At 64.5% G+C, this 56,370-nt stretch carries 59 protein-coding genes (1 of these 59 only partly in view); 31 read left to right on the top strand and 28 right to left on the bottom strand.

Translation table 11 applies throughout. From position 1 onward, the window contains the following. From QW887_RS18770 to QW887_RS18790, 5 genes are all read left to right on the top strand, one after another. Positions 1-714, top strand: the 3' portion of a protein-coding gene (locus QW887_RS18770) for an MgtC/SapB family protein (RefSeq protein WP_316169496.1). It extends 15 nt beyond the left edge of the window; the window shows 714 of its 729 coding nt (coding positions 16-729); its start codon lies beyond the left edge, outside the window; its stop codon occupies positions 712-714. Positions 715-759: 45 nt separating this feature from the next. Further along, a complete protein-coding gene (locus QW887_RS18775) occupies positions 760-1,089 on the top strand; it encodes a hypothetical protein (RefSeq protein ID WP_316169497.1) in 330 nt (109 codons plus the stop codon). Then, the gene (locus QW887_RS18780; protein ID WP_316169498.1) at positions 1,086-1,340 is read left to right on the top strand and encodes a hypothetical protein; all 255 of its coding nucleotides are present in this window, start codon (positions 1,086-1,088) and stop codon (positions 1,338-1,340) included. The genes QW887_RS18775 and QW887_RS18780 overlap by 4 nt, the downstream gene beginning before the upstream one ends. A 228-nt stretch (positions 1,341-1,568) precedes the next feature. Continuing rightward, on the top strand, positions 1,569-1,946 hold the full coding sequence (locus QW887_RS18785) for a DUF1493 family protein (protein WP_315713850.1): 378 nt from the start codon (positions 1,569-1,571) through the stop codon (positions 1,944-1,946). Between the two features lie 282 nt (positions 1,947-2,228). Next, positions 2,229-2,684, top strand: coding sequence for a hypothetical protein (locus tag QW887_RS18790; protein ID WP_316194810.1), 456 nt, complete (start codon positions 2,229-2,231; stop codon positions 2,682-2,684). A 198-nt stretch (positions 2,685-2,882) separates the two neighbouring features. Here the strand turns inward: QW887_RS18790 and QW887_RS18795 are convergent, their stop codons facing one another. Both QW887_RS18795 and QW887_RS18800 read right to left on the bottom strand, forming a co-directional pair. Beyond that, positions 2,883-3,236 carry a hypothetical protein gene (locus tag QW887_RS18795; protein ID WP_316169500.1) on the bottom strand — a complete coding sequence of 118 codons (354 nt, stop codon included), beginning with the start codon at positions 3,234-3,236 and terminating at the stop codon, positions 2,883-2,885. Between the two features lie 101 nt (positions 3,237-3,337). Next, positions 3,338-3,478 carry a hypothetical protein gene (locus QW887_RS18800; RefSeq protein WP_316169501.1) on the bottom strand — a complete coding sequence of 47 codons (141 nt, stop codon included), beginning with the start codon at positions 3,476-3,478 and terminating at the stop codon, positions 3,338-3,340. A gap of 816 nt (positions 3,479-4,294) precedes the next feature. Here QW887_RS18800 and QW887_RS18805 point away from each other — a divergent pair. After that, complete coding sequence (locus tag QW887_RS18805) at positions 4,295-6,457, top strand: malate synthase G (RefSeq protein WP_316169502.1); 2,163 nt, start codon at positions 4,295-4,297, stop codon at positions 6,455-6,457. A gap of 64 nt (positions 6,458-6,521) precedes the next feature. Here the strand turns inward: QW887_RS18805 and QW887_RS18810 are convergent, their stop codons facing one another. After that, entirely contained in the window at positions 6,522-6,677 is a 156-nt protein-coding gene (locus QW887_RS18810; RefSeq protein ID WP_315713847.1) for a Thivi_2564 family membrane protein, read from the bottom strand. A gap of 178 nt (positions 6,678-6,855) precedes the next feature. On the opposite strand from QW887_RS18810, the gene QW887_RS18815 reads away from it, so the two are divergent. Continuing rightward, positions 6,856-8,949: a methyl-accepting chemotaxis protein gene (locus tag QW887_RS18815; RefSeq protein WP_315713846.1), complete on the top strand. Its 2,094-nt coding sequence runs from the start codon at positions 6,856-6,858 to the stop codon at positions 8,947-8,949. Between the two features lie 13 nt (positions 8,950-8,962). Here the strand turns inward: QW887_RS18815 and QW887_RS18820 are convergent, their stop codons facing one another. Next, the gene (locus QW887_RS18820) at positions 8,963-9,622 is read right to left on the bottom strand and encodes a DUF2865 domain-containing protein (RefSeq protein ID WP_316169503.1); all 660 of its coding nucleotides are present in this window, start codon (positions 9,620-9,622) and stop codon (positions 8,963-8,965) included. 15 nt (positions 9,623-9,637) lie between these two features. Further along, positions 9,638-10,387 (bottom strand): L,D-transpeptidase, encoded by a 750-nt coding sequence (locus QW887_RS18825; protein WP_316194811.1) that lies wholly within the window; start codon positions 10,385-10,387, stop codon positions 9,638-9,640. Positions 10,388-10,606: 219 nt separating this feature from the next. Here QW887_RS18825 and QW887_RS18830 point away from each other — a divergent pair, with 219 nt between their 5' ends. The 3 genes from QW887_RS18830 to QW887_RS18840 all read left to right on the top strand — a co-directional run bounded on the left by QW887_RS18830 (position 10,607) and on the right by QW887_RS18840 (position 12,723). Next, on the top strand, positions 10,607-11,725 hold the full coding sequence (locus tag QW887_RS18830) for an AI-2E family transporter (RefSeq protein WP_316194812.1): 1,119 nt from the start codon (positions 10,607-10,609) through the stop codon (positions 11,723-11,725). A gap of 80 nt (positions 11,726-11,805) precedes the next feature. Continuing rightward, entirely contained in the window at positions 11,806-12,177 is a 372-nt protein-coding gene (locus QW887_RS18835; protein ID WP_316194813.1) for a YqjD family protein, read from the top strand. Positions 12,178-12,279: 102 nt separating this feature from the next. Beyond that, positions 12,280-12,723: a hypothetical protein gene (locus QW887_RS18840; protein WP_316169505.1), complete on the top strand. Its 444-nt coding sequence runs from the start codon at positions 12,280-12,282 to the stop codon at positions 12,721-12,723. A gap of 91 nt (positions 12,724-12,814) precedes the next feature. Here the strand turns inward: QW887_RS18840 and QW887_RS18845 are convergent, their stop codons facing one another. Further along, positions 12,815-13,255 carry a hypothetical protein gene (locus tag QW887_RS18845; protein WP_315713840.1) on the bottom strand — a complete coding sequence of 147 codons (441 nt, stop codon included), beginning with the start codon at positions 13,253-13,255 and terminating at the stop codon, positions 12,815-12,817. A gap of 378 nt (positions 13,256-13,633) precedes the next feature. On the opposite strand from QW887_RS18845, the gene QW887_RS18850 reads away from it, so the two are divergent. Next, positions 13,634-14,119: an energy transducer TonB gene (locus tag QW887_RS18850; protein WP_315713839.1), complete on the top strand. Its 486-nt coding sequence runs from the start codon at positions 13,634-13,636 to the stop codon at positions 14,117-14,119. A 78-nt stretch (positions 14,120-14,197) separates the two neighbouring features. Here the strand turns inward: QW887_RS18850 and QW887_RS18855 are convergent, their stop codons facing one another. Beyond that, a complete protein-coding gene (locus QW887_RS18855) occupies positions 14,198-15,001 on the bottom strand; it encodes a response regulator (protein ID WP_315713838.1) in 804 nt (267 codons plus the stop codon). 196 nt (positions 15,002-15,197) lie between these two features. Between QW887_RS18855 and QW887_RS18860 the strand changes: the two genes are divergently transcribed. After that, a complete protein-coding gene (locus QW887_RS18860; protein ID WP_315734569.1) occupies positions 15,198-15,434 on the top strand; it encodes a NepR family anti-sigma factor in 237 nt (78 codons plus the stop codon). Further along, positions 15,435-15,983: a sigma-70 family RNA polymerase sigma factor gene (locus tag QW887_RS18865; protein WP_006612137.1), complete on the top strand. Its 549-nt coding sequence runs from the start codon at positions 15,435-15,437 to the stop codon at positions 15,981-15,983. It abuts the gene before it with no gap. A 130-nt stretch (positions 15,984-16,113) separates the two neighbouring features. Here the strand turns inward: QW887_RS18865 and QW887_RS18870 are convergent, their stop codons facing one another. The 16 genes from QW887_RS18870 to urtA form a co-directional block, all read right to left on the bottom strand. Then, the gene (locus QW887_RS18870; RefSeq protein WP_316172654.1) at positions 16,114-17,769 is read right to left on the bottom strand and encodes an HWE histidine kinase domain-containing protein; all 1,656 of its coding nucleotides are present in this window, start codon (positions 17,767-17,769) and stop codon (positions 16,114-16,116) included. A 293-nt stretch (positions 17,770-18,062) separates the two neighbouring features. Continuing rightward, on the bottom strand, positions 18,063-18,686 hold the full coding sequence (ureG, locus tag QW887_RS18875) for an urease accessory protein UreG (RefSeq protein ID WP_315713835.1): 624 nt from the start codon (positions 18,684-18,686) through the stop codon (positions 18,063-18,065). A gap of 68 nt (positions 18,687-18,754) precedes the next feature. Then, positions 18,755-19,477 carry an urease accessory protein UreF gene (locus QW887_RS18880; RefSeq protein WP_315714368.1) on the bottom strand — a complete coding sequence of 241 codons (723 nt, stop codon included), beginning with the start codon at positions 19,475-19,477 and terminating at the stop codon, positions 18,755-18,757. Then, the gene (gene ureE / locus QW887_RS18885) at positions 19,464-20,081 is read right to left on the bottom strand and encodes an urease accessory protein UreE (RefSeq protein WP_315713834.1); all 618 of its coding nucleotides are present in this window, start codon (positions 20,079-20,081) and stop codon (positions 19,464-19,466) included. The genes QW887_RS18880 and ureE overlap by 14 nt, the downstream gene beginning before the upstream one ends. Positions 20,082-20,123: 42 nt before the next feature. Then, positions 20,124-20,423, bottom strand: a complete 300-nt coding sequence (locus tag QW887_RS18890) for a putative quinol monooxygenase (RefSeq protein WP_315713833.1) — start codon at positions 20,421-20,423, stop codon at positions 20,124-20,126. A gap of 47 nt (positions 20,424-20,470) precedes the next feature. Continuing rightward, on the bottom strand, positions 20,471-22,186 hold the full coding sequence (gene ureC, locus QW887_RS18895; protein ID WP_315713832.1) for an urease subunit alpha: 1,716 nt from the start codon (positions 22,184-22,186) through the stop codon (positions 20,471-20,473). Between the two features lie 42 nt (positions 22,187-22,228). Beyond that, positions 22,229-22,759 (bottom strand): hypothetical protein, encoded by a 531-nt coding sequence (locus QW887_RS18900; protein ID WP_315713831.1) that lies wholly within the window; start codon positions 22,757-22,759, stop codon positions 22,229-22,231. After that, complete coding sequence (locus tag QW887_RS18905; RefSeq protein WP_315713830.1) at positions 22,756-23,295, bottom strand: HD domain-containing protein; 540 nt, start codon at positions 23,293-23,295, stop codon at positions 22,756-22,758. The genes QW887_RS18900 and QW887_RS18905 overlap by 4 nt, the downstream gene beginning before the upstream one ends. Before the next feature lie 4 nt (positions 23,296-23,299). Next, the gene (locus QW887_RS18910) at positions 23,300-23,605 is read right to left on the bottom strand and encodes an urease subunit beta (protein WP_315713829.1); all 306 of its coding nucleotides are present in this window, start codon (positions 23,603-23,605) and stop codon (positions 23,300-23,302) included. 127 nt (positions 23,606-23,732) lie between these two features. Continuing rightward, positions 23,733-24,035, bottom strand: a complete 303-nt coding sequence (locus QW887_RS18915; protein ID WP_315713828.1) for an urease subunit gamma — start codon at positions 24,033-24,035, stop codon at positions 23,733-23,735. A 48-nt stretch (positions 24,036-24,083) separates the two neighbouring features. Continuing rightward, positions 24,084-24,920, bottom strand: a complete 837-nt coding sequence (locus QW887_RS18920; RefSeq protein ID WP_315713827.1) for an urease accessory protein UreD — start codon at positions 24,918-24,920, stop codon at positions 24,084-24,086. A 58-nt stretch (positions 24,921-24,978) separates the two neighbouring features. Continuing rightward, entirely contained in the window at positions 24,979-25,674 is a 696-nt protein-coding gene (gene urtE / locus QW887_RS18925) for an urea ABC transporter ATP-binding subunit UrtE (RefSeq protein WP_315713826.1), read from the bottom strand. Between the two features lie 3 nt (positions 25,675-25,677). After that, entirely contained in the window at positions 25,678-26,439 is a 762-nt protein-coding gene (gene urtD, locus QW887_RS18930; protein WP_315713825.1) for an urea ABC transporter ATP-binding protein UrtD, read from the bottom strand. Between the two features lie 4 nt (positions 26,440-26,443). Continuing rightward, positions 26,444-27,607 (bottom strand): urea ABC transporter permease subunit UrtC, encoded by a 1,164-nt coding sequence (gene urtC / locus QW887_RS18935; RefSeq protein ID WP_315713824.1) that lies wholly within the window; start codon positions 27,605-27,607, stop codon positions 26,444-26,446. Then, on the bottom strand, positions 27,604-29,202 hold the full coding sequence (urtB, locus tag QW887_RS18940) for an urea ABC transporter permease subunit UrtB (RefSeq protein ID WP_409998348.1): 1,599 nt from the start codon (positions 29,200-29,202) through the stop codon (positions 27,604-27,606). The genes urtC and urtB overlap by 4 nt, the downstream gene beginning before the upstream one ends. A gap of 103 nt (positions 29,203-29,305) precedes the next feature. Next, on the bottom strand, positions 29,306-30,628 hold the full coding sequence (urtA, locus tag QW887_RS18945) for an urea ABC transporter substrate-binding protein (RefSeq protein ID WP_315713823.1): 1,323 nt from the start codon (positions 30,626-30,628) through the stop codon (positions 29,306-29,308). Between the two features lie 508 nt (positions 30,629-31,136). Here urtA and QW887_RS18950 point away from each other — a divergent pair. The 3 genes from QW887_RS18950 to QW887_RS18960 all read left to right on the top strand — a co-directional run bounded on the left by QW887_RS18950 (position 31,137) and on the right by QW887_RS18960 (position 33,374). Then, the gene (locus QW887_RS18950) at positions 31,137-32,546 is read left to right on the top strand and encodes a DEAD/DEAH box helicase (RefSeq protein WP_315713822.1); all 1,410 of its coding nucleotides are present in this window, start codon (positions 31,137-31,139) and stop codon (positions 32,544-32,546) included. Positions 32,547-32,570: 24 nt separating this feature from the next. Beyond that, entirely contained in the window at positions 32,571-32,861 is a 291-nt protein-coding gene (gene infA, locus QW887_RS18955) for a translation initiation factor IF-1 (protein ID WP_315713821.1), read from the top strand. Between the two features lie 300 nt (positions 32,862-33,161). Continuing rightward, positions 33,162-33,374 (top strand): cold-shock protein, encoded by a 213-nt coding sequence (locus QW887_RS18960; protein ID WP_006612155.1) that lies wholly within the window; start codon positions 33,162-33,164, stop codon positions 33,372-33,374. Positions 33,375-33,572: 198 nt separating this feature from the next. Here the strand turns inward: QW887_RS18960 and QW887_RS18965 are convergent, their stop codons facing one another. From QW887_RS18965 to QW887_RS18980, 4 genes are all read right to left on the bottom strand, one after another. After that, positions 33,573-34,133: a TadE/TadG family type IV pilus assembly protein gene (locus tag QW887_RS18965; protein ID WP_315713820.1), complete on the bottom strand. Its 561-nt coding sequence runs from the start codon at positions 34,131-34,133 to the stop codon at positions 33,573-33,575. 68 nt (positions 34,134-34,201) lie between these two features. Continuing rightward, a complete protein-coding gene (locus tag QW887_RS18970) occupies positions 34,202-34,747 on the bottom strand; it encodes a TadE/TadG family type IV pilus assembly protein (protein ID WP_315713819.1) in 546 nt (181 codons plus the stop codon). Between the two features lie 310 nt (positions 34,748-35,057). Further along, complete coding sequence (locus QW887_RS18975; RefSeq protein ID WP_315713818.1) at positions 35,058-35,558, bottom strand: pilus assembly protein N-terminal domain-containing protein; 501 nt, start codon at positions 35,556-35,558, stop codon at positions 35,058-35,060. A gap of 134 nt (positions 35,559-35,692) precedes the next feature. After that, positions 35,693-36,520, bottom strand: coding sequence for a sterol desaturase family protein (locus tag QW887_RS18980; RefSeq protein WP_315713817.1), 828 nt, complete (start codon positions 36,518-36,520; stop codon positions 35,693-35,695). Between the two features lie 462 nt (positions 36,521-36,982). Here QW887_RS18980 and QW887_RS18985 point away from each other — a divergent pair, with 462 nt between their 5' ends. The 10 genes from QW887_RS18985 (at position 36,983) to QW887_RS19030 (ending at position 47,232) form a co-directional block, all read left to right on the top strand. Beyond that, the gene (locus QW887_RS18985; RefSeq protein WP_231317342.1) at positions 36,983-37,147 is read left to right on the top strand and encodes a Flp family type IVb pilin; all 165 of its coding nucleotides are present in this window, start codon (positions 36,983-36,985) and stop codon (positions 37,145-37,147) included. 326 nt (positions 37,148-37,473) lie between these two features. Next, positions 37,474-37,998, top strand: coding sequence for a prepilin peptidase (locus tag QW887_RS18990; RefSeq protein ID WP_315713816.1), 525 nt, complete (start codon positions 37,474-37,476; stop codon positions 37,996-37,998). A gap of 126 nt (positions 37,999-38,124) precedes the next feature. Beyond that, complete coding sequence (cpaB, locus tag QW887_RS18995) at positions 38,125-38,925, top strand: Flp pilus assembly protein CpaB (RefSeq protein ID WP_315713815.1); 801 nt, start codon at positions 38,125-38,127, stop codon at positions 38,923-38,925. A 17-nt stretch (positions 38,926-38,942) separates the two neighbouring features. After that, complete coding sequence (locus tag QW887_RS19000; RefSeq protein ID WP_315714366.1) at positions 38,943-40,424, top strand: type II and III secretion system protein family protein; 1,482 nt, start codon at positions 38,943-38,945, stop codon at positions 40,422-40,424. A gap of 22 nt (positions 40,425-40,446) precedes the next feature. Further along, positions 40,447-41,187 carry a CpaD family pilus assembly protein gene (locus QW887_RS19005; protein ID WP_315713814.1) on the top strand — a complete coding sequence of 247 codons (741 nt, stop codon included), beginning with the start codon at positions 40,447-40,449 and terminating at the stop codon, positions 41,185-41,187. Continuing rightward, positions 41,184-42,452: a CpaE family protein gene (locus QW887_RS19010; protein ID WP_315713813.1), complete on the top strand. Its 1,269-nt coding sequence runs from the start codon at positions 41,184-41,186 to the stop codon at positions 42,450-42,452. The genes QW887_RS19005 and QW887_RS19010 overlap by 4 nt, the downstream gene beginning before the upstream one ends. Positions 42,453-42,473: 21 nt before the next feature. Next, entirely contained in the window at positions 42,474-43,937 is a 1,464-nt protein-coding gene (locus tag QW887_RS19015) for a CpaF family protein (protein WP_315713812.1), read from the top strand. A gap of 11 nt (positions 43,938-43,948) precedes the next feature. Beyond that, a complete protein-coding gene (locus QW887_RS19020; protein ID WP_315713811.1) occupies positions 43,949-44,923 on the top strand; it encodes a type II secretion system F family protein in 975 nt (324 codons plus the stop codon). An 8-nt stretch (positions 44,924-44,931) separates the two neighbouring features. Beyond that, on the top strand, positions 44,932-45,906 hold the full coding sequence (locus QW887_RS19025) for a type II secretion system F family protein (RefSeq protein ID WP_315753445.1): 975 nt from the start codon (positions 44,932-44,934) through the stop codon (positions 45,904-45,906). An 84-nt stretch (positions 45,907-45,990) separates the two neighbouring features. Further along, entirely contained in the window at positions 45,991-47,232 is a 1,242-nt protein-coding gene (locus QW887_RS19030) for a Zn-dependent hydrolase (protein WP_316194814.1), read from the top strand. 25 nt (positions 47,233-47,257) lie between these two features. On the opposite strand, the gene QW887_RS19035 is transcribed toward QW887_RS19030, so the two are convergent. Next, positions 47,258-48,064, bottom strand: a complete 807-nt coding sequence (locus QW887_RS19035; protein ID WP_316169520.1) for a tetratricopeptide repeat protein — start codon at positions 48,062-48,064, stop codon at positions 47,258-47,260. A 193-nt stretch (positions 48,065-48,257) separates the two neighbouring features. Here QW887_RS19035 and QW887_RS19040 point away from each other — a divergent pair, with 193 nt between their 5' ends. The 5 genes from QW887_RS19040 to QW887_RS19060 all read left to right on the top strand — a co-directional run bounded on the left by QW887_RS19040 (position 48,258) and on the right by QW887_RS19060 (position 56,239). Continuing rightward, a complete protein-coding gene (locus QW887_RS19040) occupies positions 48,258-49,640 on the top strand; it encodes a leucyl aminopeptidase family protein (protein ID WP_316194815.1) in 1,383 nt (460 codons plus the stop codon). Further along, on the top strand, positions 49,633-50,472 hold the full coding sequence (locus tag QW887_RS19045) for an NlpC/P60 family protein (protein ID WP_315825977.1): 840 nt from the start codon (positions 49,633-49,635) through the stop codon (positions 50,470-50,472). Before QW887_RS19040 ends, QW887_RS19045 begins: the two co-directional genes overlap by 8 nt. Positions 50,473-51,631: 1,159 nt before the next feature. After that, positions 51,632-52,816 carry a hypothetical protein gene (locus QW887_RS19050; protein ID WP_316169522.1) on the top strand — a complete coding sequence of 395 codons (1,185 nt, stop codon included), beginning with the start codon at positions 51,632-51,634 and terminating at the stop codon, positions 52,814-52,816. Then, positions 52,813-55,344: a hypothetical protein gene (locus tag QW887_RS19055; protein ID WP_316194816.1), complete on the top strand. Its 2,532-nt coding sequence runs from the start codon at positions 52,813-52,815 to the stop codon at positions 55,342-55,344. The genes QW887_RS19050 and QW887_RS19055 overlap by 4 nt, the downstream gene beginning before the upstream one ends. Positions 55,345-55,432: 88 nt before the next feature. After that, a complete protein-coding gene (locus QW887_RS19060) occupies positions 55,433-56,239 on the top strand; it encodes a DsbA family protein (protein WP_315825974.1) in 807 nt (268 codons plus the stop codon). The last annotated feature ends 131 nt before the right edge of the window (positions 56,240-56,370 follow it).

Here is a 56,370-nt window from a genome sequence, read left to right on the forward strand (position 1 = left end):
GCGGCCTATTGGTCGACGGCCGAACTGGAGACGAACGGGATTCTGCTGCTGCACCTGATGGGTGCGGCGGCCGTCGGCCTGCTGCTGGGCTACGAGCGCACCTATCACGGACGCGCGGCCGGCATGCGGACCTACGCCCTGGTTTGCGTCGCATCGACCTTGCTGACGGCGATCAACGGCTTTCCCGGCAGTTGGTATGGCGGAATGGCGGTGTCGCCGACCGTCTCCGATCCGACGCGCGTGATCCAGGGCCTGATGACCGGCATCGGCTTCCTCGGCGCCGGCGTCATCATCAAGGACGGCTTCACCATCCGCGGCGTGTCGACGGCCGCCTCGATCTGGATGACGTCGGCGATCGGCATCATCATCGGCATCGGCTTCTACGGCACCGCGCTTTGCGCCACGGCATTGTCGCTGGCCGCGATGACCCTGCTCGGCCAAGTCGAGAAATGGCTGCCGCATCAGACCACGCTGTCGCTGTCGGTCGTCTACCGCCATGGCCTGCAGCCGAGCGAGGCCGAATTGCGCGAATGCATGCGGGCCTATGGCTTCGACGTGCTGGACTGGTGCTACGAATACAGCGAGACGAAGCGGCAATTCCATTTCGAGCTGGTGCTGCAGGCCGCCGGCCGGTTTGAAACCGCCCAGATGGCGCGCGACCTGTCCGGCGCAGAGGACGTCGTCGAATTCCGCCTGGCGCCGTCGCGGACGTGAGGGTAGCGCGTAGCCGCATGAGCCAGGCGACATCCGGGACTGGTCTTGCCGTATCGCGGCACGCTCAAGCAACACGCCTGCGTCACATTCGGCAATGCGGTCCCTCAATGCCGCTTTATGGTCCCATCGGGCCGCCACCTTTTCGGCTTCAATGTTCAGTGCTATGTTCCCATCATGACAACCGCCGAAGAGATCGAAAAGGCCGTCCAACAGCTCAATCCAGACGAACTCGCGCGCTTTCGCGCATGGTTCGAACGGTTCGATGCTGCGTCATTCGATGCTGCGATCGAGCGTGATGCTCATACCGGGAAACTCGACGCCTTGGCGGACGAAGCTCTTGCGGCGCATCGAGCTGGCCGCTCCCGGCCATTGTGACCCATTTCGCATCTCCGAAATTTTGGGCGGCCTACGAGTTGCTGCCTGAAGCCATCAAAAGGCTCGCCGATCAGAATTTCGAGCTTCTGAAACGCGATCCACGTCACCCTTCACTCCAGTTCAAGAAGGTCGGACGGTTCTGGTCCGCTCGGGTCGGACTACGCTACCGAGCCCTCGCGACCGAGGTCGACGACGGCTATTTGTGGTTCTGGATCGGCTCACACGCCGACTACGACAAGCTCGTTGGATAGCCTAGGCGCGGACAAAGGAAAGCGCCATGCGGATTGATGGTTTGCTATTCATTCAGCGACGCGCCTGCGATCTTTTGCGACCATCGGGTGGGCAAAGCGGCGCGGGCAGGCGGCGCGTGCCCCCCATCTCAAACCGGTGAAGCATGGTGAGCACGGCGCTCCGCGCCTTTGCCCGGCCCACGAGCGACCTGCGCTTGCCTGCAGCAGAAGGTGTCGGATAGTTGGATGATGTCACAGACTTCAGACCAACTCCTTCAGAAAATTCTGGACTTCGTCAGGGCCGAGACCGGGATCCGCGAGCAAATCTCTGACGAGTCCGACATCGCCGGAGACCTCGGCGTCGACGGCGATGATGCGCGCGAATTCATGCTTGCATTCCAGCGGGCGTTCGACGTCGACCTGTCCGGCTTCGAATTCGACCGCCATTTCGGACCGGAGGGCCTGTCGCTGACCCGGCTTGTCCTGACCGTTCTTCGCCTGCGCCGCCCCCAGTTGCCGCTGACGATCGCCACACTCGTCGATGCCGCGAGACAAAAGCGCTGGCCCAATGAAGCGACATCGATCGCCGTCTCGCCGGAAGGCCGCACGGCACCGCCGGAGATGTGAGCCTGACCGCCGCGTTCCAAATCCAAGTCTGCCCCTATTGCGGAACGAGGCTATCGACCCTGGTCAAACCGTCGACCCTCAGGGCGTTCCGCGCATTAGCGCAGGATCATGGGCGGACGATTTTTGATAGGATTGAATCACGTCGTGCCAGGCATTGCGCTACATCATCATGGAAGACTGAGGAGTCTTGCGACATCGCTGGACTGACAAAGCGACACCAAAGGCGGCGCGTGACCACAGTGCCAGAGCAAGCAAGCCCTGACGTCCAACAGGGGAGGCCAAATGAGCCAATCATCGCACGTGGCTGCTGATGCCGTGTCATCGCAGGCGAAGACCTTGATGACATTGCTCGCGAGCATCAACCGCGACATGGCGAAGCTGGCACACGATCTTCGCCAGCGTCCATCAGTCGCTGAGGTCAGGCACGGCTGCGATCTCCGCGAGTACAAGGATGCGTTTCGTTATGAGGATCAACCCTTTTGCGCGTTCGAAGTCTATGTTGAAGTCGATCTTGTGGACGGCACTGCACGCTGGTGGCTCCTCGATGTCAACTGCACCCCAACGGGATGGGAACTCAGTCGCTCCATCACCCATGATAGCGCCGCGGGACAAGACACCGAAATGCTGAAGATGCTTTCCTCACCTCACTTCACCGAATTTGCTGCGCGAGCGCCCGTTGCGCTGTTCGAGCTGCTAGAACTCGCGCGGTCGGGTATCCCCGGCTCTGAGCAGGCATAGCACGGACGGCCCGGATCGACGCAGCGACCCGTCTGACGGTCACGAATGGCTTTTTGCATCCGCAAAACCCAACCGTTTCACGAATGCTGGCATTTGGGAGCACGGAGGGGAGTCGCTACCAAGTCAATTCCGGACGCCGCCATCGACCTGAGGAGCGGCCAAGCCCGCTTCCGGACCACGCCTACAGAGCACCCGCGCTCACGAGCGCGGTGCGGAGGTCGATCCGAGCAGCTTCCTCGCCTGTTCAGCGGCGCGATCCAATCTGATCCGGTCCTTGCCCTGGCCGATCTCATGGCGAAATTCCTTTAAGCTCTGAATTCTGACTTCTGTCAGAATCATCGGATCACGCCCGCGCGCCACATCGAAGCTCACGACAGAATGATCATCGACAAGGATGGTATAGACGTCTTCAGCCTGCTCGGGGATATGCCTCAGCACATGATGGATTGATCCTCCCGGACAGAGGCGATCAATCAGTGTCAGGAGCTCCGCACGACGTGCATCTTCCGGCAGCAGCGCATTGAGTTCGTATCGATCTTTCAGGCGAGCCATCGACATGGGCTCCGTTGTGCGAACACTCTGCCGGCGCGGACGTCATATTCGAAGGTTCTCACAAAGCCAACAGGCAAGACCAGATGGAAGCTCGGTCGGCACTAGCTCGCCAGCTTGCCCTGCCCCGAAGTCCGCAAAATCTGCCTGCGCAGAAAAGCCGAATTGCTCAGCCCCATCAACCCGATTTGCCCTGTCCAGTCCCCGCGCCAAAAATATTCTTCTTTCTTTTTTTCAGAAATCATGCTTATCTCTCCGCATCCCGTCCCACACGAGGGACAGTTCGCGACCGTCACGGACGTCGGGTGCGGGATGCGGTGGGCGCTTTGGGCTGCGGCGTGAGCAATCATGTCGACGGACAGTCCCGAGGCGCACGGCCAAGCCGTGGGGTCCTGGCATCCCGACGCTGATGCCACGCAAGCTGCGACGCCGACGCGTCGCGCGGGCAACGGTGACCAGAAAGCCCGGCGCACCGGGGAGACCACGGAGCAACCGTAGAGCCATCGCGCAGGGAAGGCCGGATGTCCGGCTGAACCTGTGGTGACTGCCGCCTGCATTTTTTTCTGCAGGCGGGCCATGGGTGCAGCCTGCACCCGGCCTTCCCTGCGCCTCTCGTGACCGAGAGGCGGCAAGTGTGCAAAGCTCGGACGCGAACAGGCGCCGCGAGGACGAAGTTGCATGAGCCATCACCACCACGAGCGATCACCTTCGTTGAGTTGTCCGCAGCCGTTTGGTGTACGTCGAAACGCCATTTGCGGCACGCTGTGCGTTGTCACCCTACCCTGGAGGGGGAGGGTGGCAGCGTGCCCGATCCGAGGGCTCTGCACGGCTGTGGGCTCGCGGCCGAACTCTGAGGCGGTCCTGCGAAATTACTTGTCATCACTCCGCCCGGAACCAGCCCGCCTGTCCGCTGCCCTCCCCCGACCAACTGCGATACCCCTCCCCCCTTTCGTGGCCCCCGCTTTGGCGCTAAATGCACTGCACACGCCGCCTTCGAGGCGGCCATTTCAGCACGCCCAAGACACGCGCAACGTCGCCCTATTCGAGAGAAACGTCTCATCATGACCCGTATCGACGCCCATGGACTGAAGATCGCCCCCGTTTTGTTCGACTTCATCGCCAAGGAGGCCGCGCCGAAGACCGGGATCGATCCGGACGCGTTCTGGGCCGGCCTTGCCGCGATCCTGCGCGATCTCGGCCCTAAGAACCGCGAGCTGCTCGCCTTCCGCGACGCCCTGCAGGACAAGATCGACGCTTGGCACCTCGCCAACAAGGGCAAGGCCTTCGACCTCGGCGCCTACACCGCATTCCTGAAGGAGATCGGCTACCTGCTGCCCGAGCCGGCCACGCACAAGGTCGAGACCGCCAATATCGACGAAGAGATCGGCAAGATCTGCGGGCCGCAGCTCGTGGTGCCGCTCACCAACGCCCGCTACGCGCTGAACGCGGCGAATGCGCGCTGGGGCTCGCTCTACGACGCGTTCTACGGCACCGACGCCATCCCGCACGATCCGAGCGAAGCGGGCAAGGGCTACAACAAGGCCCGCGGCGACAAGGTGATCGCCAAGGCCAAGGCCTTCCTTGACGCCGCCGTGCCGCTCGCCACCGGCAGCCACACCGACGTCACCGCCTACAGCGTCATTGCCGGCCAGCTCTCGGCCAAGCTGAAGAGCGGCAACGCCACTGCGCTCAAGAACGCCGACCAGTTCGCCGGCTATCAAGGCTCGGCCGACGCGCCCTCCGTGATCCTGCTTGCCAACAACGGGCTGCATGTCGAGGTCGTGATCGACCGCAGCCATGTCATCGGCAAGGACGATCCGGCCGGCGTCTCCGACATGATCCTGGAAGCCGCGGTCTCGACCATCCTCGACATGGAGGACTCGGTCGCCGCCGTCGACGCCGAGGACAAGGTGCTAGTCTACCGCAACACGCTCGGCCTGATGAACGGCACGCTGTCGGCCGACTTCGAGAAGGGCGGCAAGACACTCACCCGCGCGCTGAACAGCGACCGCAGCTACACCACGCCGTCCGGGGGCAGCCTCACGCTGCACGGCCGCAGCCTGCTGCTGATCCGCAATTGCGGGCATCACATGTTCACCGACGCCGTGCTCGACTCCCAGGGCAAGGAGGTGCCGGAGGGCATTCTCGACGCCGCCGTCACCGGCCTGCTCGCGATGCACGACCTCAAGGGTCTCTCCAAGGTCAAGAACAGCCGCACCGGCTCGATCTACATCGTCAAGCCGAAGATGCACGGCCCGGACGAGGTGGCGCTGACGGTCGAGCTGTTCGCGCGCGTCGAGAAGATGCTCGGCCTGCCCGAGAACAGCATGAAGGTCGGCATCATGGACGAGGAGCGCCGCACCACGGTGAACCTCAAGGCGTGCATCCAGGCCGCGTCCAAGCGCATCGTCTTCATCAACACCGGCTTCCTCGACCGCACCGGCGACGAGATCCACACCTCGATGGAAGCCGGTCCGATGATCCGCAAGAACGAGATGAAGGCGCAGCCCTGGATCAAGGCCTACGAGGATTGGAACGTCGACAACGGCCTGACCTGCGGCCTGCCTGGCCATGCCCAGATCGGCAAGGGCATGTGGGCCGCGCCGGACAAGATGGCCGACATGCTGGCGCAGAAGATCGGCCACCCGCAGGCCGGCGCCACCACCGCCTGGGTGCCGTCGCCGACCGCGGCGACGCTGCACGCTTTGCACTATCACCAGGTCAACGTTCACGCCCGCCAGGCGGAACTCGCGAAGGGCGGCCCGCGCGCCAAGCTCGGCGACATCCTCACCATTCCGGTGTCGCAGTCGAACTGGGCGCCCGACGACGTGCGCCAGGAGATCGACAACAACTGCCAGGGCATTCTCGGCTACGTCGTGCGCTGGATCGACCAGGGCGTCGGCTGCTCCAAGGTGCCCGACATCCACGATGTCGGCCTGATGGAGGACCGCGCCACCTTGCGCATCTCGAGCCAGCATCTCGCCAACTGGCTGCACCATGGCGTGGTCAGCAAGGAGCAGGTGATGGATTCGCTGAAGCGCATGGCCGTCGTGGTCGACAAGCAGAATGCCGGCGATGCGCTCTATCAGCCGATGGCGCCGTCGTTCGACGGCGTGGCGTTCAAGGCGGCCTGCGACCTCGTGTTCGAAGGCCGCACCCAGCCAAACGGCTACACCGAATACATCCTCACGGCGCGCCGCCGCGAGGCGAAGGCAAGCGCCTGATGCGAAAAGCCCCGGCCATCCGCCGGGGCTTTTTTTGATCTGCCGGAGGTAACATGATGCCAGATCATATCACCGCGATGAATCGAAGCAGCGAGATCACGCCGAGCACGATGACGATCACGCGGCAGATCTGCTTGGCCCGGCCGTCGATCGGCAGCAGGTTGATCAAATAGAGGATGAGGATGACGACGAGAAAGGTGACGAGAGCACTGACGAGCATGAATGAGCCCCTGAACGAGAGGAGGATGCGCTGGCGGTGATCAGCTAACACGCTCGGCGGCTGGTAGTTCCACTCCCGGAACCTGAGTGCTCAACGACTGTCTCCGTAGTTCAACGGAGCCAGCCCTCATCCAGATTTTTACGGGTCTGCGGTCAAATGCGGTGAATCGGAGATCAACATGCTGAACCGCCTGACCATTTCCACGACGTTGAAGGCCATCATCCTGGTGACGGCATGCCTGTTTGTCGGCCTGTTCGCCTCGCGGGCCTACAATTCGTGGCAGCAGCTCGAGCTCACCGCGCGCATCAGCTCGATCGTCGATGCCTCCGAAAGCATGTTCAAGGCGATGGACAAGCTGCGGGCCGACCGCTCGACCTCGAACCGCATGGTGACCGTGGACGAGAAGGTCGAGCCAGAGACCGAGCGATACGTCCGCGGCCTGCGCGACGTCGCCATGCCCGCCATGGGCCGCGCGCTGGGCACCCTTCCGGGCATCGAGTTTGCTGACAAGGCGGCGCTGCTCTCGCAATTCCAACAACTGCTGACAACGCTGAGCGATCAGCAGAGGGAATTCTGGCAGGAGGTCGCCAAGCCGAAGGCGTCGCGCCGATTGGCGCTCGGCAAGGAATACATGCAGACCGAGGACAGGCTGCTGGAGACGCTGGAGAAGATCCAGGCCATTCTCGCCGCCGAGGTCAACCATGCGGATCCGACCATCGATCAGCTGTTGCAGATCAAGCAGATCGCATGGCTGCTGCGCAACACCGCCGGCGATGCCTCCTTCCTGGTTTCGAACGGCCTCGCCGCAGGCAAGATCACGCCCGAGGCGCGGCTGAACTATACCAAAGCGGTCGGCGGCGCCGAGGCCGCATGGAAGGCGCTCGAACTCGCGACCAGCGGCGCAAAATGGCCGGCCGCGATGACGGCCGCGCTGGAGGCCACGCGCAAGGCCTATTTCGAGACCGAGTACACGGCGCTGCGCGATCGCCTCGTCAACGCGCTCGCGAGCGGCGAGACGCCAGAGATGGTCGCCAACAAATGGAGCCCGTTCACGGTCGGGCGCCTCAATGCGGCGGTTGCGGTCGCCGAGACCGCGCTCGAGACCGCAAGGACCTATATCGAGGAGCAGCATGCGGCGGCCATGCGGACCCTTGGGGTCGAACTCTGCCTCCTGATCGCGGCGACCGTGATCGGCGGCACCGCGCTGATGCTGGTGAGCCGCCGGGTGATCCAGCCCCTCAACAGAATGCGCGATGCCATGCTGGCGGTTGCGGGCGGCGACCTCAGCGTCGAGACGGGCTACATGCAGCGGCAGGACGAGATCGGTGCGCTGGCGGGCGCGCTCGAAACGTTCAAGCAGCAGGCCAAGGACAAGCTCGCGATCGAGGCCCAGGAGCGCCAACGCAACGAAACGACGGTCGCGCGCCAGCGGGCGATCGAAAGCTATGTGAGCGAGTTCGAGGGGCTGGTCCGCGACTCGCTCGAGCAGCTCGGCCGCGCCTCCACCGACATGCAGGCGACGTCCGCCGGACTGACCAACGTCTCGCGGCAGACCAATGCCCGCGCCGAGGAGGCCTCGAAGGCCTCCAGCGATGCGTCGACGAGCGTGCAGACGGTCGCCTCGGCCGCGGAGGAACTGAACGCCTCGATCGCCGACATCAGCAAGCAGGCGTCGCATGCGGCCGGAATCGCCAGCCGCGCAGTGGAGCAGGCCCGCATGACCGACGGCACGGTGCAGGGGCTGGCACAATCGGCCAATCGGATCGGCGAGGTGGTCGGGCTGATCAACAGCATCGCCTCGCAGACCAACCTGCTCGCGCTGAACGCGACCATCGAGGCAGCGCGCGCCGGCGAGGCCGGCAAGGGTTTTGCGGTCGTCGCCTCCGAGGTGAAGACGCTGGCGAGCCAGACCGCGAAGGCGACCGACGAGATTTCCGAGCAGATCGCCGACATCCAGCGCGTCGCCAATGACGCGATCGACGCGATCAAGCGCATCGGCGGCATCATTGGCGAGGTCAACGAGGTGGCGACTGCGATCGCCGCGGCGGTGCAGGAGCAAGGGGCGGCGACGCAGGAGATCTCACGCAGCACCCAGTTCGCCGCCGACGGCACCAAGAACGTTTCCGACAACATCACCGGCGTCAAGTCGGACGCCGATGCCGCTGCGGCGGCGGCCGACAACGTGCGCTCCGCCTCAGAGACGCTGGAGAGCCAGAGCAGGAATCTCGGTCATCAGGTCAGGGACTTCCTCGGCAAGATCCGCGCCGCCTGACGACCTCGCAGGATCAGTCGGACGCCGTCACCGGCGCGCGCTCGTATTTCGCGCGCAACGCCGCGGGCGCCGGCGAGAAGTTCAGCTCGGCGCGCTTGCCGCTGCCGGTCCGGTTGGCGACCTTGAGGCCGTCGTCGCTGGCGACGACGTCGCCCTTGCGCAGGGTCGGATCGTTGTCGATCGACACCTTGGCAAGGCCGAAATGGTCCTTGCCGTTGCAGGTGCAGCCGTCGACGATCTCGGTGCGATACTTGAAGGCGTTGGGCAGCGCCGAATACGGCTTGCCGCCATCGGTCTCGGCACCGTCGATCGAGCTGCCATAGACAATCTCGGTCTTGGCCGCCGGGCAGAAGCTGTTGCAGGCGGCTTCCTTGCTCTGGTCGCCGGTCGCGCCGAGCGGGAAGTAGCGGCCATCACAGGTGCGGACACACCAGGCGACGCTGCTGCTGCCGCCGCGATAGGTGACGTCGCCCCGCGGGGCCGGCCGTGGCGCCGGTGGCACCTCGTCGGCGAACGGCATCCGGATATAGGGCGCCTGACGCTGCGGTGCGTTGAAGCCGCCGAACAGCGCCGAGAAAAAATCCTGCGCGCCCGCTGTGGTCGGCGCTGCCAACGCACCCGCGGTTGCCATGGTTGCCACTGCAATGGCGGCGAGTGCACGTCGACCGTTCATCATTCCGCTCCCATATCAATTGACGGCCGAGACGGGCAGCGACATCGCCTGCCGCCCCGACGGCAGCGACGTCACGCGCGGCGTACGGCCGGCATTGGTGCGCGCCTGCAGCGAGCCGGCCTTCGGCAGCACCACGACCTTCGTCCCCACCTGCACGCGGCTGAACAGGTCGGAAACATCCTCATTGGTCAGGCGGATGCAGCCCGACGACACGAACTTGCCGATCGTCGTGGGGTCGTTGGTGCCATGGATGCGATACTCGCTGGACCCGAGATACATGGCCCGGGCGCCGAGCGGATTGCCCGGGCCGCCGGCCATGAAACGCGGCAGATAGGGCTGGCGCGCAATCATCTGCGCCGGCGGATGCCAGTCCGGCCATTCCGCCTTGCGCGTCACCGTCTGGACACCCGACCAGGTGAAGCCCTGGCGCCCCACGCCGACGCCGTAGCGCAGCGCGCGGCCGCCGCCGAGCACGTAGTACAGATAGGTATTGCCGGTATCGATGATGATCGTCCCCGGCGCCTCCCGCGTATCGAGATTGACGATCGTGCGCCGCAACCTGTCGGGCAGCCGGCTGTCCTCGTCCTGCTCCACGGCGGGTGCAGTCGCCTCGTCCGGCGGGAAGGCCTGCTGCTGTTCGACCGACGCATATCCGAGGCTCTGTGCGTGAGACGCGGTGGGACTAGCAACAAGAAGAACCGCGACGCCGGCGATCAGCGAAGCGGTCCGCGCAAAGCTGCGGTGATCGGAAACGAGCTGTGTCATGGAGTGCCCCTGTCAGACGAGCATCGCGGTACGATGCGTGATTGCTTTCCAAACGCCGAACGTCTCGCCGTAGTTCCGGCCCGGTGTGGTCGCCCTGCGTCAGTCAAGCGTATGAGTTCTCACGTTTGCGCGACGGAACCGGATGGCCCCCTCGGTTGTTGGATGACGAGAACGTCACCACGCGAGCTGTGCGCGAACGACTCGATCGGGAGATTCATGGTGCGTGTACTTCCCACCGAGCGGCTGCTCGCCAGCGGGAACGACGATTCAGCCCTGAATGAAAGTCACCAAGAAGCACCGCCCGTGATCAGGCGGGCTGACGTCGTCGCCATCGCTCTCGTCATCCTCACGGCCGTCTGCGTGACGGGTGTCCTCTATGTCGCCCGGGGGTTTTTCCTGCCGATCGTCATGGCCTTCGTGGTCGGCACCATGCTGTCGCCGGCCGCCAACTTTCTCGAACGCCATCACGTGCCGCGCGGCGTCGGCGCCGTGTTGATCGTGATCGCCGTTGCCACCGGGCTCGCCTTCATCATTGGCCTGATTTCGGCGCCTCTGCTCGACTGGACCAATCGCCTTCCCGAGCTTGCCGCGACGCTCAAGGCCAAGCTGCACGTCTTCGATCGACCGCTCGCGCTGTGGCACGAAATGCAGGCGGCCGTCGGCGGCGGAAGCGCACAAGCCTCGGCCAGCCTGGAGCTCCCCAAGTTCGATTGGGTTCAGCCAACGATCGAATTCCTGTCGCCGACCTTCACCGAATTCCTACTGTTCTTCGCGACGCTCGTGCTGTTCATCGCAAGCTGGCGCGATCTCCGGCGAGCGCTGATCATGACCTTTGGTGATCACGAGGCACGGCTGCGGACGCTGCGCATCCTCAATGAGCTCGAGCTGCACCTCGGCAACTACCTCCTGACAGTGACGCTCATCAACACCGGTGTCGGTATTGCAGCCGGCCTCGCCTGCGCCCTCGCCGGCATGCCCAATCCCGCCGGCCTCGGGGCGCTTGCGGCAACGCTGAACTTCATCCCCATCATCGGGCCGATCGCGATGTTCGCGGTGCTCGTCCTGGTCGGCGCAATCGCATTCCCGACCTTGAGCGCCGGCATGGTCGCGCCCGCCATCTTCGCCGTGATCACCTTCATGGAAGGCCACTTCGTCACGCCGACCATCATCGGCAGGCGGCTGGCTCTCAACGCACTCGCGGTGTTCATCGCGCTGGCATTCTGGACCTGGCTGTGGGGCCCGATGGGAGCCTTCCTTGCCTCGCCGCTCCTGATCGTCGCCCTCATCGTCAAGGAGCATCTGCTGCCGGACGACTCGCCGCAACTGCCGGCAGACTAATTCGGTTTCCACCGTCGGAACTTCGGCTGAGACCCCGCGTTTGTCGAGCAGACGCAATCACCTTGCTCCGGGAGCTTGCCATGCCACCGACTGACGGTGAGACCGCCCTGAAAGATCTCGTCGACAAAGCGAACTACGAACGCCTGCAGAAGGATGTCCACGCCGTGAAAAACGATATCGCAGCTCTCGCCGAACAGATCACCGACGCGCTCAATGCTTTCGCTGGGCAGGCCAGCAAGCAGGCCCGCAGCGGCTATCGTCAGGCACGCGAGAACGTAGACCAGACGTTCGACGACATGTCCGAGCGCGGCACTGCGATGTTTGGTGCAGCCCAGGATGCCGCAAACTCGCTGGAGGAGCGCCTCGAGGACGTGATCTCCCATCGCCCACTCGCCACCGTGGGTCTTGCGCTCGGACTCGGATTTCTCATCGGCGCCGCCTGGAGACGCTGAGGGTTGGCCCCTGAAATCCAGAGGTCGTCTTGTTTCGGCGCCGCGTTTTCGGCGCCGATTTGAGTTTGTTGCGCAGATGAACGAGACGAGGAGGAGAATGACATGCTGCAGCGCCTGATTGCGGACTTCCAGGAATCGACCGGGCATGCCGTTCGGCTCACATCGCTCGCAATCGCTGCAGCGGTCGGACTGTTCGTAACCACGAGCTTTCTGTGCGCCGCAGCTTTTGTCGCCGTCCTGGATCGTTACGGGCTCGTGGCCGCGTGCCTCACAGGTGCCGCCATCTTCTTCGTGGTGACGTTGATGGCCGCAATCAGCTACATGGCGCGCAAGCGCGCAATCGAGAGTCGTGCCGCGCGAACCGCGGAAACGGCGCGGTCGGCAGTCCAATCTGCTTTCGCAGACCCGATGTTGTTGGCAAGCGGCCTGCAGATCGTCCGCATGATTGGCATCAAGCGGCTGATTCCCATTCTGGCTGTGGGCGGTCTGGCGCTCGGATTCATGGTCAGCCGCCCAGCCGCGGAGGAGCAAACTCCCGCAGAGTGAGGACTGCCCCTGACCGTCATCGGACGGCTTTTATCATTTGCCAGGCGTTGATCCGCCGCTTGAGCCGCGGGCCTGGTGCGAGGGGCTGTAACTAAGTCACACACCGTCCCGGTTGCAGGCGCTTGGCGATCTCCGTCAGCACGGACACCGACGGCTCGCACGCCACCGGATGCTTGACGGCCTGCCGCTCGTTGCCGGTGGTGATGAGCTGCGATCCCTGCGGCGATGGTAACGAGCCCGCGCTTACACCCGTGGGGTTGAAGGGAAGCCGCACCAAGAAGGAGGTCTCCGCGAAGGCTGCCAGCTTGATCGACACAGTCTGCGACGGCGCCGCAGTACCGTTTTGTTTGGCGCGGTCAGCCTTGGCGGCCCGGTTCACGTCATTCGCGGTTGCGACGATCGGCTGGGGAGAGGGGCTCTGAACCGGCAGGTTGGCGCCAAGATCATGGCCTGAAGCCAGTTGCATTGCGCCCACGAGCATCGCGGAAGCCGCAAGCGAACCCAAAACGATAACCTTCCTGGTCTGCGACATGTCTCTGCTCCCCTCGCCGTAAGGCGATCGGCATACCAACGTAAGTCGCAGGAACTGGGTTCTCGGTTGGGCAAATCACTTAACCGTGTGTAAACTGCGGCGGTATTCTTCAATTTCATGGCGCCAAAAAATTCGATCTCACGCGGAACGACTTTTCGGGTCGCGCGTCATCTCGGCAGCCGGTTATTCCCCCTGCCCCATTGACCGGCGACGCGGGGCACCGCCGTGGTGATGCCGGCGGTGCCCCGCATTCTTTCCTGATCCACCCTTCCGGTCAGATCGCGGCCCCGACATTCGCGGCGCTTTATCCCCTTTTCGTCCCGGTTATATGTTGAAGCAGCGCGGCTGCGTTCATGGTCCGCGCACGTGGGGGCAGGGATGCTGAGCTCGCTGGATCGCGTCGGCGTATGGAGAGGGTTTGGACTGGCGCTGGTTCTCGTGTGCCTGTTTCCCGGGATTGCAGCGGCCGACGGCGCCAGGGACACTTGGATCAAGAACCTCGTCGCACAATTGAAGGTTCAGCGTCGCTATCCGCTGCAGGCCTCGGATCAGGGCGGGACGGCCAAGGTCCTGTTTCACATCGACCGCGAAGGCCACCTGATCTCGGCGGTGCTGGCCGAAACGACCGGTGACCCCGCGCTCGACCGGGAAGCGCTCGCCATGGTGGAGCGAGCCCAACCATTTGCGCCACCGCCGCCGGAACTGGCGGACGGCGATCTCACTTTTCTCGTGCCGATCGTGTTCGCGCCTCGACGGACGTCCGCAATCATCCGGCTTGAGGAGACAACGTTGAAGCTCCAAGAGACCAAGCCGAATGACGCGACGCTGAAGGCACGGCTCAACGGCGTGTGCCGCGGCTGCTGATCTCGTCTTCGATGCTGCAACGAAATCCGGCGCGCTCCGTGAGGAACGCGCCGGGGCGACGTTGTGCGCGCGGCTTGATCAGGCCGCCGGCTTCGGCATCCTGTTGCGCGAGTTGCGCTGGAAGAACAGAGCCTGGCTGGCGACTGCCGACACCATGGCCGGCTGGAACGGCTTTGAGATCAGGAACGCCGGTTCGGGCCGCTCACCCGTGAGGAAGCGCTCCGGATAGGCGGTAATGAAGACCACCGGCACTTCGAAGGTGCGCAGCAGCTCGTTGACGGCATCCAGGCCGGACGAACCATCCGCGAGCTGAATATCAGCCAGGATCAGACCGGGCTTCTTGTTCTTGGCCAGAGCCACCGCGTCGGCATGGGTGCGGGCCACGCCGATCACGTTGTGACCGAGGTTCTTGACGAGGCTCTCGAGGTCCATCGCGATGAAGGTCTCATCCTCGATGATCAGGACATCGGTGGCGATCTCGGCGGCGAGCTCACGTCCGGCTGCATCCGCCAGCCGGCGGGTTTCCGCGACGTCGATGTCGAGGATGAAGGCCACTTCCTCCTCGGGAAAACCCTCGAGCGAGAGCAGCAGGAAGGCCTGGCGGGGCAAGGGGGTGATGTTGGAGAGGCGCCGCTCCGGCGGCATCGGCAGAGTCGCCACTTCGGCGTCGTCGTTGAGCGCCACCGAGTTCCAGATCTGCGTGAACAGCCGGAACAGCGCAGCCCGCGGGCCATAGCGCTCGTCCAGCAGAGCGGGATCCTGAATCAGCGCCTCGAGCATCGCTCCGACATAGGCGTCTCCGGAACCCTGGCTACCGGTGAGGGCCCTCGCATACCGGCGCAACAGCGGCAAATGTTCAGCAACAAGCTGTGATCGGCTCATCCCCACTCCATTCGGTCATCTGGGCTTCCCGCCCGGGTTCCATGATGGGCTGATTACGCCCGAACCGACGAAAAGTTCCCCAAACGCGTGGAACTTTTATCGCCCCGTCGCATTAGTTCCCGACAGACCCTCTCGGTGGCGAGAATAATTCTTGAAGCTTCAGGGACTTAACTCTCGGGGAAACGTGGAAAAGGTCATGAAAGATGTAAAGTCTCAAGCCAGCAAGAATGCGGCACCGCGCAAGCCCGGCGGACTGAACGCGGAAATTCAATCCAGAATCGGTCATCAACTCCGCGCGATGTACGACGACGTCGTCCGTCAGGGAGTGCCGGACCGCTTCGCGGAACTGGTGCGGAAGCTTGATGCGCCGGCAGCACAGTCCCACGTGGAGAACGGCGGGGGATCCAACGACCAAACCGACGGGAGGGAGTGAATGCCTCTCACTGATTCCTTGCGGGACGATATCCTCGCGGCCGTCCCCAGCCTTCGCGCATTTGCGATTTCCTTGAGTGGTAACAGCGATCGTGCCGACGACCTCGTGCAGGAAACCCTGCTCCGGGCGCTGGCCAACATCGACTCGTTTCAACCGGGATCGAATCTGCCTGCCTGGCTGTTCACGATCCTGCGCAACCTGTTCCGATCCGACTACCGCAAACGCCGGCGCGAAGTGGAGGATGCCGAAGGGAACTACGCCAAGACGCTCAAGACGCATCCCTCGCAGGGCGCGCATCTCGAGTTCGAGGAGTTCCGCGCGGCGCTCGAGAAGCTGCCTCAGGACCAGCGCGAGGCGCTGATCCTGGTCGGTGCATCGGGCTTCTCCTACGAGGATGCGGCAGCGATCTGCGGCTGCGCGGTGGGCACCATCAAGAGCCGCGTGAACCGCGCGCGCTCGAAGCTGGCAGCGCTGCTCTATGTCGAAGGCGCCGAGGATTTCGGCCCGGACGAGACCGTGCGGGCGGTGATCGGCGGCAGCGGCGGCTGATCAGCCAAGCCGTCGCAAACGAACCAGCAAAGAGGCGGCTCGCGAAAGAGCCGCCTCTTCTTGTTGTTGTTGATCACTTGCACTCGGGCATCGTGCGCCCTGGCATCCTGTTTGCCGACGAGCGCTGCGGCTATCGCGCCGGATGCACCGGCGCGGAGAACTGCTCGGTGCGATCGCGCTCGGTCATGTCGATCACCGTCTCCATCGGAGCGGTCAGCTCATACACATAGCTCGCCTCGGTGAAGAAGCGCTTTGACGTGCCGCCGAGCGCCTCCGGTGCCACGCGATCGAGCAGGATCAGTCCGAAATCGCTGTCCGGCCGCCGCGTTGCTTCACTGGTGTTCAATTCCTCCCAACGGAAGTGGAAGACGGCATTCGGCTCCTCGCCGGTCACCTCCCATTTGGCGGTGATGTGCGGGTGCTTTCCCACGAGCGAGAGGCCTTCGTCCGAGTGCGAGGCGAGTTCGAAAAACAGCAGCGAGAGGCTCTGCGCGGCACGCGCGCTCACGGTGATGTCGGGTCCGTTGACCGCAATCCTGTCCGCATGCGGGATCGCGCGAGCTTCGAACAGTCCGCGCAATTGCACGCCTTGCCATTGGCTCTCGCTGAGCAGCGTGACGACGTTCGACATCGCATGGATCCGTCCGATCAGCAGCTCGCGTGCGACGTCCATGTCGCTGCCATGACGCAGCGTGCGCGTCACGATGGATTGGATCACCGCCAGGATGTTCTTGACCCGGTGGTTCAGCTCGTCGATGACCGCCGTCAGTCGGCGCTCGAAGCCGATCCGCACCTGGATTTCGCGGCTCAGGCGCAGATTGTTGTAGGCGACGTAGCCGAACAGGCCGCAGATGATACCGGTCAGCGCCATCCCGATGACGCCGACGATCGCCGCGGTCTGTTGCGCGCGCCGGACCGCATTGCCCTTGGCGTAATAGACCAGCGACCAGTCGTGATTGCCGAAGGCCACGGTGCGGGTCGACGACGGAGCAGGATCGTCGGGCCTGCGGGTCCGGCTCGTCACCGCCCCCTGGTCGTTGGCAACCAGCTCATCCGAGGCGTTGCGCGGATCCTTCAACGCCACCGAGAACAACGACAGATCGTCATTGGTGAGCAGCAGTGGCCCGATCTCGTAGGAAAACGTCACGAAGCCCGCCGGCGCAGTGGCACCTTGCGGGACGACCGGGGCTGCCAGCACGATCCCGATCGGACCATCGCTCCGCAGCAGCGGAGTGGGATCGGATGCGACCGGCTTGCCCTCGGCCATGGCACGCGCGAGCATCGGTCCGACGATCGGCTGCCGGTCGAGTGCGATACCGGGAAGCTTCGAGGTCTCGGCATTGCGTGGCTCGAGATCCATCAGAACGTCCAACGGACGATCGACGTTCGGCCCGAGCGGCATGTCGTCGAAATTGCGAATGGTTGGATTCGGGAAGCCAGCCTGACGCAGCTCGGCTTGCGCGATGGGGAGCTCATCCGGCCGCAGCCGTGCGATCCACGACGCCACCACGAAGTCGGTCTTGAACGCGTAGATCGACGATCGCAGCGGCTCCAGCATATTGGCCTTGATCACGGAGGGAGCGCGGAACAGCCCGGAGGCCACCCGGGCCAGCAGCTCACGTTCGGTCAGCCGGTCCTGGACGAGGCTGGCATGGACGTCGATGGCACGGGCCAGCGCAATGCGATCGAGCGCCAGCTCCTGGTCGTGTACGCGATAGGCGGCCAAGCCGGACAGCGCCGTCCCGACCAGCGCGATCAAACCGATGATGACACCCAGCCGGAGCACTCGTTCACTCTGAAGTAAAGGGTTGGCGAAGGAGGAGACGAGTCATCCAATAACCGGGCCTGCAACTCAAGGACGCACCTCGGGGCGATCGGAAGTGATCGGAGCGATCAGCGGATAGCGATCCCAGGATACCGGTGCATCGGCGCCGAGACGCCTTGGGCAAGGCGCACCCCGGGTCGAGGCAACACCCGAGGGCTCAAGTTGTTCCGGCCGGATGAGGCTTTTTTGCGTCGGTCATTCCAGCAGACGCATCGAGCAACGAAGAGCCGTGCGACGCAGATCCGTCCCCGCGCTCAGGCCGACGGCTTCAGACCGCCCTTGGCTTCGATGAAGCCGATGATCCGGTCAAGCCCCTGGCTCTTCTTCAGGTTGGTCATGACGAAGGGCCGTGAGCCGCGCATGCGCTTGGCATCCGTCTCCATCTTCTCCAGAGAAGCGCCCACATGGGGTGCCAAGTCAATCTTGTTGATCACCAGAAGGTCGGAGCGGGTGATACCCGGTCCGCCCTTCGACGGGATCTTGTCGCCCGCCGCGACGTCGATGACGTAGATCGTGATATCGGCGAGTTCCGGCGAGAACGTTGCGGCGAGGTTGTCGCCGCCCGACTCGATCAACACCAGGTCGAGTCCGGGAAACTTGGCTCGCATGTCGGCCACGGCGGCGAGGTTCATGGACGCGTCCTCGCGGATCGCAGTATGCGGGCAGCCGCCGGTCTCCACGCCGGCGATACGATCCGGAGTCAGCGATCCCGAGCGAACGAGAAACTCCGCGTCCCACTTGGTGTAGATGTCGTTGGTGATCGCAGCGATGTCGTAGTGCTCCCGCATCGACTTGCAGAGCAGATCCATCAACGCAGTCTTGCCGGACCCGACCGGGCCACCGACGCCAACGCGGAGCGGACCGTGAGACGATGCCATGTCATTTATCCTTCTGTCGTGCGCGCGACCGCGCGGGGCCGTGATCGAGCAGCCGTTGCCCCGCTTCATCACGACCGAAACAGCCTTGTATATTGCGTCTCGTGATGAAGGCTTGCGAGATCGGAGCGGAACGTTGCGCCGCCGATGTGATCGAGCGAGGCGAGCAGAGCGCGGTCCGCCGTCGCGGCGACGACAGGTTCCAACGCGGCGAGCACGCGCTGGCTGTCGGTCTGCCCCAACGGTACGAGACGACTGCCGGCGGAAATCCAGTTCGACGTCAGGGCGTGCAGAAAGCCGTGCAGCAGGGGTCCCAGAGGAACGCCGTGAAGCGCGCCGACCAGCCCCACGGCGACCGGATAGACGATGGTCTCACAGCGCGCCACCGCCTCGTCGAGGCCTGCGCAGTTCCAGGCGGACCGCGCGATCTCGATGAAGGCCCGGCCCTGCGCGGTGGTCTCGAGCTGACGCTCGCGCGACGGTACGAACGCGGCCGCAAGCTCGGCCACCTCGCGGAGGCTGGCCATATCGTCGAGCTCGACCGCGCGATACGCGTGCGCGAGGAAAGCCGCGTCGCAGAAGCCGGAGCCGTTGGTCAGCATCGTCGCGAGCCAGCCGCGCAGCTCCGCCGCATCGCCGATGTCGCCTGCCTCCACGGCCCATTCGATGCCGCTCGAATAGGAGAAGCCGCCGATCGGAAACGCCGGCGACAGCCATGTCAGCAGCCGATACAGCGCAGCCGAATCCGCGGCCCTGATTGCAGCCGGCCGAGCCCCCTCCTCATTTGTGCTCATGAGCATGGGAATGACCGTGATCGTGATGGTCATGGCCGCAGTGCTCGTCATGCACGTGATGATCATGTGCATGGCCGTCGTCGTGGCCGTGATGCGCGTGATCGTGCCCGGCATGATCGTGATGATGATCGTGACCGTGGTGATCATGATCATCGTGGCCGTGCGCATGGCTGGGCTCGGCGTAGGCGCCGCCTTCCGGATCGAACGGTGCCTCGATCTCGATGACGCGCGCGCCGAGACCCTTGACCATGGCCTCGATCACGTGGTCGCGGCGGATGCGCAGGCTCTTGGCCATGATCTGCGTCGGCAGGTGCCGGTTGCCGAGGTGCCAGGCCAGCCGCACCAGATGATGCGGATCGGAAGCCCGGATCTCGAGCAGCGGCTCGGCCGCCGCCACGACCTCGATCAGCCGGCCGTCCTCCAGCACCAGGGCATCGCCACCGCGCAATGCGGTAGCGTGCTCGAGGTCCAGCAGAAACTCCAGCCCACGCGTTCCGGTCATCACCAGCCGCCGCCGGTGCCGGTCATCGAAATCGAGCAGGACGGAATCGGCGGCAGCCTCCTTCCAACGATGCTGCCCGAGCACGCGTGTCGCGCGGATCATGCTGAAACTCTCATTCTCTTATTGCGCTCACTCTTATTCCGCTCAGCGGACATCGACCTTCTCAGGCGTGATGATCTCGATCTTCGGCGGGGCCGACATGCATTTGACCGCGACGCGCCCGAACGTCTTCATGTGCTCGGTCGCGCGGTGCGGCACCAAGGCCTCGGCATTCTCCCACTGCTCGACGAAGACCATCTTGCTCGGGTCGGTGACGCTCTCATGCAAATCATAGGCGATATTGCCGGGTTCTTTGCGGGTCCCCGCAATGCAGGCAGCCGCAGCGGCGATGAATTCCGCACGGGTTTCGGGCTTGATGGTCAAGGTGGCAACGACATAGATCACGAACTCGTCCTCCCGGTACTTTTCTGGTTCTGGTACCGGGCGGGAGCTTAGTACATGAAGTAGCGCTGCGCCATGGGCAGCACCTCGGCCGGCTCGCAGGTCAGGAGCTCGCCGTCGGCCCGCACCTCGTATGTCTCCGGATCGACCTCGATGTTGGGCGTCGCATCATTGTGGATCATGCTCTTCTTCGAGATCCTGCCGCGGGTGTTCTGCACCGCGTAGAGCTTCTTCGAAAGGCCGAGCTTGCGGGCGAGCCCGCCGGTGATGGCCGCCTTCGAGGTGAAGATCACGGACGAAGCCGTCAGCGACTTGCCGAACGCGCCGAACATCGGCTGGTAATGCACCGGCTGCGGGGTCGGGATCGAGGCGTTCGGATCGCCCATGGGCGCGGCGACGATGGTGCCGCCCTTGATGACGCAGTCCGGCTTGACGCCGAAGAAGGCGGGCGACCACAGCACGAGGTCGGCGAGCTTGCCCTTCTCGACCGAGCCGATCAGCTTCGACACGCCATGCGCAATCGCCGGGTTGATCGTGTATTTGGCGATGTAGCGCTTGACGCGGAAATTGTCGTTGTCCTTGCCCTTGTCCTGCGGCAGCGCGCCGCGCTGCTTCTTCATCTTGTCGGCGGTCTGCCAGGTCCGGATGATGACCTCGCCGAGCCGGCCCATCGCCTGCGAATCCGATGACATCATCGAGAGCGCGCCGAGATCGTGCAGGATGTCCTCCGCCGCGATCGTCTCCTTGCGGATGCGGCTCTCGGCAAAGGCGAGATCCTCGGCGATCGACGGATCGAGATGGTGACACACCATCAGCATGTCCAGATGCTCGTCGATGGTGTTGCGCGTGAACGGCCGCGTCGGGTTGGTCGACGACGGCAGCACGTTCTTCAGCCCGGCGACCTTGATGATATCAGGCGCGTGCCCGCCGCCGGCGCCTTCGGTGTGGAAGGCGTGGATGGTGCGGCCCTTGAAGGCCTTGATGGTGTCCTCGACGAAGCCGGATTCGTTCAGCGTGTCGGAGTGCAGCATGACCTGCACGTCGTGATCGTCGGCGACCGAGAGACAATTGTCGATCGCCGCCGGCGTCGTGCCCCAGTCCTCGTGCAGCTTCAGCGCGCAGGCGCCGGCCTTGACCATCTCGACCAGCGCGGCCGGGCGCGACGCGTTGCCCTTGCCGGAGATGCCGAGGTTCACAGGGAACGCATCGAACGACTGCATCATGCGCCCGATGTGCCAGGGGCCGGGCGTGCAGGTGGTGGCGAAGGTGCCGTGCGACGGGCCGGTGCCGCCGCCGAGCAGCGAGGTGACGCCACTCATCAGCGCGTGCTCGATCTGCTGCGGGCAGATGAAATGGATGTGGCTGTCGAAACCGCCGGCGGTGAGGATCTTGCCCTCGCCCGCGATCACGTCGGTGCCCGGGCCGATCACGATGGTGACGCCGGGCTGGATGTCCGGATTGCCGGCCTTGCCGATCGCTGAGATCATGCCCTCTTTGATCGCGACGTCGGCCTTCACGACACCCCAGTGATCGACGATGAGCGCATTGGTGATGACCGTGTCGGCGGCGCCCTGCTTGTTGGTCGCCTGCGACTGGCCCATGCCATCACGGATCACCTTGCCGCCGCCGAACTTCACCTCCTCACCATAGGTGGTGAAGTCCTTCTCGACCTCGATGATCAGGTCGGTGTCGGCGAGGCGCACCTTGTCACCGGTGGTCGGGCCGAACATGTCGGCGTAGACGGAACGCTTGATCTTGACGGACATGTCGTGCTCCAGCCTCTAGCTCTCAAATATATCCGGTGCGGCTCATTTGGGACGCGCGCAGATCGATTGAAACTTGGCGACGTTCTCAAGACCCGCCTTGAACTCCTCGCGAACGACGGTCTTGCCGACTTTGAACGTCAATCGTCCGGACCGCTTAAACGCATCGAAGGCGGGCGCATCCGCCTCCAACTCAAAGCTATACTCCCAGACCGATCCCGCCTCGCTGTAGGACACGCTCAGGAGGGCTTGCCCGAACCGGCTCGCCGGGACCATCTCGACCTGCGGATAGCCGTTGGACCGCAGAAGATCAGCGACCGCATTGCGAAGCTCCTGGCCGGCATCTCCCGTGACGGCGATGGTCCCGGATTTGGCCTTGCAGCGAAAGGAGGGCGAACCGACATCGTCGGTGGCCTCATCGCTATGACTCGGAGATAGCAGCGCTCCCCCGTCCTGTTCGAAAATGCGCCAGCGCTGATCGTCGGCCGCCCAAGCAGCAGAGGCAAATGCTGCAAGAGCCGATGCCGCACGCAGGCCGCAGACAGCAGCAGGGCGCATGCGAGCCAATACGCTCACAACGTCGCCCTCGCATTCGCAACCGTCTCATCGAACAGCACATCGAGCCGCGCGTTGACACCGCGGCAGCCGGCGACGACCTGCTCGGCCCAGCCGAGATACTCCATCAGCTCGAGCTGCTGCTCCAGGTCCGGCTCGAAGAAGATGCGGGCGCGGATGTTGCTGATCTTGTCGGCGATCTTGATCTGCTTGGCACCAGCGGACTTGCCGGGCGCGGCGATGACCTGGACCTGGCGCCGCTCGCTCTTCGGCAGGGTCATGTCATCTGTGACTTCCACGACGAGGTCGGCAACACGACGCCCAAAGCGCTCCGCCAGCTCGTCAGCGGCCGTATCGGTGTCCTCGATGGTGTCGTGCAGCCAGCCTGCCGCGACGAGCTCGGCGTCCTCGCCGTCGCAGGTTGCCGACAGGATGTTTGCGACCTCGGCGAGATGATTGATGTAAGGCTCCTCGTCGCGGCCCTTGCGCTGCTGGCCGGCGTGACGGCGCGCCGCCAGCTCGGCGGCTTCGGAGACGAGGCGTAATCCGGTCAGCATCGGCTTACAACTTGCCCATGACGTCGCCGCGAAAGCCGTAGACCATGCGCTTGCCGGCGAGCGCCACCAGTTGCACGTCGCGGGTCTGGCCCGGCTCGAAGCGCACGGCCGTGCCGGCCGCGATGTCGAGCCGCATGCCGCGCGCGCGTCTGCGATCGAACTTCAGCGCCGGATTGGTCTCGAAGAAATGGTAGTGCGAGCCGACCTGGATCGGCCGGTCGCCGGTATTTGCGACCGACAGGGTCACGGTTTTGCGGCCGGCATTGAGCTCGATCTCGCCGTCCTGGATGAAGAGTTCGCCGGGGATCATTTCGCTTTTTCTCCGTCATTCCGGGGCGGTCCGCAGGACCGAGCCCGGAATCTCAAACGATTGTTTTCAAGCCATCTCTGGATTCCGGGCCCAGCGCTGCGCGCTGTCCCGGAATGACGTGCAATGATTAGCGGATCGGCTCGTGCACCGTGACCAGCTTGGTGCCGTCCGGAAACGTCGCCTCGACCTGGATGTCGTGGATCATCTCGGGGATACCGGGCATCACCTGGTCACGGGTCAGGACCTGGGCGCCGGCCTGCATCAGTTCGGCCACGGTGCGGCCGTCACGCGCGCCCTCCAGGATGAAGTCGGAGATGATCGCGACCGCTTCGGGGTGGTTCAGCTTGACGCCGCGATCGAGCCTGCGGCGGGCCACAATGGCGGCCATCGAGATCAGGAGCTTGTCCTTTTCGCGGGGAGACAGGTTCATGCGGACTCTCTGGTGATGGTCTTCTGGTAGTCATCAGTTGGTAAACGTCTAGTTGAGCCACAGCCGCGGCAGCGGCCCGGTCGAAGCACAGCCGAGCACCGCCATCATGTCGGCGCGCAGGCTTGCGGCATCTTGGGCACAGAAGCGGGCCATTGCAAATCCATTCCAGGCCGACAGCGCGACCTCTCCCCGGAAGGCCGGCAGGCTGTCCCTGATGCGGTCGACCAGCGCGGCGTCGCCCGGCACGATCAGCGCGGTCCCGATGGCCGCGCCGCCCTTGGCGATGGCCGGCCGCGCCAGCTTGTCGCCGATGTCGCCGTCGAGGCGGACCGTCTCGGCGAACACCAGCTTGCCGCCGCGCCGCAGCCGCCAGCGATCGACGAATTCGCCCTCGCGCATGCACTCACCCATCGCGGTGCGGCCGAACACGACGATCTCGCACAACAACAGCGAGGCGGTATCGGCAAGGTCGATGTCGATCCGGCGATGGATGCGGGCGCGGTCGAACAGGATGGTCTCCTGCGGCAGCCAGGAGATGTGGGCACCCGCATGGGCGGTCAGCGCGATATCGAGCTCTGCGGGCTTGCCAGCGGCGCGATAGACCTTTTCGGCCGCGGCGCTCGAAAGCGTCATGCGGCTACCTTCGCCGGCTGTGACCTCGATCGCAAAGTGGTCACCGCCGGCGATGCCGCCGGCCGTGTTGACGAACATCGCCGACAGACCGTCGTCCTCGGGCGAGGGAAAGCGCACCCGCAGCGAGCCGGATTCATGCAGATGATGGCGCCGCGTCATGCCATCCTGCAGCCGCACGTCGAAGCGCACCGCGCCTCGGGCGCGGTTGGCCTCGAAGATGTCGGCAGCGGCGCTGGCGGGATCGGCCCGCATCGATCCCCTCCCCTGGGACCAGACGCGGGCGAGACCGCGTCGAGAAGCTACGTGATGATCACAGCGCCATCTGGCGGCTGATCTCGGCCTGATCGAGATTGGCGCGGGTGCAGGTGAACTTCACCGCGCCGCGATCCATAACGGCGAAGTTGTCGCCGAGTTCGCAGGCAAAGTCGAGATACTGCTCGACCAGGACGATCGCGATGTTGCCAAGATTGCGCAGATACGAGATCGCCCGGCCGATGTCCTTGATGATCGAGGGCTGGATGCCCTCGGTCGGCTCGTCGAGAAGCAGGAGCTTTGGCCGCATCACCATGGCACGGCCGATCGCAAGCTGCTGCTGCTGGCCGCCGGAAAGATCGCCGCCGCGGCGGCCGAGCATCGATTCCAGCACCGGAAACAGCGAGAACACGTCGTCCGGGATGCTGCGATCGCTGCGCTTCAGCGGTCCGAAGCCGGTCTTGAGGTTCTCCTCCACCGTGAGCAGCGGGAAGATCTCGCGACCCTGCGGCACGAAGCCGATGCCCTTGCGCGCCCGTTCATAGGGCTTGAGATGGGTGATGTCGGCGCCATCGAAGGTGATGCTGCCGGAGGCCAGCGGATATTGTCCGACCAGCGCCCGCAGCAGCGAGGTCTTGCCGACGCCGTTGCGGCCGAGCACGCAGGTGACCTTGCCGGGCTCCGCCGCGATCGAGACGCCGCGCAGCGCCTGGGCGGCGCCGTAATAGAGGTTGATGTCCTTGACGTCCAACATCGCCTAGCGCCCCAGATACACTTCGATTACCCGATCGTTCGACGACACCTGATCGATGGTACCTTCGGCCAGCACCGTGCCTTCGTGGAGGCAGGTGACCTTGACGCCGAGCTCGCGCACGAAGGTCATGTCGTGCTCGACGACCATGACGGTATGATCCTTGTTGATTTCCTTGAGCAGCTCAGCCGTCTGATGCGTCTCGACGTCGGTCATGCCGGCGACCGGTTCGTCGACCAGCAGCAGCTTCGGGTCCTGTGCCAGGAGCATGCCGATCTCCAGCCACTGCTTCTGGCCGTGCGACAGGCTGCCGGCGAGCTTGCGTCTGGCATCCTTGAGCCGCACGGTCTCGAGCACCCGGTCGATCTGCTCGGACTCGCTCCTCGAGCCGCGCCAGAACAGCGTGCCCTTGACGCTGTGATCGACATTGAGCGCGAGCAGCAGGTTGTCCTCGACCGACTGGCTCTCGAACACCGTCGGCTTCTGAAACTTGCGGCCGATCCCGAGCTCGGCGATGCGGGTCTCGTCGAGGCGGGTGAGATCCGTCTTGCCGTCGAACAGCACCGTGCCCTCGTCGGGCTTGGTCTTGCCGGTGATGATGTCCATCATCGTGGTCTTGCCGGCCCCGTTCGGGCCGATGATGGCGCGCATCTCGCCGGACTCGAGCGTCAGCGAGAGATTGTTGATGGCGTGGAAGCCGTCGAACGAGACGTGCACGCCGTCGAGATAGAGCAGCGACGACGTCGCGCGGGTGTCCATCACGTTCATGCGCTCACTCCGCCATCTTGGGTTCGGTGACGCCGTCCTCGCGGGCGGCGCTCTCGGCGTTCAGCCTCCTGCTGCCGAGCTGATCCCACCAGGAATTGAAGGTGCCTATGATGCCTTTTGGCAGCAGCAGAGTGACGAGCACGAACAATGCGCCGAGCATGAACAGCCAGTACGGCGCCAGCACGCCCGAGGTGAAGAACGTCTTCGCGTAGTTCACGACGACGGCGCCGAGCGCAGCACCTACCAGCGTGCCTCGGCCGCCGACCGCGACCCAGATCACGGCCTCGATCGAATTGCCGGGCGCGAACTCGGATGGATTGATGATGCCGACCTGAGGAACGTAGAGCGCGCCTGCGACGCCGGCCATGCACGCCGACAGCGTGAACACGAACAGCTTGTAGGACTCGACACGATAACCGAGGAAACGCGTCCGCGACTCGGCATCGCGGATCGCGATCAGCACCTTGCCGAGCTTCGACGACACGACGGCCCGGCAGATCAGGAACGCCAGAATGAGCGCGAGACAGCTCAGCGCGAACAGCGCGGCGCGGGTGCCTTCCGCCTGGACGTTGAAGCCGAGGATGTCCTTGAAGTCGGTCAGGCCGTTGTTGCCGCCGAAGCCGAAATCATTGCGGAAGAAGGCGAGCAGCAGCGCGTAGGTCATCGCCTGGGTGATGATCGACAGATACACGCCGGTGACGCGCGAGCGGAAGGCGAGCCAGCCGAAGCAGAAGGCGAGCAGGCCGGGCACCACGAGCACCATCAAAGCCGCGAACCAGAACATGTCGAAGCCGTGCCAGTACCAGGGCAGCTTGGAATAATTCAGGAACACCATGAAGTCCGGCAGGATCGGATTGCCATAGACGCCCCGGGTGCCGATCTGGCGCATCAGATACATGCCCATCGCATAGCCGCCGAGCGCGAAGAACGCGCCGTGACCGAGCGAGAGGATGCCGCAATAGCCCCAGATCAGGTCGATCGAGAGCGCCAGGATCGCGTAGCAGACATATTTGCCCCACAGCGCGACCAGATAGGTCGGCACCTGCAGCGCCGAACCGGCCGGCAGCAGCAGGTTGGACAGCGGGATCAGCACGCCGCAGGCGGCGACGACGAGCACGAAGACGGTCGCAGCGCGGTCCAGCGACCGGGTGAGGACGTGCGGCATCATGCTTCCACCGCCCGGCCCTTGAGCGCGAACAGCCCGCGCGGGCGCTTTTGAATGAACAGGATGATCAGCACCAGAATCGCGATCTTGCCGAGCACGGCGCCGGCGACCGGCTCCAGGAACTTGTTGGCAATGCCGAGCGTGAAGGCGCCGACCAAGGTGCCCCAGAGATTGCCGACGCCGCCGAACACCACGACCATGAAGGAGTCGATGATGTAGCTCTGGCCGAGATTCGGGCTGACATTGTCGATCTGCGACAGCGCCACCCCGGCGATGCCGGCGATGCCGGAGCCGAGCCCGAAGGTGAGCGCATCGACCCGCGAGGTCGCGATGCCCATCGACGCCGCCATGCGCCGGTTCTGCGTCACTGCACGCATCTCCAGGCCGAGCGCGGTGTAGCGCAACATCGCCAGCAGGATGGCGAACACCGCCATGGTGAAGCAGAGGATCCAGAGCCTGTTATAGGTGATGGTGATCTGTCCGAGTTCGAACGCACCGCTCATCCAGGAGGGATTGCCGACCTCGCGGTTGGTCGGACCGAATGCCGTGCGCACCGCCTGCTGCAGGATCAGCGACAGGCCCCAGGTCGCCAGCAGGGTTTCGAGCGGGCGGCCGTAGAGGAAGCGGATGATGGTGCGCTCGATCAGCACGCCGATCGCGCCGGCCACCAGGAAGGCGAGCGGGACGGCAATCAGCAGCGAATAGTCGAACAGCGCCGGGTAGCGCGTGCGGATGACCTCCTGGACGACGAAGGTGGTGTAGGCGCCGAGCATCACCATCTCGCCATGGGCCATGTTGATGACACCCATGACGCCGAAGGTGATGGCAAGGCCGATGGCGGCCAGCAGCAGCACCGAGCCGAGCGACAGGCCGTACCAGGCGTTCTGCACGCCGGACCAGATTGCGAGCGAGCTCTGGATCGACGAGATGGCGCTCGCCGCAGCCTTGGCGACGGTTGCCGGCTGGTCCGCGCCGCCGATCTCCGTCAGCAGCGCCAGAGCTTCCTGGTCGCCGCGCGCCCTCACGGTGGCGACGGCTTCGAGCTTGTCGACCTCGCTGGCGTCAGACTTGAACAGGAGGATGGCGGCACGCGCCTCGGTCAGCGCCTGCTTCACGGCGCGATTGGTTTCCTTGGCGAGCGCCGACTCCACCGTCGGCAACGTCGCCTCGTCATGCGACTTGAACACCGATCTTGCGGCGGTCAGGCGCGTGTTGGTATCCGGCGACAGCAGCGTCAAACCGCCGAGCGCGGCATCGACGCTGCGGCGCAGCCGGTTGTTGAGGCTGACGGCGGCGGCATTGTCGGGCAGTTTGTCGACGGCGGCGCCGGTGGCAGCATCGATGATCCTGCCGTCGGCCTGCTTGATGAAGACCTTCTTGGTGTCGGCATCGAACATCAGCCGTTCGTCCTGGAGCGCGCTGATGATCGGGAAAGCCAGCGGGTTGCCCGACACGGCGATCTCGCCGACGGCCTCGTCCGTGTCCGAGAAATCATCGTTCGCGAACTTCGCGACGGACTCTTCGAAACTGGCTGCGAAGGCGGGAACGGAAACGGCGATCAGGGCGAGCAAAACAAGCAGACGGCGAATGATCGCCAAAAAAGGAGCAGGCACTGGACAACCCCGGCAGGAGTTCAGGAGGTCGGGAGAAGGCGGCAACATCGCCGCCTTCTCCTGTCGTCATGGTCGCGTCAGGTCGAGATCAGGAGCCCGAGCCCAGGCACTTGTTGGTCTTGACGTTGAAATTGCCGCACTTCTTGCCGACCCAGTCGCCGATCAGGTCCTTCGAGCCCTCGAGCTCCTTCGACCAGGCGTCGCCGGGGACGAGGTCCTTGGTCTTGTAGACGACACTGAACTGGCCATCGCCCTTGATCTCGCCGATGAACACCGGCTTGGTGATGTGGTGGTTCGGCAGCATCTTCGACACGCCGCCGGTCAGATTCGGCGCCTCGGTGCCCGGGAGAGCGTCGATGACCTTGTCCGGATCGGTCGACTTCACCTTCTCCACCGCCTTCACCCACATGTTGAAGCCGATCACATGCGCTTCCATCGGGTCGTTGGTCACGCGCTTCGGGTTCTTGGTGTAGGCCTGCCAGTCCTTGATGAACTTCTCGTTCGCCGGGGTCTTGATCGACTCGAAGTAGTTCCAGGCGGCGAGATGGCCGACCAGCGGCTTGGTGTCGATGCCGGCGAGCTCTTCCTCACCCACCGAGAATGCGACGACCGGAATGTCCTTGGCCTTGATGCCCTGGTTGCCGAGCTCCTTGTAGAACGGAACGTTGGCGTCGCCGTTGATGGTCGAGACCACGGCGGTCTTCTTGCCGGCCGAGCCGAACTTCTTGATGTCGGCGACGATGGTCTGCCAGTCGGAATGACCGAACGGCGTGTAGTTGATCATGATGTCGTCCTGAGCCACGCCCTTGGACTTCAGGTAGGCTTCGAGGATCTTGTTGGTGGTGCGCGGATAGACGTAGTCGGTGCCGGCCAGCACCCAGCGCTTCACCTTCTCTTCCTTCATCAGGTAGTCGACCGCCGGGATCGCCTGCTGGTTCGGCGCCGCACCGGTGTAGAACACGTTGCGCTCGCTCTCCTCGCCTTCGTACTGGACCGGGTAGAACAGGATGCTGTTCAGCTCCTTGAACACTGGCAGCACCGACTTGCGCGACACCGAGGTCCAGCAGCCGAACACGACCGCGACCTTGTCCTTGGTGATCAGCTCACGCGCCTTCTCGGCGAACAGCGGCCAGTTCGAAGCGGGGTCGACCACGACGGCCTCGAGCTTCTTGCCGAGCACGCCGCCCTTCTTGTTCTGTTCGTCGATCAAGAACAGGATCGTGTCCTTCAGCGTGGTCTCGCTGATGGCCATGGTGCCGGACAGAGAATGCAGAACGCCAATCTTGATGGTGTCGTCAGCGGCCTTGGCCGGGCCAAAGCCGGCTGCGCCGAGCGCCAGGCCGGCAGCAGCAGCCAGCCAGCGACGGCGGCTGAACGGCGCCGTTAATTCCCGAGTGAGTCGAGTAAGCATGAGGTAATATCTCCCTGACGCAGACCTGCTTCGCAGCCAAGGCGGCCGGCGGTCTGCGCAGGCAGGAATCGCAAGAAGTGTGCCATGCCGTGCACATCTGGTAAGGCATTGACATAAAAGTGGAACTAGGCGTTCTCGCAGAGAGGTACCGCGACCTTCTGCTGCCGGATTGAGCAAGCCCGATGATTAATCAGATGGCATACAGCGCAGGATTTGTGCACTTGTTTTGAATGGCTAAATTTAAAGCAGCCGAGTACCACCCGGAAAGCCAATCCGTTGCGCACCGGCCTTGAAAGTGCCGTCCATCTGTTCCATATAGCTGGTAGATCAGGGCGAATCGGCCGGATCTTTGCAAGCCGCGTGTTCTTTAGCTCGACCAGAGCTTCTGGCTTCGCATTCTCACCCATCCAATCTAGGCGCTCCAAACACGCGGGTGTCTCTCAACCACCCACCCGCGTCCGGCTGCCTGCCGACACGGGCCTTATCCTCTTATGGAAAGCCCCATCTTTTGACATCCTTCCAGGATTTTAACCTCGCCGACGCGCTGACGCGCGCGCTGAAGGAAGAGAACTACACCACCCCTACCCCGATCCAGGCCCAGACCATCCCGCTCGCGCTCGAAGGCCGCGACGTGATCGGCATCGCCCAGACGGGAACCGGCAAAACGGCCTCGTTTGCGCTGCCGATCCTGCACCGCTTGCTGCAGAACCGGATCAAGCCGCAGCCGAAGACGGCACGCGTGCTGGTGCTGAGCCCGACCCGCGAATTGTCGGGTCAGATCCTCGACAGCTTCAACACCTATGGCCGGCACATCCGGCTGAGCTCGGCGCTCGCGATCGGCGGCGTGCCGATGGGGCGCCAGGTCCGCGCTATCATGCCCGGCCTCGAAGTGCTGGTTGCCACCCCTGGCCGGTTGCTCGATCTGGTTCAGAGCAACGCTTTGAAGCTGACCCATGTCGAGTTCCTGGTGCTCGACGAAGCCGACCGCATGCTCGACATGGGCTTCATCAACGACATCCGGAAGATCGTGGCCAAGCTGCCGATCAAGCGGCAGACGCTGTTCTTCTCGGCCACCATGCCTAAGGACATCGCCGAGCTCGCGGACGCCATGCTGCGCGACCCCGCGCGGGTCGCGGTGACCCCCGTCTCCTCGACGGTCGAGCGCATTGCCCAGCGCGTCATCCACGTTGACCACTCGGCCAAGCCGAACCTTCTGGCTCAGTTGCTCAAGCAGGAGCCGGTCAACCGCGCGCTGGTGTTCACCCGCACCAAGCACGGCGCCGACAAGGTCGTGAAGAGCCTCGAAAGAGCCGGCATCCCCGCCCAGGCGATTCACGGCAACAAGTCGCAGAACCATCGCGAGCGCACCCTGGCGGCGTTCCGCACCGGCGAGATCCGAACCCTCGTCGCAACCGACATCGCGGCCCGCGGCATCGACGTCGACGGCGTCAGCCATGTCGTCAATTTCGACCTGCCGAACGTGCCCGAGACCTACGTCCACCGGATCGGCCGCACGGCGCGCGCCGGCGCCGAGGGCGTTGCGATTTCGCTCGTGGCCGGATCGGACGAGCTGTCCTACCTTCGCGACATCGAACGGCTGATCAAGATCTCGCTGCCGCGCGACGATCGCCGCACGCCCGGCCTCCGCGAGGCCGCTGCACCGGCCAAGCCGCCTCAGCGCGGTGGCCGTCCTGGCATGCAGAATGCGCGGACCAACGAGGGTGGCACCGCCGCAAAAGGCCCTCGCCGTCACCGTCGTTCCAATGCTAAGATGGCGTCTCTGCCAGGCAATCGTCAGGAGCCCCAGCGGCCGTCGCAAGGCGGCGGTAAGGCCGGGTCGATTCAAGGCGTTGCTTTCCTGCATCGCGAGGGCAGACCCAAAAACCACGCTCAAAACCGCAACCAACGGCCAAACTAGACGTCTATCGATCTGGAGAAAGACATGGCTAAGGAAGAGCTGATCCAGTTCGAAGGGCTGGTCACCGAAATCCTTCCCGACGCACGCTATCGGGTACAACTCGACGCGGGGCACGAGATCGTCGCCTACACCGCGGGCAAGATGAAAAAGAATCGCATCAAGACGCTCGCGGGAGACCGCGTGACGGTCGAGATGTCGCCCTACGACCTCGAAAAGGGCCGGCTGATCTTCCGCCACAAGGACGAGCGTGCCAGCTCGCCCGGCGGTCCTCCGCGTGGCGCAGCGCAGCGCGGCGGCCAGTTCCGTCGGCGCTAGGGGCATTGGGCGGAGCAATGTTCCGCCCGGCCCGGCGGATTGATCAAGCCTTGCGCAATCAGCGACAATTCAGCGCGTCGGCGTCGAGCCGGCGCGTCAAAAAATCATGCACTCTCGCGCAGCTCAGGATTGTTTTGCGCGGGCATTTCCAATAATATATCCCGCAATCGATTTTCGGCCGGACGAGATTAGCTATTACCGGTACAGCCGGTTCAGACGCTGACGACCCTTCCAAAAATTCGATCTAACCAGCCCAGGAGACTGGGCTACGCATTTGGTATCTGAGAAGGGAACTACCCCGTGAGCATGGGAACCGTGAAGTGGTTTAACGCAACCAAGGGCTATGGCTTCATTCAGCCGGACGACGGCGGCAACGACGTGTTCGTGCACATCAGCGCCGTCGAGCGCGCTGGTCTCGGCACGCTGCGGGAAGGCCAGAAGATCTCCTACGAGATCGTGGCGGACCGCCGTTCGGGCAAGTCGTCGGCCGACAATCTCCGCGCCGCCAATTGAGCGACGCCGGGCGATCGCGCATGCGATTGCCCATCTGGACAACGAAAGGCCGCCTTGCGCGGCCTTTTTTATTGCCTTGATTGTTTGCCGCCGAGTTCTGCTCGTCCAAATGACCGTAGTGTCGGTCGCTCCGGTTCGCAGGCGCGTATGCGACTGCGGCCCCGGGGCCGGGCGGGCTCCGTTGCGGCAGCCCTCACCTCAGCAGGAAGTCGCCGGGCTATACATCACACAGGTCGACTGCCGCGGGCGGGTATAGGCGACGTCGCTGAGATTGACGCCCGTCTTGCCCATGACGTAGCCGATCGTCGGAACGTACTGGTAGTTCACCTCGCTGAAGATCAGATAGGTGCCGGACACCAGCAATTCAGCCGGCACGCCGACCGTCATGCCGACGGTTCGCGGCGTCGATCCCTTGCTCCACTTCACCGTCGCCTGCTTGGTGGTGGGATCGACATAGAGCTCGGTGATCGTCGCATTCACCGGCGTCGTGGAATACGGGTACATGATGCCGGTCGAGGCGGCGAAGAAGTTCGACATGTCGCTGTCGCCAACCGAGGTCGATTGCGAGGTCAGATCCGACAGGGTGCGCGCCATCAGGGTGACCTTGCGGTCGACGGCGATGGCCGAGCAGAATTCGACCGTGCCGAAGAACATCACCAGCATCAGCGGCACGATGAATGCGAACTCGGTGGCCGCGACACCGCGACAATCGGCAGCGAAGGCGTCGATGCGACGCCACAGGCGCAGGCTCGAAGACATACCCGGCATTCTTCCCAACGGCATGATGAATTCCTGGTGTCCCTCAGAAGAAGCTCGCGAGGTCAGCGTTATGAATACGGCTCGTTCTTGAATGCGGCCGTACCCACCAGCAGGCGCTTACTGCCGCTCAGATTGGCGATGTTGTAGCCGAGCCCCGTCACGAAGATCGGCCATTGATAGAACAGCCTGACGACGACGATGTCTCCGGCCGCGCCCGGGCTGTAGGTCATGTTGTTGACGAAGTTGCCGCTGTTGTCGATCTGGTTGCTGATGGAGACGCTCCCGAACGAGGAGTAGCTCTTCACGTCGATATAGATCTTGTTGCAGTCGAACAGCGCGGGAACCTGGGTGCAGACGTAACTCGCGAACTGCGACTGCGTATAGGCGCCCTGTTGCGCCTGTCCGGTCAGGATCATGCGCGCCGAGTCCTGCGTGATCGTCTCGAGCACCTGGCCGGCAAAGAACATCAGCGCCGTTTCGATGATCGCGAACAGCAGCGCAAAGAAGACCGGCGCGACCAGCGCGAATTCGAGCGCGGCCGATGCCCGCCGGTTACGCCGGAAGCGGCGCAACAGCCGGCGCATCGAAGCGGTCAAGGAGACGGGGGCTTGCATGGGGTCATCCGGACTGGAAGGCATCAACCTGGGTGAAACGAATAGCGGAAACTCCTTGGGAAAGAGTTTCCTACAATACGGACAGTATGGCCCGCCGCATCAACGTCCCGCTAACCATGCTTGGGGGTTCGCTCGCAGCCAGCCCTTCGAGGCAGCGCGCCACCTGCCCGACCCGATCATCGAAACCAAACGAATCGGGCGATCCAGCCGCAGCACCGGCGGCAAGGCTCACCGCATCGTCGGTGCGGAGGCGCGTGGAGATCCGGTCAGGCGCTGCCATCGACCCGGCCAAGCATGGCCAGGCCAGCGCTCAGTTGGTCTTCGAGGCCGCTGCCGCGTTGCCGCTCGCCGTGCTGGACATCGTTCCAGCCTGGTCGAGCACCGATTTGAAGTAGTTGTCGCCGTCGCCCAAGGTCACCCGGCGCTGGCAGATCGGCATGCAGCTATAGGTCTCACGATCGACGCCCCGATACACCGTCACGAGCTGGTCGGTGGGTCCGGCGACCTGGATCTGGCGATCGATCAGCACCTGTCCGCCGCGATCCATCGCAATGAAGTTGGTGGCACCGTAGCTCTTGCCGGTGACGACGATGATGCCGCCGCTCTGCAAGGTCACATCGGCGATCATCGGATTGCCGACGACGAGCGTCGCGACCCGGTCGGGCAACTTGACCAGCTTGGCCTGGTCGACATTCACGGCGATGGCGGGATCAGGCTCCGCCGAGACGGCAGCCGGCCACAGCAGCACCGCGGCGACGGCCGCCCGCAATGCGAAGGAAACACTAGGACGACACGACACAAAGAACGACATACTCAACCCCGGGACATTGACGAGCCGTCTCAAGCGATACGCAGCGGTGACGGCGCCCGACGCGGCAAATCTGCGCTCAATTGGTGAATGATCTGCAAACGTCGCGACGAAGCCTCGGGCGGTTGCAGAACACGTCATCTTCGGAACGGAAAGGCGAGCTGACCGCCGAACTCACCGGGCATCGTCGCCTCGTCCTTGCCGTAGGCCATGGGCAACTGCCCCTCCGGCATCCGAAACGTGCCGAACAGGATGTCCCAGATCGGGAACGTGCCGGCGAAATTGGTGTTGCCGCCCTGCTCCATCGACGTGTGGTGCCAGCGATGGAAGACGGGTGTGGCGAGGACATATTTCAGCGGGCCCAGCGTCCAGTTGAGATTGGCGTGGACGAAGGCCGAATGGAACGTCGTGAACGGTCCGACCCAGATCATGACGTTGGGCGAGATGCCGGCCATCAAGAGGATGACGTCGACCGCGATCGTGCCGAGGATCAGGTTGATCGGATGGAAGCGGGCCGCCGAAATCCACTCGAGATCCTCCGACGAATGGTGAACCGCGTGGTATTTCCAGAACTCGCCGCCATGGAACAGACGATGCGTCCAGTACAGCATGAAGTCGGAGAGCACGAGGAAGAGCCCCCCCTGCAGCCATTCGGGAAGCTGCGCCAGCGGGCCGTGCCCGTTTTCATAGAAGGCGATCAACTCGTCGGCGTCGCGGATCTTGAAGACAACGCTGGCGCCGAGCACGAGAAAGCCGATGCGGAGCACCCGCGCGAACACCGGCACGAAGAACCAGTAGACCACGTCGGTGACGAGCTCGCGCTTCTGCCACCACGGCTTGCCGGGATTGCAGGCCCAGAAGTGACTGAGCACCGAGAACACCACTGCCAGCATCAAGGTGATCGGCAACACCTTCTCGATGGTCTGGCCGAGCATCAGCGCGACTTCCCATGGCAGACCGGACATCACATTCCTCATCTCATGAACTGTTCCGAGGGGTACTCCCAGGCGCTTAAGGAGCCGTGAACCTGCGCGCCCGCAGAACCGCTCTGCCGATCGGCCCAGCGCGATCGACATCGAGCCACATGCTCCACCAGCCAGGTCGACACGGCCCCATGCATATCGTGTGGATAGTGTGGAATGCGGAGCAGGCCTGGCGATGGATGGGGCCGGGCATGACGGCCAAAACCCTGCGCTCGTCTTTTCAGCGAGACCGACTGCGGCGTGGCCATGCGTTATTTCGAATGGTCGTGCTGCACTTCATCCAATGTTTACTCTGCACAATAACAGCCATTTGTCGCCGTGTTTCGGCGACCGAATTAACTACGCCGAAATTCCTGCCCCCTACGGTGGCCGCATGGTCACGGTGCTGAGAACGCCGCAACGACCAGAGTTTGTTCGACCAGCCACGTGTACATGGAGTTACCTATGAAGAATCTTCTTGCTCGCTTCGTGAAGGATGAATCCGGCGCGACCGCGATCGAATACGGTCTGATCGCCGCCGGCATCTCGCTCGCGATCATTGCCGCGGTGAACGGTCTCGGCTCCAGCCTGAGCTCCAAGTTCGGCGCGATCAACACCTCGCTGAAGTAAGCGGTCGTCACGGCCGAGCAAAAAAGGCCCCGGACATCCGGGGCCTTTATCATTTCCACATTCAGCTTCGCGGCGTTCAGTGATGCGTAACCACGTTTTGTCCGCAGCCGCGTCCCGGCCTCCGTCCAGCGGGGCCGACGTCGCCTTGCGTTGGATCTGCGGCGGCCTCGGCCTGTCCATCCTCGCTCTGGCGGCCCGCATCGTCAGCGTCTGGTGAGAATGACAACCAGCCAGCCATTCCGGCTGTTTCCCGATCGTTTATTTCTTGCAGCTAGGCTCTGGCGCAGCGGCGCACCCATGCCCCGCGTCGATGCCATTGAGAGCCCATGACCCTCGATCTCGCGCGCCTTCTGCTGTTTCCGGCCCTGATGGCCTTTGCCGCGGCGAGCGACCTGTTCACGATGACCATTTCGAACCGGGTCTCCCTGGCGCTCGTCGCCGGCTTCCTGGTTCTGGCGCCGCTGAGCGGGATGAGCATGGCTGACATGCTGATGCATCTGGGCGCGGGCGCGACCCTGCTGGTGATTGCTTTCAGCTGCTTTGCATTCGGCTGGATCGGCGGCGGTGACGCCAAGGTCGCATCCGCCGCCGCCCTGTGGTTCGGCTTCGCCCACCTGATGAACTACCTGTTGTACGCCTCGATCTTCGGCGGCGTGCTCACCCTCGCCCTCATGCAGTTCCGGCAATGGCCGTTGCCCTACATGCTGGCGGGGCAACCCTGGCTTGCACGCCTGCACGCCAAGGAGAGCGGCGTGCCCTATGGCATCGCGCTCGCCCTGGGCGCTCTGATGGTCTATCCGGAGACCGATTGGGTGAAGGCGATCGACGCCGCGCGCCTTGCATTGCTCTGAACACACCGTGTCAACGCGGTGTTAAGGCGATTTAGATACGCCTCATTAACCATGCTTTGACGAATAACTGCTCAACTCCCATCACGGCGGCGGAAACGTCGCGGCGTCATGTGGAAAGTGAAGCGTATGAATACCGCACGCATTGTGGTTCTGACCATCGCTGTAGGCGCTGGCGGCGTGGCCGCATATCTCGCGAGCGGGTCCGACGACCGGCCGGCTCAAGTCGCCGCGCCCGCGCCGCAGATGCCGACCGTCGACGTTCTCGTCGCCAAGGGCGACATCGCCCTCGGCCAATCCCTCAAGCCCGAAGATCTGCAGTGGCAGAGCTGGCCGGCGGCCACGGCTAGTGCCAGCTTCATCCGCCGCAACGAGCGGCCTGAAGGACAGACGCAGATAACCGGCACGATCGCGCGGGCGCCGTTCATTGCCGGCGAGCCCATCCGCGAACAAAAGCTCGTCAAGGCCGACGGCTCGGGCTTCATGGCCGCGATCCTGCCGGCCGGCATGCGCGCCGTTTCCACCGAGATTTCTCCGGAGACCGGCGCCGGCGGCTTCATCCTGCCGAACGACCGCGTCGACGTGATCCTGTCCAAGCGCGAACGCAATCCGGATCAGCCCAACGCGGGCGACGTCGTCAGCTCCGATATCATCCTGTCGAACATCCGTGTGCTGGCGATCGATCAGGCCCCCAAGGAAAAGGACGGCCAGACCACGGTGGTCGGCAAGACCGTCACGCTGGAGCTGAAGCCGGAACAGGCCGAGACGCTCGCGCGTGCCCGTCAAACCGGAACGCTGTCCCTGGCGCTCCGCAGCATCGCCGACGTCAACGTGGCCGAGCGCCGCACGGACGAGACCAGCCGCAAGCGCAGCGACAGCGTTGCCGTCGTCCGCTTCGGCATTCCCAGCACGATGACGACGCAGAAGTGAGCAAGAGGACCACCCAGATGACCTGCAGCGAAAATCAGCGTAAGATGCGGACCCTGCTGGTCCGCGCGCTGTCGTTTTCGGCCGCCGCTGCGCTGACCCTCAATCCGGCGATCGCGCCGGTGATCGCGGCAGACTATCGCCCGGCGACTGCAGCCGCCGCCGCGGACGGCCAGATCAATGCACGTTTCCTTGCGCTCGGCATCGGCAAGTCCGTCGTCATCGATCTGCCGCGCGACATCAAGGACGTTCTTGTCGCTGATCCGAAGATCGCGAATGCCGTCGTGCGCTCCTCTCAGCGCGCCTACATCATTGGTGCGGCGATCGGTCAGACGAATATCGTCTTCTTCGACGCGCAGGGCCAGCAGATCGCGGCCTACGACATCGCGGTCAAGCGCGACCTGAACGGCGCCCGGGCGGCGCTGAAGCAGTTGCTGCCGAATGCCGATATCCAGATCGAGGGCCTCGCCGACAGCATCGTGCTGACCGGCTCGGCGTCGAGCCAGATCGAAGCCCAGCAGGCCGGCGAACTGGCCGCCCGGCTCGCCGGCGGCGCCGACAAGGTCGTCAACTCGATCACCGTGCGCGGCCGGGACCAGGTGATGCTGAAGGTGACGGTCGCCGAGGTGCAGCGCTCGGTCGTCAAGCAGCTTGGCATCGATCTCTCCGGCCAGCTCAACTACGGAACTGCTGTCGTCAAATTCGCGAACTCCAATCCGTTCACCGCCTACGGTAGCAATCTCGTCTCCAACAACGCCGTGACCGCAGCGTTGGGCGGGGCGACCCCGACGGTGCAGGCGACACTGCGCGCCATGGAGAACGCGGGCGTGATCCGTACGCTCGCCGAACCCAATCTGACCGCCATCTCGGGCGAGTCCGCGACCTTCATCGCCGGCGGCGAGTTTCCGGTTCCCGCCGGTTACTCCTGTGATCCGACGACCCATGTCTGTACGACGCAGATCAGCTTCAAGAAGTTCGGCATCTCGCTCAACTTCACGCCCGTCGTGCTCAGCGAGGGCCGGATCTCGATGCGGGTGATGACCGAGGTCTCGGAGCTCTCAAACGAGAACTCGATCACGCTGTCGCAAGCCGTCAGCTCGACGACGGTCAACTCGTTGACGGTTCCATCGATCAAGACCCGGCGCGCCGAGACCACGCTCGAAATTCCCTCCGGCGGCGCCATGGCGATGGCCGGCCTGATCCAGCAGCAGACCAAGCAGGCGATCAGCGGCATGCCGGGCCTGATGCAGCTGCCGGTCCTCGGCGCGCTGTTCCGCAGCCGCGACTACGTCAACAACCAGACCGAACTGATGGTTCTGGTGACGCCGTTCGTCGTCCGCGCCGTGGCACAGAAGGATCTCTCCCGCCCAGACGACGGCTTTGCGGCCGCGTCCGACCCCCAGGCCGATCTCCTGGGTAGCATCAACCGCATCTACGGCGTACCCGGCCGGGTCGAACCCGGACGCAACTATCGCGGCACCTATGGCTTCATCACGGACTGAGCCGGGACAAGGACCTGCAACGATGACCACCACATCCAGCCCCGCCCGATACCGACGCCTGCCCCTTGCCGCAGCGCTCGCCGGAGCCGCAGCCCTGCTCGGCGCCTGCAACTACACCAGAGACGCCGCCACCACGGCGAGCATCCCCGACGACTACCGGCTGCGCCACCCGATCGCGATCCAGGAGGCCCCGGACTCCCTGGTGGTCTTCGTCGGCCAGGGTCGTGGCGGCCTGACGGCCGAGCAGCGCGCCGACGTGATGGGACTGGCCCAGAGCTGGATTCGCCAAGGCACGGGCGCGATCAGCGCCGACGTGCCGAGCGGCACCCCCAACGCACGGGCGGCCGCCGACTCGATGCGGGAGATCCACTCCCTGCTGGCCGCCGCCGGCGTCCCGCCGCACGGCATCACCGTACGCAACTATCAGCCGAAGGACCCGCGCCAGATGGCCGCGATCCGGCTGAGCTACCCAAAAATGTCGGCCACGGTGGGGCCCTGCGGGATCTGGCCGGATGACCTCGGGCCGTCGATCAAGAACAAGAACTGGTTCGACAACAAGCCTGACTGGAACTACGGCTGCGCCTACCAGCGCAACATGGCGGCAATGGTCGCCAACCCGTCGGATCTCGTGCAGCCGCGATCCGAAACGCCGTCCTATACCACCCGGCGCACGGCATTGTTCGACAAATATCGCAAGGGACAATCAACCGCGATCACGTATCCAGAGGCCGACAAGGCCAAACTCAGCGACACAGGCAAATGATCAGCTACGCCCGACAGACCCAAGAGGAGCAGCCTGACGTCGTGCCGCCGCCGGCCGACGATCACATCGCGCCCGCGCCGCGCGTGTCCGTGCAGGCGTTCTGTGAGACGGTGGAAACCGCCGCGACGGTCCAGGCCGCCGGTGAGGACCGGCGCCTCGGCAAGGCCCATCTGAAGGTTCAGATGGGTGGCATGGCGGCGGCGATCGAGGCCTACCGGTCTGCCCCGACCCCGAACGTCATCATTCTGGAGACGGATGCACGCACCGACATCCTGGCCGGCCTGGATCAGCTCGCGACGGTTTGCGACCCGGGCACGCGCGTCGTCGTGATCGGCCGCGTCAACGACGTCACGCTGTATCGCGAGCTCGTTCGGCGCGGCGTCAGCGACTATGTGCTGTCGCCAGTGACGCCGATCGACGTCGTCCGCTCGATCTGCAACCTATTCTCCGCGCCGGAAGCCAAGGCCGTCGGGCGCATCGTTGCCGTCGTCGGCGCCAAGGGCGGCGTCGGAGCCTCGACCCTGGCCCATAACATTGCCTGGGCGATCGCGCGCGACCTGTCGATGGACTCCGTGGTGGCAGATCTCGATTTGGCGTTCGGCACCGCCGGCCTCGACTACAACCAGGATCCCGCGCAGGGCATCGCGGACGCCGTCTTCTCACCGGACCGGATCGACATCGCCTTCATGGACCGGCTGTTGTCGAAATGCACCGATCATCTGAGCCTGCTGGCCGCGCCTGCGACGCTCGACCGGGTCTACGATTTCGGCGCCGAGGCATTCGATGCGGTCTTCGACACGCTGCGGGCCTCGATGCCATGCATCGTGCTCGATGTTCCGCATCAATGGGCAGGCTGGACCAAGCGGGCGCTGATCTCCGCGGATGATATCCTGATCGTCGCGGCGCCGGATCTCGCCTCGCTGCGCAACACCAAGAACATGTTCGATCTCCTCAAGGCCGCCCGGCCGAACGATCGCATGCCGCTCTACTGCTTGAACCAGGTCGGCGTTCCCAAGCGGCCCGAGATCAATGCGAGCGAGTTCGCCAAGGCGATCGAAAGCCCGCCGATCGCAACGATCCCGTTCGAGCCGCAGATCTTCGGCGCGGCCGCCAACAACGGCCAGATGATTGCGGAGATGTCTCCCAGCCATCGGACGACGGAGATGTTTCTCCAGATCGCGCAGCGGCTCACCGGCCGCAGCGAGACAAAGAAGCCGAAAGGCTCCTTCCTGTCGCCTCTGCTGGACAAGCTGAGGGCGAAGTAAGCACGCGTGGAGTTCTAAGTCGTGTTTGGTAAGCGTAGCGGATTGGACAACGATACCAGGGCCCTCAGGCCGGCCGCGCCGGCGCCCGAGCCGGCGCCGGCTGCACCACGCGCGGCGTCTCCGGCCGTGCCGTCGCCACCTCTGGCTCCGACCCGGCAGGCTCCGCCGCCGCCACCACCGGTTGTCGAGGCCCGGCGTTCGGACAGTTACTATCAGGTCAAGGCGACGATCTTCGGGGCGCTGATCGAGGCGATCGATCTCGCTCAGCTGGCCAAGCTCGACGGCGAATCCGCGCGCGAGGAAATCCGCGACATCGTCAACGAGATCATCGCGATCAAGAATATCGTGATGTCGATCGCCGAGCAGGAAGAGCTGCTCGACGATATCTGCAACGACGTGCTCGGCTATGGCCCGCTGGAGCCGCTGCTGTCGCGTGACGACATCGCTGACATCATGGTCAACGGCGCCGGTACGGTCTTTATCGAAGTCAACGGCAAGATCCAGCGCACGGGCATCCGGTTCCGCGACAACCAACAGCTCCTGAACATCTGCCAGCGCATCGTCAGCCAGGTCGGCCGCCGCGTCGACGAATCGTCACCGATCTGCGACGCGCGTCTCGCCGACGGCTCGCGCGTCAACGCCATCGTTCCGCCGCTGGCGATCGACGGCCCCGCGCTCACCATTCGTAAGTTCAAGAAGGACAAGCTGACGCTCGATCAGCTCGTCAAGTTCGGCGCGATCTCGCCGGAGGGCGCGGAGATCCTGCAGATCATCGGCCGCGTCCGCTGCAACGTGCTGATCTCCGGCGGTACCGGTTCGGGCAAGACCACGCTGCTGAACTGTCTGACCAATTATATCGATCACGACGAGCGCGTCATCACCTGCGAGGACGCCGCCGAGCTCCAACTGCAGCAGCCACATGTGGTGCGCCTCGAAACCCGGCCGCCCAACATCGAGGGCGAAGGCCAGGTGACGATGCGCGAGCTGGTGAGAAACTGCCTGCGTATGCGGCCCGAGCGCATCATCGTCGGCGAGGTCCGCGGACCCGAGGCCTTCGACCTGCTGCAGGCCATGAACACCGGTCACGACGGATCGATGGGCACGCTGCACGCCAACAACCCGCGCGAAGCGTTGTCCCGCTGCGAATCCATGATCACGATGGGCGGCTTCTCGCTGCCGTCGCGGACCATCCGTGAGATGATCTGCGCCTCGATCGACGTCATCGTCCAGGCGGCGCGACTGCGCGACGGCTCCCGCCGCATCACGCACATCACCGAGGTGATGGGCATGGAAGGCGACACCATCATCACCCAGGACATCTTCCTCTACGACATGATCGGCGAGGACGCGAACGGCAAGATCATCGGGCGCCACCGCTCGACCGGAATCGGCCGGCCGCGGTTCTGGGAACGTGCGCGCTACTACGGCGAAGAGAAGCGGCTTGCGGCTGCACTCGATGCCGCCGAAGTTGCGAGCAAGGACTGAGGAGAGACCCCATGAAGCTTCAGGCTCTCGCCCTTGCCTTCCTCGCCGCCACCGCGATCGGCGGCATCGCCTGGGTGTTCCTTTATCCCCTGCTGTCGGGTGAGCGGAAGGCCGAGCAGCGGCGCAGCACCGTCGCCAAGTCCGAGCCGGTGGTCCGACAGGCCGAACGCAGCCAACGCTCGCGCCGCGAGCAGGTCGAGTCCTCGCTGAAGGATCTCGAGGCGAAGGCCCAGAAGCAGAGTAAAGTCCCGCTGAACATGCGGATTTCGCAGGCCGGACTCGACTGGACCGTGCAGAAATTCTGGATCGTTTCCGGTGTCCTCGGCTTCGTCGTCTGCGCCGTTGCCTTCTTCGCCGGTGGCGGCCCGCTCGGCGCGCTCGGGCTCGGCTTCGCCGCCGGTCTCGGTCTGCCGCGTTGGATCCTCGGCTACCTCAAGAAGCGGCGCGAGAAGAAATTCCTGGCGGCATTGCCGGACGCCGTCGACGTGATCGTGCGCGGCATCAAGGCAGGCCTGCCGCTGTTCGAATCCATCAAGGTCGTCGCCGCCGACGCGCCGGAGCCTTTGCGCAGCGAGTTCCTCGGGATCATCGAGACCCAGGCGATCGGCATGCCGCTCGGCGAGGCTTGTGCGCGGCTCTATGAACGGATGCCGCTTCCCGAAGCCAACTTCTTCGGCATCGTCATCGCGATCCAGCAGAAGTCGGGCGGCAATCTCTCCGAGGCGCTCGGCAACCTCTCGAAGGTGCTGCGCGACCGCAAGAAGATGAGCGAGAAGATCCAGGCGATGTCGATGGAGGCCAAGGCGTCCGCGGGCATCATCGGATCGCTGCCACCGATCGTGATGCTGCTGGTCTATCTGAGCACGCCCGACTACATCTCGTTGCTCTGGACCCATCCGACCGGCCAGCTGATGCTGGTCGGCTGCGTGATCTGGATGTCGATGGGCATCCTGGTCATGAAGAAGATGATCAATTTCGATTTCTGAGGTGGACCATGGTCGACATTCTGGTCTCCAAGCTGCACGACCCGCACTTCATGACGATGTTCTTCGCCGCCATCGCGGCGACGGCCACCGTCTATACGCTGATCATGCCGCTGTTCGCAGGCGAGAACCTGAACAAGCGCATGAAGGCGGTCGCCAGCGAACGCGAGCGGATCAAGCAGCGCGAGCGCGAGCGGTTGAACGCCGGCGAGAAGGTCTCGTTGCGGCAGACGCCGAAGCAGCTCATCTCTCGTGTGGTGGAGGATTTCAACCTCACCAAATGGCTCGCTCAGGAGGCGGCCCGCGAGAAGCTCATCATGGCGGGCTACCGCGGCCAGGCGCCCTATATCACCTTCCTGTTCGCGCGCCTGGTGACGCCGCTGGTTCTGTTCGTCGGTTCCGTGCTGTACGTCTTCGTGATCGCGCATCTGCAGAAATCGATGCCGGTCAAGATCGGCATCTGCGTCGGCATGGCCTATCTCGGCCTGCAGGCTCCGATGCTGTTCCTCAGCAACGCGATTTCCAAGCGGCAGCTGTCGATCAAGCGCGCGTTTCCCGACGCGCTGGACCTGCTGCTGATCTGCATCGAATCCGGCATGTCGATCGAGGCCGCCTTCCGCCGCGTGGCGATCGAGATCTCGAGCCAGTCGATCGCGCTGTCGGAGGAGTTCACGCTGACCACCGCGGAGCTCTCCTACCTGCAGGACCGCAAGGTGGCCTACGAGAACCTCGCCCGCCGCACCGGCCTCGAAGGCGTGAAGTCGGTCTGCCTCGCGCTCCAGCAATCGGAGCGCTACGGCACCCCGCTCGGGCAATCGCTGCGCGTGATGGCGCAGGAAAATCGCGACATGCGCATGAACGAGGCCGAGAAGAAGGCGGCCGCGCTGCCGCCGAAGCTGACGGTGCCGATGATCCTGTTCTTCCTGCCGGTGCTGTTCGTGGTCATTCTGGGACCGACCGGCATCAAGGTCGCGGCCATGCAGTAGAGGTAGACCGCTCGCGAGAAATTTCGCTTGCGGTCGCGGCTCTACGCTGGAAGCTAGGCGGAGCATGATCGAGGTCTCCGCCTGATGTCCGACAAGCTCCGCCGCGCCGATGGCGCCCGCGTCCTGGCCGATCTGAACGCGCTGCGCGCCTTCGGCACCTACAAGACCGGCGTGCACCGGCCGACCTTCTCCGACGCCCATCGTCAATCGCTCGCTTGGCTCGCCGAGCGCCTGCCCGACGCGCAGCTGACGCCTGATATCGACGGCATCGGCAACGTGCTGGGCACCAGCGCCAAGCCAGGCCCCAAGCTGCTGGCCGGATCGCATCTGGAGAGCCAGAACCAGGCCGGCTGGCTCGATGGCCCGCTCGGTGTCGTCTACGCGCTGGAGGCGGCGCGCGTGCTCAATCCCGATCCGTCCATTGTCGGTGCGGTGGAGGTCGCCTCCTGGTGCGACGAGGAGGGCCATTTCGGCAGCATGCTCGGCAGCCGGTCCTATGTCGGCGACGTCAGCGAGGCCGAAATCGATGCTGCCCGCGACCGCAGCAGCCCGCGTACGATGCGGGAGGCGCTTGCCGAGATGGGCCTCGCCGGACGGCCGCGCCTGCAGGCCGAGCGCGGCCGGCATATCGGCTATCTCGAAGCTCATATCGAGCAAGGCGACACGCTCGAGGCGAGCGGGCTCAAGATCGGTGTCGTCACCTCGATCGTCGGCATCTGGCAATACCGCATCACCTTCACCGGCGAGCAGAACCATGCCGGCACGACGCGGATGGCGGTGCGCAAGGATGCCGGGCTCGCGCTCGCCAAGTTCTGTGTGGCGATCGATGCGCGCTTTCCGGCCGCCTGCGGCCCGCGCACGGTGTGGACCACGGGACGCATCACGCTCGATCCCGGCGCACCGAGCATCATCCCCGGCCAGGCCGAGATGCTGTTCCAGATCCGCGGCGACAATGCCGCCGTGGTCGACCGGCTCGAAGAGCTGCTGCGTGAGATGGCTGCGCAGGCGTCAGCGGCAGGTCCATGCCAGGTCGTGGTCGAGCGCATCCGGACCGGCGCGCCGGCCATGATGGACGGCACGTCCCAGGATGCGATCGAGGCCGCCAGCCGCGATCTCGCCGCCGGCAAGTCGCTGCGGATGCCGAGCGGCGCCGGACACGACGCGCAGGTGCTGGCCACCATCATGCCGGCGGGCATGCTGTTCGTGCCGTCGATCGGCGGCATCAGCCATCACTGGACCGAGAACACCTCCGATGCCGACATCGTCACCGGAGCCGACGTGTTCGTCGACACCTGCCGCCGCCTGCTGACAGGCGCGACACGATAGGCCACGTCATCAGCGAGGCACGTCGTCAGTCCGGCTGGTTGAGCGCGGCGATCGGCGCATTGCGCGCCTTGCCCTTGCCCTGGCTCTGCCCCTGAATCATCTGCTTGAGATAGGCGACGTTGGCGGCGGCCTCGTCCGGCGGCAGATCGGCCCGTGCGATCTGCTCGGCCTCCGCGAAGCGTCCCTGCAGGCCAACGACGAGCGCGAGGTTCTGGCGCACCCGCGCGTCCGCCCCCTGCGAGCCGTAGGCCTGCCGCAGCACCTCCTCGGCCTTCGGCAGCTCCCGCGTCAGCATGTAGGACAGGCCGAGATTGGACAGCACCGAGGGCTCGCCGGGCACGATCTTCAGCGCGCTATCGTAGTAGCGCCGCGCCTCCTCGTGGCGGCCCATCTGGTCAAGCACCGTGCCCTGCACCGACAGCAGCTTCCAATCGGGATTGTCCGGCGAGTGCGCGCGCGACAGCACGTCGAATGCGAGCTTGAAATTGCCGTTGTCGGCCAGCGCTCGGCCATAGGCCGCGAGCACGGTCTTGTTGCCGGCGTTGGCGAGCGTCGCCTGCTCCAGCACCGCAACCGCCTGCTCGCGCTGGCCGTTGTTGCGCAGCGCCTGGCCGTAGGCGACTGCGATGGCCGCATCCTTGGGGTTGGCGCGGTAGCGCTCGCCATACACCTCGACCGCGCGCTGCGGGGTCGCGGGCGGCGGCGGCTCGGCCCGACCGCGCAGCGAGCCCGTGACGTCGGACATGGTCTGGCAGCCGCCGAGGCCCGCAGCGACGAGCGCGGTGAGGACAACGGACGCAAGCAGCCGGGGAATGGAAGGCGATTGACGCATGTCACGTGGACTCGAACGAGCGAATTGAACGCGCCAGCAATAAACTGTTAACGCTAACAGCCGGTTAATGGCGCGACCACGGCGCCATCGTCACATCCGCGTCGGTTTGCGGGCCAGGCGGCCGGCGTGATTGCAGCAGCCTTCAAACTCTGCGAAGTCTGGCTGCCGCGCGCCAGTTAGGGAACCATTAGGCATGCCGTCGATGTTCGAGACCGCCTCCACAACGTCCGCCATCCCGATCACCTTCGTAACGAAGGCGAGCTGGCCGGGGATCAAGGAGAGCCTGTCGGCTGAAGCACGCAACTTCGCCGAGGCCAACGTCTACGCCGCCAAGCCCGGCAGCTATCTGGCGCTGCCCGCCGCCGACGGCCACATCGCGCAGGTGCTGTTCGGCCTCGAGGACGACGACGCCAAGCACCGTGACCAGTTCCGGCCGGGCGCCCTGCCCGGCCTGCTGCCCGCCGGCACCTACCGCTTCGCCAATGCGCCGCATGATGCACGGCTCGCCGCGCTCGCCTTTGCGCTCGGCAGCTACCGTTTCGGCCGCTACCGCAAGACCGAGACGCCGGAGGTCCGCCTCGTTCCGCCGGATGGCGTCGACGCCGCCGAGCTGAACCGCCTGGCCGACGCGGCGACATTGGCGCGCGACCTCGTCAACACGCCGTCCAACGACATGGGACCCGAGGAGCTCGAGGCCGCGGCGAAGCAGGTCGCCGACCGCTTCGGCGCGCGCTTCACCAGCATCGTCGGCGACGATCTGCTGCGCCAGAACCATCCGCTGATCCATGCCGTCGGTCGCGCCTCGACCCGCGCGCCGCGCCTGATCGAGCTCGTCTGGGGCGATCCATCGCATCCCAAGGTGACCCTGGTCGGCAAGGGCGTCTGCTTCGATACCGGCGGGCTCGACCTGAAGCCGTCGAGCAGCATGCTCCTGATGAAGAAGGACATGGGCGGCGCCGCCAACGTGCTGGCGCTGGCGCAGATGGTGATGGATGCCAAGCTCAAGCTGCATCTGCGCGTGCTGATTCCAGCGGTCGAGAACGCGGTCGCCGGCAACGCCTTCCGTCCGCTCGACGTGTTTCCCTCGCGAAAGGGCATCACGGTCGAGATCGGCAATACCGATGCCGAGGGCCGGCTGGTCCTGGCTGACGCGCTGGCGCTGGCCGACGAGGACAAGCCCGACCTGCTGATCGACATGGGCACGCTGACCGGCGCCGCGCGCGTCGCACTCGGTCCCGATTTGCCGCCGTTCTACACCCAGGACGAGGCGCTCGCCGCGGACGTCGCGCGCTGCGCGGCCGCCGAGAACGATCCGCTGTGGCGGATGCCGCTATGGGCGCCGTACGACTCGTGGCTCGACTCCAAGGTCGCGACCATCAACAACGCGCCGTCCGGCGGCTTCGCCGGCTCGATCACCTGCGCGCTGTTCCTGCAGCGCTTCGTCGAGCATGCCAAGAGCTGGCTGCATCTCGACATCTTCGCCTGGACGCCATCCGCCAAGCCGGGCCGGCCCGAGGGTGGCGAGTGCCAGGCGGCGCGTGCGCTCTACAAGCTCCTGAGCGAGCGCTATGGCTGATCCGCGCCTCACGCCTGCGCGCGGCGACGTCGCGGCGAAACATCTCGAAGGCCAGGTGACGGCCGCGCGTTTCGTCGAGGGCGAGGCGCTGGTCGTCATCGATCCGATCGCGCCGCTGCGCCAGCAGCCATATTCCGGCGCCGAGCTGGCGACGCAGGCGCTGAAGGGCGAGCGCGTCACGGTCTACGACCGCAACGGCGAGGGCTGGGTCTGGGGCCAGCTCGCAGCCGACGGCTATGTCGGCTGGCTGCCGGAGGCTGCGCTGGCGGCGCCCGCCGCAGCACCGACGCACAAGATCAGCGCCGTGCGCAGCTTCGCGTTCCCCGGACCGTCGATCAAACTGCCGCCGGTCGCGACGCTGGTGATGGGCTCGACCATCGCGGTCGCGCGCGAGGACGCGAGCTTCGCCGTGACGGCCGATGGCTGGTTCGTGCCGAAGCAGCATGTCGTCGGTCTCGACCATGTCGAGTCCGATTTCGTCGCAGTCGCCGAGCGCTTCGTCGGCACGCCGTATCTGTGGGGCGGCAAGAGCAGCCTCGGCATCGACTGCTCGGGCCTGGTGCAGGTGTCGTTGAATGCTGCGGGTGTGCCGTGCCCGCGCGACAGCGACATGCAGCTCGCCGCGCTGGGGCGCTTGCTCGACGGGGGAGAGCCGCTTCGCCGCGGCGATCTGATGTTCTGGAAGGGCCACGTCGCCATCGTGCGCGATGCTGACACGATCGTCCACGCCAACGCGTTTCATATGGCCACGCAGATCGAGCCGATCGGCGAAGCGATTGCCCGTATCAAGGCGAGCGGGAGCGATGTGCTCGCGATCAAGCGGCTGGATTGACTCGCCTCATCGCGCTGGCGCGTCCTCCCGATGAGGTTTTGAGACGCAGGCTCCCTCCTCCGTCATTGCGAGCGTAAGCGAAGCAATCCAGAGTCCCGCCCACGACTCTGTATTGCTTCGCTGCGCTCGCAATGACGCGGAGAGAGCGGCGCAAGAGTCCGATATACCTATCAAACAGCAACAGGCCGCGCCAAACAGCAGGGCAAGCATCCGCATTCTCGCGGCCGCATCGGTCCGAGTCCTGCTGCAATCATCCGCCCTCGGCAACATGAGAGGGCGCAGGGAAGGCCGGGTGCCGACCGCACCCGTGGTTGCGTGCAACAAGCACGCGGTAGTCACCACAGGTACGGGCCGAACATCCGGCCTTCCCTGCGCGATGTTTTGCGACTTACTTCGTGATCTCCCCAGGGACCGGCTTTCTTGCCCCTGTCGGCCGCAGGCCTCATCGGCTCCCGCGACCTTGACGCCAGCATCGGGGCGCCAGGACCACACGACTTCGCCGTCCGCATGACGCCGTTCGTCGGTGCGCACATGCACACTGCAACATCATCGCGGCCATCGCATCCCGCACCCGACGTCCGTGACGACGCGTACGTCCCTCTCGTGGGGCAGGACGGGGCGGAGTATGCACGATTTCCGAAAAAAAGAAAGATGAATATTTTTCGCGAGAGGACTCGACAGGCGTTCGCGGACCGCGCCCGTCGGCCAAATCACCCGCAATCGCGTGGGTTCTCGCCGCAGCCCAAGAGAGCTGAGATTCTGACTGTCGGCGCTTTTGGTAATTCGCCCGATCTCGAGAGTATAGCGACAGATTCGTGGCCCGGCAGACGATTGCCGCTTCTGTGAAGGGTTTCGGATGCCGGCCGCACGATTGACGGCGCGGCATGTTCGGGCGGCCGGCGTCCGAAAGCTTCCAAGGGAGGAAGCCGCGCATGGTGGGCAGGACTGGTGCGGAGGCGCTTTCCACCGTGGCCGGTCAATGAGCGGCGGGCACGACGAACAGCTTTGCAGAACGGCGGTTGTGCGGTGATGAGGTGTCGATCCTGATGGCGCTGGTTGGCGCAGTCGGTCGATGGCGCGGCTGCCGTCGCCTCTGTTGATCTAGCGCAAGGCTGGAATTGAGAAGAACGCCCACGTTGATGCGACAGAGGGGCGGACCATGGTGCGCGCAGGACGCTGGCGGGTTCAAGGAGCGGCCGTCGTCGCCGCGATGATTCTGCTGGCATCGCCGGCGCGGGCGGGCTGCAGTCCAGAAGACATCGCGGATGCCTTTATCGGGACGCTGTCCGCCGCATATGTGTGCAAGTCGGTCTATGAGAATGACGCAAGCCGCTACGCAGCGATTGCACTGACCGCAGCACTCAGCGGCGTCGCCTTGTCAGGGTCGGACACGGGGAAAGGGCAAGCCCTGGTCAATCAATTCTGCGCAGAGGCGCAGGGCAACGCCGACCAAGTCGTCAGCAAGCTGAACACGATCTTTGGCAACGCGATCGCAGAAAATGTTCTCGGCGATCTTTCCAAGGAGCTCGCAGCCATTGGCGCGGCCGCAGACGTCGTGAAATGCGCCTGCAAGAGCGAGCAGAGCACCGTTGGATTGGGTTCCGAAATCGGCTCATGTCTTCAGGAGGTGCTGTGCTGGGGGCAGGAAGAGCTTGGCATGCAGTCCTGCGGCGATTGCGAGGTCCTTCCGCCTGTTCAAGCCACATGCGCCGCGATCAACGCGACGTGCGAAAAAGTACCTTACATGGAGTGGTGGAGGTACCCGGAATGTCAAGGCATCGGCGGTCCCGGCTCGATCTTCAGCCCTTCCAGCAAAGGCGTCTATCAGGATCAATACGATCGATATGGCGTGGGCATGGTGGAAACCGGCGACGGGACGCTGGTGGTCACGGATCCCGGCGCCTATGCCTGCCACACAGGGAGCAGTTACTGCACCTGTCCGAAACCGATGGTGCCGCACTGGCAACAGGTCCCCAACCCCGGATCCGGCGATAGCAAGTACGTGTTCTCGTGCGATTGCCCGAAGGACACCCATCCCGGCGCGTTGAAGTCGGACGGGCTCTCCGAGTGCCTGTGCGACGACACCAACCAGGTGGCGGTCTTCGGCTTTGCGCCCTACGGCATGTGTCCGCCCGCGGCCTGCCCGGCCGGACAGACAAGACTCGGCGGCGACAAGAACAGCCCCTGTGTCACGCCCTGCTCCGACAAGAGCCAGGGAATGGCCTTTGACGGGAGCTGCTGCAATCCCGCGCAGATGACCAATTGTGGAGAATGTTGCCCGCCCGACACCGTGCCCAACGTCAAGACCGGCTCCTGCGAGCCGCGGCCCAAGCAGCCGAAATGAGGCGGACCGACATGATCGAGCTTGGCCGACAGACGTCCTTGACAGCCGCCGTCCGTGCGATGCGGCACCTCGCCTGGCTGCTGATCCTGCCTCTCGCACTCGGGGGGCCCGCGTCGGCGCAAACGCCGCCCGGCGTTTACACCCCCGGCGATGCTGCAGTCACCGGATTCTCCGGGGCTATTCGCCCGTTCGAGATCGAGCCCGGTCAGGATCCCGACGTTCGGACCATCATCGATCCTGGAGGGCCGTCGCTGCGCATCGTCGATCTAAGACGCATGGGCGGTCCGCCCCAGGCGCAATTGGTCGGTGCGCCGAAGCCGTTCACCGTCAGCGCGAAGTCGATCGGGCAGGTGTTTGGCGTCGCTCTGGACGACAGTTCCCCCGCCAACATTTACGTCGCGGCGACATCCGCCTATGGTCTCTCGATCGTCGCGCCGGGACCTGAAGGTCGACCGCAACATGTCAGGCTCGGGACTAGCGGCGCGACCTTCATGCCGGCACAATGGGGTCCGGGCGGCGGTCCGGGATCGATCTGGAAGATCAATGGCGCCACCGGCGCGGTGACGCTGTTCGCGAATGTCACCACGGGCGACAAGGCCAATTCGGGCGCGGCGCTCGGGGGATTGGCCTATGATCCGGCGACCAAGTCTCTGTTCGTCGCCGACCGTGAGACCGGGCTGATCCATCGCTTCGACCCGAACGGCGTCGACCTCGGTGTCTATGATCACGGCGTCGCCGGCAACGCAGCCGCGGAACTTCCAACGGCGCCGGCGCCAGCCGGGCCAGGCGTCGATACTACGAGTCCTCAATTCGACAGCGCGCAGCCCGAGACCTGGGGCTACGCGGCACCGGATCGGCGAGTGTTCGGCCTCGCCATTCGCGACGGCCGGCTCTACTACGCGGTCGCCGAGGGCTTGCGGGTGTGGTCGGTCGGGCTCAACGCGAACGGCTCGTTCGGTGCGGACGCCAGAATCGAAGTCGTCGTACCGTCCGCCGCCGGTCCCACCGAGATCTCCAGGATCACTTTCGACGACGAGGGACGGATGTTTTTGGCCGAGCGGCCGGCGCCGACCGGGGCGCAGGATTTCGAGGCCTTGTCCGCGCCGTCGATCGGCCGCGTGCTGCGCTATACGCTGATCGGTGTCACTGAGATCAAGCAGCCGATCTGGCAGCCCTTGCCGGACGAATATGCGGTGGGATTCCCCGAACGTTTCCGCAATGGCAATGGCGGCGTCGCGATCGGCTACAGCTACGACATGGGCGGGACCATGAATCCGGCCTCCTGCGGCGGCTTCGTCTGGACCACCGGCGAACAATTGCGCAACGCCACCGATCCCAAGCTCGTGGCTCAACTCGGCCAGAACGACGCGCTTGCGATCGACGGACTGCAGGGGAATCCGATCTGGCGCATCCGCCGCGGCGATGAGCCACCGCTGCTCAGTTACTTCATCGACTATGCCGACGCGCCGCCCGATCTATCAGCTCGCGGGCACATGGGAGATATCGCCATCTTGCGCGCGTGTACAAGGGAAGCCGCACGGACACGGCTGGCGCCGCGTCCAGCCGGCGCGCCGCCTCCCGCCGGCATGCCGAAGCCACCGGGTCTGCAGACCTGCAAGACCCATGTCTGCGGTTCGGACGGATCGGTTTGTCCGCCCAATCAGATCTGGATCATCAAGACCAAGAGCTGCGCGTCGAGCTGCGCCCCGCCCAATGTTCTGGTCAATGGCCAATGCTGCTCGCCCAAAGACCTGCAGCCGGGGGGCATCTGTTCGAACAACAATCCGTCCACTGATATCGCCAAGCCGATGTGCGGCGTCAACCAGACGGCGATCGGCCCGAACAACGAATGCTGCGAGAACAGCCAGATCTATTCCGGCCCGATTGGCCAACAACTTTGCTGCGGGACGACCGTGGTGAACGGCGTGTGCGATCCGTTGAAGCCGAAAATCCCGGACTGGAAATGCCCCGGCTGCTGTGCAACCGGCTATGTGAAGATCGCCGGCAAGTGCTGTCTCAAGAGCCAGGCGACGTCGAAGGGACAGTGCTGCCCGGCCGGCCAGATTGCGAGCCCCGACGGCACGCTATGCATACCGCTGCACTGGCTACCGAGACTTTCACAGTGTTGCGCCTCGGGCTTCGTGCCGACTGCGAATAGCAAATGCTGCGCGTCCGCGAATCTGACGACGAGCGGCGAGTGCTGCGCGGCCCCGGTCGACCCAAAGGATCGAAGCCAGTGCTCCAAGACGATCGAGAAGAAGTCCACCACGGTCGTCCCCGTGATTCCGAAGCTGCCGACGACGTGCCAACCTGGTGAGCGGCGCAATGCCGACGGCGTGTGCGTGGCACGCAAGCCGGGGGTGACGCGGGACCGGCGGGCGCCGGATGTCGGTCGCCCGATCGTCTGCCCCCCCGGTTGGATTCCGGGGCCGCTTGGCGCGCGCTGCCGGCCGACCGGCCGATTTGCGCCGCGCATGCCGGGGGTCAGACCGGTCCCCCCACCCGGCATGATGATGCCGCGACGATGAAGGGAAGCAGCGATGCACGAGGACACGAATTCGCAAATCATTACTGCACGCCAACTGCGGAAGTCGGCAGCCATATGGAGGATGACCGATGACCAATTTGATCCGTAGCGTTGCCACGGCGGTTGCCGTCTTCACGCTGTCTTTGCTTTGCGTGCAGCCCGGCCGCGCGGAGAGTTCGCGCAGCGACATCGAGGCGATCGTCAAGGACTACATAGCGACCCATCCCGAAGAAATCGAGCAGGTCGTGAAGGACTACCTCGCCAAGCACCCCGAAGCCGTGCAACAGGCCATCTCCGACCTGATCAAGAAGCGGCAAGCCGCGATGCCGGCGGCAGCGCCCGGCTCCGACAAGACCGCACTGGTCAAGCAGAATGCGCCGGCCTTGTTCGCGTCCGCGCACCAGGTCACGCTCGGCAACCCGCTAGGTGATGTCACCCTGGTCGAGTTCTTCGATTACAGCTGCGGCTACTGCAAGCGCGCGCTCGGCGAGATACTCGAATTGTTGAAGAGCGACCCCAAGCTCAAGATCGTGCTCAAGGAACTTCCGATCCTCGGCCCCGGCTCGCTGGAGGCGGCGCGCGTCGCGGTAGCGGTACGCATGCAAGACCCGACGGGCGCGAAATACCTCGACTTTCATCAGCGGCTGCTCCAAAGCAGCGGACCCGCCGACAAGGCGCGCGCGTTGGCCATCGCGCAGACGATCGGTCTCGACGTTGCTCAGCTTGAAAAGGACATGGACAGCCTGGAGGTGCGCCAAAGCCTCGATGAGAGCGGCAATCTTGCGCAGAAATTGGGATTGAGCGGGACGCCGAGCTATGTCATCGGCGGCAATGTCATCGTCGGCGCGGTCGGACTTGCCACGCTGAAGGCCAGAATTCAGCAGGCTCGCCAGTAGTACGCTCCGATCGCGAAGATATGCATCGACGCCCGAGGTCTCGATTTGTGCAGCGCGCGAGTCCGCTGCTGTGAAGGGTTTCGGATGCCGGCAGCACGATTGACGGCGCGGCATATTCGGGCGGCCGGCGT

The organism is Bradyrhizobium sp. SZCCHNRI3052 (assembly GCF_032484895.1).
Taxonomy (GTDB): domain Bacteria; phylum Pseudomonadota; class Alphaproteobacteria; order Rhizobiales; family Xanthobacteraceae; genus Bradyrhizobium.

Bases quoted from the DNA above. Each gene is read 5' to 3' on its own strand.
- QW887_RS18980 (WP_315713817.1), bottom strand. From the start codon at position 36,520: ATGTCCGGTCTGCCATGGGAAGTCGCGCTGATGCTCGGCCAGACCATC.
- QW887_RS18840 (WP_316169505.1), top strand. From the start codon at position 12,280: ATGCTGCAGCGCCTGATTGCGGACTTCCAGGAATCGACCGGGCATGCC.
- QW887_RS19000 (WP_315714366.1), top strand. From the start codon at position 38,943: ATGACCTGCAGCGAAAATCAGCGTAAGATGCGGACCCTGCTGGTCCGC.
- QW887_RS18835 (WP_316194813.1), top strand. From the start codon at position 11,806: ATGCCACCGACTGACGGTGAGACCGCCCTGAAAGATCTCGTCGACAAA.
- QW887_RS19060 (WP_315825974.1), top strand. From the start codon at position 55,433: ATGACCAATTTGATCCGTAGCGTTGCCACGGCGGTTGCCGTCTTCACG.
- QW887_RS18990 (WP_315713816.1), top strand. From the start codon at position 37,474: ATGACCCTCGATCTCGCGCGCCTTCTGCTGTTTCCGGCCCTGATGGCC.
- urtE (WP_315713826.1), bottom strand. From the start codon at position 25,674: ATGTTGGACGTCAAGGACATCAACCTCTATTACGGCGCCGCCCAGGCG.
- QW887_RS19055 (WP_316194816.1), top strand. From the start codon at position 52,813: ATGAGGCGGACCGACATGATCGAGCTTGGCCGACAGACGTCCTTGACA.
- QW887_RS19020 (WP_315713811.1), top strand. From the start codon at position 43,949: ATGAAGCTTCAGGCTCTCGCCCTTGCCTTCCTCGCCGCCACCGCGATC.
- QW887_RS18800 (WP_316169501.1), bottom strand. From the start codon at position 3,478: ATGATTTCTGAAAAAAAGAAAGAAGAATATTTTTGGCGCGGGGACTGG.
- QW887_RS19045 (WP_315825977.1), top strand. From the start codon at position 49,633: ATGGCTGATCCGCGCCTCACGCCTGCGCGCGGCGACGTCGCGGCGAAA.
- QW887_RS18825 (WP_316194811.1), bottom strand. From the start codon at position 10,387: ATGACACAGCTCGTTTCCGATCACCGCAGCTTTGCGCGGACCGCTTCG.
- infA (WP_315713821.1), top strand. From the start codon at position 32,571: ATGGCTAAGGAAGAGCTGATCCAGTTCGAAGGGCTGGTCACCGAAATC.
- QW887_RS19010 (WP_315713813.1), top strand. From the start codon at position 41,184: ATGATCAGCTACGCCCGACAGACCCAAGAGGAGCAGCCTGACGTCGTG.
- QW887_RS18910 (WP_315713829.1), bottom strand. From the start codon at position 23,605: ATGATCCCCGGCGAACTCTTCATCCAGGACGGCGAGATCGAGCTCAAT.
- QW887_RS18865 (WP_006612137.1), top strand. From the start codon at position 15,435: ATGCCTCTCACTGATTCCTTGCGGGACGATATCCTCGCGGCCGTCCCC.
- QW887_RS19030 (WP_316194814.1), top strand. From the start codon at position 45,991: ATGTCCGACAAGCTCCGCCGCGCCGATGGCGCCCGCGTCCTGGCCGAT.
- ureC (WP_315713832.1), bottom strand. From the start codon at position 22,186: ATGTCCGTCAAGATCAAGCGTTCCGTCTACGCCGACATGTTCGGCCCG.
- urtC (WP_315713824.1), bottom strand. From the start codon at position 27,607: ATGATGCCGCACGTCCTCACCCGGTCGCTGGACCGCGCTGCGACCGTC.
- QW887_RS18855 (WP_315713838.1), bottom strand. From the start codon at position 15,001: ATGAGCCGATCACAGCTTGTTGCTGAACATTTGCCGCTGTTGCGCCGG.
- QW887_RS18915 (WP_315713828.1), bottom strand. From the start codon at position 24,035: ATGAACCTGTCTCCCCGCGAAAAGGACAAGCTCCTGATCTCGATGGCC.
- QW887_RS18920 (WP_315713827.1), bottom strand. From the start codon at position 24,920: ATGCGGGCCGATCCCGCCAGCGCCGCTGCCGACATCTTCGAGGCCAAC.
- QW887_RS18905 (WP_315713830.1), bottom strand. From the start codon at position 23,295: ATGCTGACCGGATTACGCCTCGTCTCCGAAGCCGCCGAGCTGGCGGCG.
- ureG (WP_315713835.1), bottom strand. From the start codon at position 18,686: ATGGCATCGTCTCACGGTCCGCTCCGCGTTGGCGTCGGTGGCCCGGTC.
- urtA (WP_315713823.1), bottom strand. From the start codon at position 30,628: ATGCTTACTCGACTCACTCGGGAATTAACGGCGCCGTTCAGCCGCCGT.
- QW887_RS19040 (WP_316194815.1), top strand. From the start codon at position 48,258: ATGCCGTCGATGTTCGAGACCGCCTCCACAACGTCCGCCATCCCGATC.
- QW887_RS18975 (WP_315713818.1), bottom strand. From the start codon at position 35,558: ATGTCGTTCTTTGTGTCGTGTCGTCCTAGTGTTTCCTTCGCATTGCGG.
- cpaB (WP_315713815.1), top strand. From the start codon at position 38,125: ATGAATACCGCACGCATTGTGGTTCTGACCATCGCTGTAGGCGCTGGC.
- QW887_RS18850 (WP_315713839.1), top strand. From the start codon at position 13,634: ATGCTGAGCTCGCTGGATCGCGTCGGCGTATGGAGAGGGTTTGGACTG.
- QW887_RS18970 (WP_315713819.1), bottom strand. From the start codon at position 34,747: ATGCAAGCCCCCGTCTCCTTGACCGCTTCGATGCGCCGGCTGTTGCGC.
- QW887_RS18965 (WP_315713820.1), bottom strand. From the start codon at position 34,133: ATGTCTTCGAGCCTGCGCCTGTGGCGTCGCATCGACGCCTTCGCTGCC.
- QW887_RS19035 (WP_316169520.1), bottom strand. From the start codon at position 48,064: ATGCGTCAATCGCCTTCCATTCCCCGGCTGCTTGCGTCCGTTGTCCTC.
- QW887_RS18795 (WP_316169500.1), bottom strand. From the start codon at position 3,236: ATGGCTCGCCTGAAAGATCGATACGAACTCAATGCGCTGCTGCCGGAA.
- QW887_RS18845 (WP_315713840.1), bottom strand. From the start codon at position 13,255: ATGTCGCAGACCAGGAAGGTTATCGTTTTGGGTTCGCTTGCGGCTTCC.
- QW887_RS18810 (WP_315713847.1), bottom strand. From the start codon at position 6,677: ATGCTCGTCAGTGCTCTCGTCACCTTTCTCGTCGTCATCCTCATCCTC.
- QW887_RS18790 (WP_316194810.1), top strand. From the start codon at position 2,229: ATGAGCCAATCATCGCACGTGGCTGCTGATGCCGTGTCATCGCAGGCG.
- QW887_RS19025 (WP_315753445.1), top strand. From the start codon at position 44,932: ATGGTCGACATTCTGGTCTCCAAGCTGCACGACCCGCACTTCATGACG.
- ureE (WP_315713834.1), bottom strand. From the start codon at position 20,081: ATGATCCGCGCGACACGCGTGCTCGGGCAGCATCGTTGGAAGGAGGCT.
- QW887_RS19005 (WP_315713814.1), top strand. From the start codon at position 40,447: ATGACCACCACATCCAGCCCCGCCCGATACCGACGCCTGCCCCTTGCC.
- QW887_RS18785 (WP_315713850.1), top strand. From the start codon at position 1,569: ATGTCACAGACTTCAGACCAACTCCTTCAGAAAATTCTGGACTTCGTC.
- QW887_RS18860 (WP_315734569.1), top strand. From the start codon at position 15,198: ATGAAAGATGTAAAGTCTCAAGCCAGCAAGAATGCGGCACCGCGCAAG.
- urtD (WP_315713825.1), bottom strand. From the start codon at position 26,439: ATGAACGTGATGGACACCCGCGCGACGTCGTCGCTGCTCTATCTCGAC.
- QW887_RS19050 (WP_316169522.1), top strand. From the start codon at position 51,632: ATGGTGCGCGCAGGACGCTGGCGGGTTCAAGGAGCGGCCGTCGTCGCC.
- QW887_RS18880 (WP_315714368.1), bottom strand. From the start codon at position 19,477: ATGAGCACAAATGAGGAGGGGGCTCGGCCGGCTGCAATCAGGGCCGCG.
- QW887_RS18805 (WP_316169502.1), top strand. From the start codon at position 4,295: ATGACCCGTATCGACGCCCATGGACTGAAGATCGCCCCCGTTTTGTTC.
- QW887_RS18985 (WP_231317342.1), top strand. From the start codon at position 36,983: ATGAAGAATCTTCTTGCTCGCTTCGTGAAGGATGAATCCGGCGCGACC.
- QW887_RS18820 (WP_316169503.1), bottom strand. From the start codon at position 9,622: ATGAACGGTCGACGTGCACTCGCCGCCATTGCAGTGGCAACCATGGCA.
- QW887_RS18815 (WP_315713846.1), top strand. From the start codon at position 6,856: ATGCTGAACCGCCTGACCATTTCCACGACGTTGAAGGCCATCATCCTG.